This window comes from Cesiribacter sp. SM1 (assembly GCF_020178975.1).
Classification (GTDB): Bacteria; Bacteroidota; Bacteroidia; order Cytophagales; family Cyclobacteriaceae; genus Cesiribacter.
Genome location: NZ_JAHXBU010000093.1, coordinates 1 through 57,671 on the forward strand (window position 1 = coordinate 1; position 57,671 = coordinate 57,671).

General features: G+C 48.2%; 50 protein-coding genes (1 of these 50 running past the window's edge). 19 read left to right on the plus strand and 31 right to left on the minus strand.

Features of this window, described 5'->3' with window-relative positions:
• Positions 1 to 331 precede the first annotated feature (331 nt).
• The 8 genes from ileS to KWJ01_RS21950 form a co-directional block, all read right to left on the minus strand.
• On the minus strand, positions 332 to 3,649 hold the full coding sequence (gene ileS, locus KWJ01_RS21915; protein WP_224999264.1) for an isoleucine--tRNA ligase: 3,318 nt from the start codon (positions 3,647 to 3,649) through the stop codon (positions 332 to 334).
• Positions 3,650 to 3,894: 245 nt separating this feature from the next.
• Positions 3,895 to 4,929 carry a sensor histidine kinase KdpD gene (locus tag KWJ01_RS21920; RefSeq protein WP_224999265.1) on the minus strand — a complete coding sequence of 345 codons (1,035 nt, stop codon included), beginning with the start codon at positions 4,927 to 4,929 and terminating at the stop codon, positions 3,895 to 3,897.
• A gap of 271 nt (positions 4,930 to 5,200) precedes the next feature.
• On the minus strand, positions 5,201 to 7,630 hold the full coding sequence (locus KWJ01_RS21925; RefSeq protein WP_224999266.1) for an RND family transporter: 2,430 nt from the start codon (positions 7,628 to 7,630) through the stop codon (positions 5,201 to 5,203).
• Between the two features lie 72 nt (positions 7,631 to 7,702).
• Positions 7,703 to 9,043, minus strand: a complete 1,341-nt coding sequence (locus KWJ01_RS21930; RefSeq protein ID WP_224999267.1) for a deoxyguanosinetriphosphate triphosphohydrolase — start codon at positions 9,041 to 9,043, stop codon at positions 7,703 to 7,705.
• 170 nt (positions 9,044 to 9,213) lie between these two features.
• Entirely contained in the window at positions 9,214 to 9,990 is a 777-nt protein-coding gene (locus KWJ01_RS21935) for a zinc-dependent peptidase (RefSeq protein WP_224999268.1), read from the minus strand.
• A 68-nt stretch (positions 9,991 to 10,058) separates the two neighbouring features.
• Positions 10,059 to 12,317 carry a cation:proton antiporter gene (locus KWJ01_RS21940; protein ID WP_224999269.1) on the minus strand — a complete coding sequence of 753 codons (2,259 nt, stop codon included), beginning with the start codon at positions 12,315 to 12,317 and terminating at the stop codon, positions 10,059 to 10,061.
• A gap of 200 nt (positions 12,318 to 12,517) precedes the next feature.
• Positions 12,518 to 14,002 (minus strand): glycine--tRNA ligase, encoded by a 1,485-nt coding sequence (locus KWJ01_RS21945; protein ID WP_224999270.1) that lies wholly within the window; start codon positions 14,000 to 14,002, stop codon positions 12,518 to 12,520.
• A 256-nt stretch (positions 14,003 to 14,258) separates the two neighbouring features.
• Positions 14,259 to 15,551, minus strand: coding sequence for a cation:proton antiporter (locus tag KWJ01_RS21950; RefSeq protein ID WP_224999271.1), 1,293 nt, complete (start codon positions 15,549 to 15,551; stop codon positions 14,259 to 14,261).
• A 473-nt stretch (positions 15,552 to 16,024) separates the two neighbouring features.
• Between KWJ01_RS21950 and KWJ01_RS21955 the strand changes: the two genes are divergently transcribed.
• On the plus strand, positions 16,025 to 16,864 hold the full coding sequence (locus KWJ01_RS21955; RefSeq protein WP_224999272.1) for a universal stress protein: 840 nt from the start codon (positions 16,025 to 16,027) through the stop codon (positions 16,862 to 16,864).
• A 97-nt stretch (positions 16,865 to 16,961) separates the two neighbouring features.
• Complete coding sequence (locus KWJ01_RS21960) at positions 16,962 to 17,444, plus strand: DUF2306 domain-containing protein (protein WP_224999273.1); 483 nt, start codon at positions 16,962 to 16,964, stop codon at positions 17,442 to 17,444.
• Between the two features lie 77 nt (positions 17,445 to 17,521).
• Here the strand turns inward: KWJ01_RS21960 and KWJ01_RS21965 are convergent, their stop codons facing one another.
• From KWJ01_RS21965 to KWJ01_RS21975, 3 genes are all read right to left on the minus strand, one after another.
• Positions 17,522 to 18,523: an SMP-30/gluconolactonase/LRE family protein gene (locus KWJ01_RS21965; protein ID WP_224999274.1), complete on the minus strand. Its 1,002-nt coding sequence runs from the start codon at positions 18,521 to 18,523 to the stop codon at positions 17,522 to 17,524.
• A gap of 132 nt (positions 18,524 to 18,655) precedes the next feature.
• Positions 18,656 to 19,432, minus strand: a complete 777-nt coding sequence (locus KWJ01_RS21970; RefSeq protein WP_224999275.1) for a polysaccharide deacetylase family protein — start codon at positions 19,430 to 19,432, stop codon at positions 18,656 to 18,658.
• Between the two features lie 78 nt (positions 19,433 to 19,510).
• Positions 19,511 to 20,686: a bifunctional alpha/beta hydrolase/OsmC family protein gene (locus KWJ01_RS21975; RefSeq protein WP_224999276.1), complete on the minus strand. Its 1,176-nt coding sequence runs from the start codon at positions 20,684 to 20,686 to the stop codon at positions 19,511 to 19,513.
• 169 nt (positions 20,687 to 20,855) lie between these two features.
• On the opposite strand from KWJ01_RS21975, the gene hemH reads away from it, so the two are divergent.
• From hemH to KWJ01_RS21990, 3 genes are all read left to right on the plus strand, one after another.
• Positions 20,856 to 21,896 (plus strand): ferrochelatase, encoded by a 1,041-nt coding sequence (hemH, locus tag KWJ01_RS21980; protein ID WP_224999277.1) that lies wholly within the window; start codon positions 20,856 to 20,858, stop codon positions 21,894 to 21,896.
• A gap of 217 nt (positions 21,897 to 22,113) precedes the next feature.
• On the plus strand, positions 22,114 to 23,061 hold the full coding sequence (locus KWJ01_RS21985; protein WP_224999278.1) for an acyl-CoA desaturase: 948 nt from the start codon (positions 22,114 to 22,116) through the stop codon (positions 23,059 to 23,061).
• A gap of 135 nt (positions 23,062 to 23,196) precedes the next feature.
• Positions 23,197 to 23,832, plus strand: a complete 636-nt coding sequence (locus KWJ01_RS21990; protein WP_224999279.1) for a thioredoxin family protein — start codon at positions 23,197 to 23,199, stop codon at positions 23,830 to 23,832.
• A gap of 43 nt (positions 23,833 to 23,875) precedes the next feature.
• Here the strand turns inward: KWJ01_RS21990 and KWJ01_RS21995 are convergent, their stop codons facing one another.
• The 4 genes from KWJ01_RS21995 to KWJ01_RS22010 form a co-directional block, all read right to left on the minus strand.
• Complete coding sequence (locus tag KWJ01_RS21995; RefSeq protein ID WP_224999280.1) at positions 23,876 to 24,202, minus strand: hypothetical protein; 327 nt, start codon at positions 24,200 to 24,202, stop codon at positions 23,876 to 23,878.
• A gap of 44 nt (positions 24,203 to 24,246) precedes the next feature.
• Positions 24,247 to 25,386 carry a cysteine desulfurase family protein gene (locus tag KWJ01_RS22000; RefSeq protein WP_224999281.1) on the minus strand — a complete coding sequence of 380 codons (1,140 nt, stop codon included), beginning with the start codon at positions 25,384 to 25,386 and terminating at the stop codon, positions 24,247 to 24,249.
• 9 nt (positions 25,387 to 25,395) lie between these two features.
• Positions 25,396 to 26,793: a phosphoglucosamine mutase gene (glmM, locus tag KWJ01_RS22005; RefSeq protein WP_224999282.1), complete on the minus strand. Its 1,398-nt coding sequence runs from the start codon at positions 26,791 to 26,793 to the stop codon at positions 25,396 to 25,398.
• A 135-nt stretch (positions 26,794 to 26,928) separates the two neighbouring features.
• Positions 26,929 to 27,162: a hypothetical protein gene (locus KWJ01_RS22010; RefSeq protein WP_224999283.1), complete on the minus strand. Its 234-nt coding sequence runs from the start codon at positions 27,160 to 27,162 to the stop codon at positions 26,929 to 26,931.
• A 74-nt stretch (positions 27,163 to 27,236) separates the two neighbouring features.
• Here KWJ01_RS22010 and mazG point away from each other — a divergent pair, with 74 nt between their 5' ends.
• Positions 27,237 to 28,067, plus strand: coding sequence for a nucleoside triphosphate pyrophosphohydrolase (mazG, locus tag KWJ01_RS22015; protein WP_224999284.1), 831 nt, complete (start codon positions 27,237 to 27,239; stop codon positions 28,065 to 28,067).
• A gap of 76 nt (positions 28,068 to 28,143) precedes the next feature.
• Here the strand turns inward: mazG and KWJ01_RS22020 are convergent, their stop codons facing one another.
• Together KWJ01_RS22020 and KWJ01_RS22025 are read right to left on the minus strand one after the other, a co-directional pair.
• On the minus strand, positions 28,144 to 29,559 hold the full coding sequence (locus KWJ01_RS22020; protein WP_224999285.1) for a TonB family protein: 1,416 nt from the start codon (positions 29,557 to 29,559) through the stop codon (positions 28,144 to 28,146).
• Complete coding sequence (locus tag KWJ01_RS22025) at positions 29,552 to 29,932, minus strand: BlaI/MecI/CopY family transcriptional regulator (protein ID WP_224999286.1); 381 nt, start codon at positions 29,930 to 29,932, stop codon at positions 29,552 to 29,554. Before KWJ01_RS22025 ends, KWJ01_RS22020 begins: the two co-directional genes overlap by 8 nt.
• Before the next feature lie 519 nt (positions 29,933 to 30,451).
• Here KWJ01_RS22025 and KWJ01_RS22030 point away from each other — a divergent pair.
• Positions 30,452 to 30,940, plus strand: a complete 489-nt coding sequence (locus tag KWJ01_RS22030) for a hypothetical protein (RefSeq protein WP_224999287.1) — start codon at positions 30,452 to 30,454, stop codon at positions 30,938 to 30,940.
• On the opposite strand, the gene KWJ01_RS22035 is transcribed toward KWJ01_RS22030, so the two are convergent.
• A complete protein-coding gene (locus KWJ01_RS22035) occupies positions 30,937 to 31,686 on the minus strand; it encodes a DUF3291 domain-containing protein (RefSeq protein ID WP_224999288.1) in 750 nt (249 codons plus the stop codon). The two genes, KWJ01_RS22030 and KWJ01_RS22035, sit on opposite strands and share 4 nt — an antisense overlap.
• A gap of 117 nt (positions 31,687 to 31,803) precedes the next feature.
• On the opposite strand from KWJ01_RS22035, the gene KWJ01_RS22040 reads away from it, so the two are divergent.
• Positions 31,804 to 32,523, plus strand: coding sequence for a hypothetical protein (locus tag KWJ01_RS22040; RefSeq protein WP_224999289.1), 720 nt, complete (start codon positions 31,804 to 31,806; stop codon positions 32,521 to 32,523).
• A gap of 110 nt (positions 32,524 to 32,633) precedes the next feature.
• On the opposite strand, the gene KWJ01_RS22045 is transcribed toward KWJ01_RS22040, so the two are convergent.
• On the minus strand, positions 32,634 to 33,800 hold the full coding sequence (locus tag KWJ01_RS22045; protein WP_224999290.1) for a homogentisate 1,2-dioxygenase: 1,167 nt from the start codon (positions 33,798 to 33,800) through the stop codon (positions 32,634 to 32,636).
• Between the two features lie 236 nt (positions 33,801 to 34,036).
• Positions 34,037 to 35,653, minus strand: a complete 1,617-nt coding sequence (locus KWJ01_RS22050; RefSeq protein WP_224999291.1) for a S41 family peptidase — start codon at positions 35,651 to 35,653, stop codon at positions 34,037 to 34,039.
• 327 nt (positions 35,654 to 35,980) lie between these two features.
• On the opposite strand from KWJ01_RS22050, the gene KWJ01_RS22055 reads away from it, so the two are divergent.
• From KWJ01_RS22055 to pafA, 4 genes are read left to right on the plus strand one after another with little or no spacing between them, the layout of a single operon-like run.
• Complete coding sequence (locus tag KWJ01_RS22055; protein WP_224999292.1) at positions 35,981 to 36,727, plus strand: hemerythrin domain-containing protein; 747 nt, start codon at positions 35,981 to 35,983, stop codon at positions 36,725 to 36,727.
• 6 nt (positions 36,728 to 36,733) lie between these two features.
• Positions 36,734 to 37,153, plus strand: a complete 420-nt coding sequence (gene ruvX, locus KWJ01_RS22060) for a Holliday junction resolvase RuvX (RefSeq protein ID WP_224999293.1) — start codon at positions 36,734 to 36,736, stop codon at positions 37,151 to 37,153.
• A complete protein-coding gene (def, locus tag KWJ01_RS22065; RefSeq protein WP_224999294.1) occupies positions 37,150 to 37,698 on the plus strand; it encodes a peptide deformylase in 549 nt (182 codons plus the stop codon). Before ruvX ends, def begins: the two co-directional genes overlap by 4 nt.
• Before the next feature lie 48 nt (positions 37,699 to 37,746).
• Positions 37,747 to 39,447 carry an alkaline phosphatase PafA gene (pafA, locus tag KWJ01_RS22070; RefSeq protein ID WP_224999295.1) on the plus strand — a complete coding sequence of 567 codons (1,701 nt, stop codon included), beginning with the start codon at positions 37,747 to 37,749 and terminating at the stop codon, positions 39,445 to 39,447.
• Positions 39,448 to 39,514: 67 nt separating this feature from the next.
• Here the strand turns inward: pafA and KWJ01_RS22075 are convergent, their stop codons facing one another.
• The 10 genes from KWJ01_RS22075 to KWJ01_RS22120 all read right to left on the minus strand — a co-directional run bounded on the left by KWJ01_RS22075 (position 39,515) and on the right by KWJ01_RS22120 (position 49,384).
• Positions 39,515 to 41,089 carry a sodium:alanine symporter family protein gene (locus KWJ01_RS22075; protein ID WP_224999296.1) on the minus strand — a complete coding sequence of 525 codons (1,575 nt, stop codon included), beginning with the start codon at positions 41,087 to 41,089 and terminating at the stop codon, positions 39,515 to 39,517.
• A 68-nt stretch (positions 41,090 to 41,157) separates the two neighbouring features.
• Positions 41,158 to 42,072 (minus strand): SDR family oxidoreductase, encoded by a 915-nt coding sequence (locus KWJ01_RS22080; protein WP_224999297.1) that lies wholly within the window; start codon positions 42,070 to 42,072, stop codon positions 41,158 to 41,160.
• On the minus strand, positions 42,069 to 42,926 hold the full coding sequence (locus KWJ01_RS22085; protein ID WP_224999298.1) for a peptidylprolyl isomerase: 858 nt from the start codon (positions 42,924 to 42,926) through the stop codon (positions 42,069 to 42,071). The genes KWJ01_RS22080 and KWJ01_RS22085 overlap by 4 nt, the downstream gene beginning before the upstream one ends.
• 373 nt (positions 42,927 to 43,299) lie before the next feature.
• Positions 43,300 to 44,043 carry a hypothetical protein gene (locus KWJ01_RS22090; RefSeq protein ID WP_224999299.1) on the minus strand — a complete coding sequence of 248 codons (744 nt, stop codon included), beginning with the start codon at positions 44,041 to 44,043 and terminating at the stop codon, positions 43,300 to 43,302.
• Between the two features lie 3 nt (positions 44,044 to 44,046).
• Complete coding sequence (gene hemC, locus KWJ01_RS22095) at positions 44,047 to 44,979, minus strand: hydroxymethylbilane synthase (protein WP_224999300.1); 933 nt, start codon at positions 44,977 to 44,979, stop codon at positions 44,047 to 44,049.
• A 73-nt stretch (positions 44,980 to 45,052) separates the two neighbouring features.
• The gene (gene rimK, locus KWJ01_RS22100; protein WP_224999301.1) at positions 45,053 to 45,967 is read right to left on the minus strand and encodes a 30S ribosomal protein S6--L-glutamate ligase; all 915 of its coding nucleotides are present in this window, start codon (positions 45,965 to 45,967) and stop codon (positions 45,053 to 45,055) included.
• Positions 45,964 to 46,428 (minus strand): RimK/LysX family protein, encoded by a 465-nt coding sequence (locus KWJ01_RS22105; RefSeq protein WP_224999302.1) that lies wholly within the window; start codon positions 46,426 to 46,428, stop codon positions 45,964 to 45,966. Before KWJ01_RS22105 ends, rimK begins: the two co-directional genes overlap by 4 nt.
• A gap of 23 nt (positions 46,429 to 46,451) precedes the next feature.
• Complete coding sequence (locus KWJ01_RS22110) at positions 46,452 to 47,663, minus strand: DNA polymerase III subunit delta' (RefSeq protein WP_224999303.1); 1,212 nt, start codon at positions 47,661 to 47,663, stop codon at positions 46,452 to 46,454.
• Between the two features lie 132 nt (positions 47,664 to 47,795).
• Positions 47,796 to 49,004: a GlmU family protein gene (locus KWJ01_RS22115; RefSeq protein ID WP_224999304.1), complete on the minus strand. Its 1,209-nt coding sequence runs from the start codon at positions 49,002 to 49,004 to the stop codon at positions 47,796 to 47,798.
• Positions 49,005 to 49,141: 137 nt separating this feature from the next.
• A complete protein-coding gene (locus KWJ01_RS22120) occupies positions 49,142 to 49,384 on the minus strand; it encodes a type B 50S ribosomal protein L31 (protein ID WP_061990247.1) in 243 nt (80 codons plus the stop codon).
• A gap of 183 nt (positions 49,385 to 49,567) precedes the next feature.
• Between KWJ01_RS22120 and KWJ01_RS22125 the strand changes: the two genes are divergently transcribed.
• Positions 49,568 to 50,023 carry a response regulator gene (locus tag KWJ01_RS22125; protein ID WP_224999305.1) on the plus strand — a complete coding sequence of 152 codons (456 nt, stop codon included), beginning with the start codon at positions 49,568 to 49,570 and terminating at the stop codon, positions 50,021 to 50,023.
• Here the strand turns inward: KWJ01_RS22125 and KWJ01_RS22130 are convergent.
• Positions 49,989 to 50,768: an ADP-ribosylglycohydrolase family protein gene (locus KWJ01_RS22130; RefSeq protein WP_224999306.1), complete on the minus strand. Its 780-nt coding sequence runs from the start codon at positions 50,766 to 50,768 to the stop codon at positions 49,989 to 49,991. The two genes, KWJ01_RS22125 and KWJ01_RS22130, sit on opposite strands and share 35 nt — an antisense overlap.
• A 148-nt stretch (positions 50,769 to 50,916) precedes the next feature.
• On the opposite strand from KWJ01_RS22130, the gene KWJ01_RS22135 reads away from it, so the two are divergent.
• The 6 genes from KWJ01_RS22135 to KWJ01_RS22160 form a co-directional block, all read left to right on the plus strand.
• Entirely contained in the window at positions 50,917 to 52,620 is a 1,704-nt protein-coding gene (locus KWJ01_RS22135) for a capsule assembly Wzi family protein (protein WP_224999307.1), read from the plus strand.
• Between the two features lie 205 nt (positions 52,621 to 52,825).
• Positions 52,826 to 54,658 (plus strand): ABC transporter ATP-binding protein, encoded by a 1,833-nt coding sequence (locus KWJ01_RS22140; protein ID WP_224999308.1) that lies wholly within the window; start codon positions 52,826 to 52,828, stop codon positions 54,656 to 54,658.
• Between the two features lie 64 nt (positions 54,659 to 54,722).
• The gene (locus tag KWJ01_RS22145) at positions 54,723 to 55,097 is read left to right on the plus strand and encodes a hypothetical protein (protein WP_224999309.1); all 375 of its coding nucleotides are present in this window, start codon (positions 54,723 to 54,725) and stop codon (positions 55,095 to 55,097) included.
• A 9-nt stretch (positions 55,098 to 55,106) separates the two neighbouring features.
• Entirely contained in the window at positions 55,107 to 55,691 is a 585-nt protein-coding gene (gene lpcA, locus KWJ01_RS22150) for a D-sedoheptulose 7-phosphate isomerase (protein ID WP_224999310.1), read from the plus strand.
• 125 nt (positions 55,692 to 55,816) lie between these two features.
• Positions 55,817 to 56,956, plus strand: a complete 1,140-nt coding sequence (locus tag KWJ01_RS22155; RefSeq protein ID WP_224999311.1) for a DUF563 domain-containing protein — start codon at positions 55,817 to 55,819, stop codon at positions 56,954 to 56,956.
• Positions 56,957 to 57,030: 74 nt separating this feature from the next.
• On the plus strand, positions 57,031 to 57,671 hold the beginning of the coding sequence (locus tag KWJ01_RS22160; protein WP_224999312.1) for a YifB family Mg chelatase-like AAA ATPase. It continues 901 nt past the right edge of the window; only the first 641 of its 1,542 coding nucleotides appear in the window; the start codon lies at positions 57,031 to 57,033; its stop codon lies off the right edge, out of view.

Genomic DNA, 57,671 nt, shown 5'->3' on the forward strand with positions numbered 1-57,671 from the left:
GCATGTGGACCATAACCAACTTCTTTGGCTATTTCTCCATATTCCTTGTTCTGGTTAATCTTGTACAGATAAAAGGCTCTTACTCTTGCCTGGGCTAAGGGATGAGTAAGCTTCCTGCTCCTCTGTAATAGCTCCTCTGCACTCTCATGAATCTCTACCTTCTTCACTCTTCCCATACCAGCTACAACATCCCCTCACTATTGAAGGTTCTTTGCACTATGTGGTATAAATTGTTTAACTGCTGCATATCTTCCTCAGATAGTTAGATAGAAGCTGCTTTGTGGTTTTCTTCCAGGTGCTTTACTTTATTAGCATATTGGGACATAATAGCTTATACCTGCTCTACCTGTACCCTAAGCTGAACATCATCCATCTCCAGTAGCTTACCATCTGCAAGCTGATCTGTAAAGTTTAACTGAAGGGCCTGGGTTTCTGTACAGATATACTCTTTATTAGCTTCAAGAGCTGCATTTACCAACTCCTCTCCACGCTCAACCGTAATGCTGATCTTATCCTGAACCTCAAGACCCATATCTTTGCGCAGGTTCTGCAGGCGGTTTACCAGATCGCGAGCGATCCCTTCCTGGCGAAGCTCATCAGAAATGTTGATATCCAGGGCAACAGTAACATCTTCTTCGCTGGCAACAGACCAGCCCGGGATATCCTGAGAAGTGATCAAAACATCCTCAATAGTTAAATTGATGGGGCCATTTGGCAGCTGCAGGGTATACGCACCATCACGCTCGATCTGGCTGATATCAGTTTGCTCAAATTTTGCAACTGCTGCAGTGATTTCCTTCATGCGCGGACCGTACTCCTTACCAAGCTTGGCAAAGTTGGGTTTGATCTGCTTTACCAGTACACCAGAGGCATCATCGATATACTCGATGGCCTTCACGTTCACTTCATTCAGGATCAGGTCTTCAACATCATGAATCTGCTCGCGCTGTTTAGCGTTCAAGATGGGGATCAAAATGCGGCTTAGTGGCTGACGCACTTTGATTTTCTCTTTCTTACGCAGGGAGTGTACCAGTGAAGACACAATCTGTGCCTTATGCATACGCTCCTCTAGACCAGTGTCGATCTGCGCATGATCTGCTTCGGGGAAACGAACCAGGTGCACACTTTGCTCCTGCTGCCTTCCACTAACGCTGTTCAGGTTGCGGTACAGTAGCTCCATGTAAAAAGGAGCAATAGGTGCCGCCAGCTGTGCAATAGTTTGCAAGCAATCGTACAGGGTCTGGTATGCAGCCTGCTTGTCTTCTGAATAATCGCCACGCCAGAAACGCTTACGGTTCAGGCGCACGTACCAGTTGCTAAGATCATCGATGGTGAAATCCTGGATAGCCCTGGCTGCTTTGGTTGGCTCATAGTCGTTGTATGCACGCTCAACATCTACAATCAGGCTGTTCAGGCGGCTAAGGATCCAGCGATCACTCTCCGGGCGCTGTGCGAGCGGTAAGGGCTTTTCAGAATAGCTGAAGCCATCGAGGTTCGCATAGAGCGCAAAGAAGTTGTAGGTGTTATGCAGGGTGCCAAAAAAGCGGCGCTGTACTTCCAGCACTCCATCCAGGTCAAACTTAAGGTTATCCCAGGGGTTGGCGTTGCTGATCATGTACCAGCGGGTGGCATCAGGTCCGTAGGTATCCAGGGTTTTGAACGGATCGACGGCATTGCCAAGGCGCTTGCTCATCTTGTTACCGTTCTTATCCAGTACCAGTCCATTGGCAATCACATTTTTGAAAGCCACGTCATCAAAGAGCATCACAGCCAGGGCGTGCAGGGTAAAGAACCAGCCACGGGTCTGGTCAACACCTTCGGCAATGAAATCGGCCGGGAAGTTTTCTTTCAGCACATCCTGCTGCTCAAATGGCCAGTGCCACTGGGCATAAGGCATGGCGCCGGAGTCGAACCACACGTCGATCAGGTCTGCCTCGCGATACATCTTTTTGCCGCTTTCACTTACCAGGTACACCTCATCTACAAACGGACGGTGCGGATCAAATTCGCCATCGATAGGCTTTTGCTGTATACCGGAGGCAATGGCTTTATCTACCTCTGCCTTAAGTTCTGCAAGAGAGCCAATGCATTTCTCCTCTTTTTTATCTTCGGTACGCCAGATAGGCAGCGGTGTACCCCAGTAGCGGCTGCGGCTTAGGTTCCAGTCAACCAGGTTCTCCAGCCAGTTACCAAAACGGCCAACGCCAGTGCTTTCGGGCTTCCAGTTAATGGTGCGATTCAGGCGAACAAGCTGCTCCTTATAAGCAGTTGTTTTAATAAACCAGCTCTCCAGCGGATAATAAAGAATAGGTTTATCGGTACGCCAGCAATGTGGGTAGCTGTGCTCGTACTTCTCTACCTTAAAGGCCTTGCCTTCTTCCTTAAGCTTAATGGCTATGTATACATCTGTAGGCCTGAAGTCTTCTTTGCTGCGATCGGCCTCGGCATAAAATTCTTCTTTTACATAACGACCTGCCAGATCACCCATTTCCTTCACAAAACGGCCCTGCTTGTCTACAGCAGGCACCTGGTTACCATCCTCGTCTTTTACAAAAAGGCCGGGTACATTATTGGCTACGCTTACACGGTAGTCATCTGCACCAAAGGCCTGGGCCAGGTGTACTACACCGGTACCATCTTCGGTGGTAACAAAATCGCCTTCCAGCACAGTAAAGGCAGGAAATGCAAGCGGCACATAAGGCATGAGCTGCTCATAGACCGTGCCCACCAGCTGGCTGCCGGGCATTTCTTCCAGCACCTTCCAGGGTATTAGCTTGTCGCCTTCCTTATAATCTTCCAGGGCAAGGTCTTTTGCCTTCTCGTTGAAGTAAGCACCAATGCGCTCCTTTGCCAGAATTACATTGATGGATTCGTAGGTGTAAGGGTTATAGGTAGCAACCTTGGCGTAGGTGATGTTCTTGCCAACCGCCAGCGAGTTGTTGGAAGGAAGCGTCCATGGTGTGGTTGTCCAGGCCATGATGTAGTCCTTCTCGCTATCCTTTACCTTAAAGAGGGCTGCAACGGTGGTGTCTTTTATGTTGCGGTAGCAGCCGGGCTGGTTCAGCTCGTGTGAGCTAAGACCGGTACCGGCGCCCGGAGAGTAGGGCTGAATGGTATAGCCCTTGTACAGCAGACCTTTGTCGTAAAGTTTCTTGAGCAGGTGCCAGAGGCTTTCGATGTATTGTGGTTCAAAGGTAATGTAAGGATTATCAAGGTCTACCCAATAGCCCATACGCTCAGTGAGGTTATCCCACTGATCTTTGAACTTCATCACTGCCTCGCGGCATTTACGGTTGTACTCTTCAACCGAAATCTTTTTACCGATATCTTCTTTGGTAATGCCCAGCTCTTTTTCTACCTGCAGTTCTACAGGCAGGCCGTGGGTATCCCAGCCGCCTTTACGCTTTACCTGGAAACCTTGCATGGTTTTGTAGCGGCAGAAGATATCCTTAACGGTGCGGGCCATTACGTGGTGAATGCCCGGCGTACCGTTGGCCGAAGGAGGACCCTCAAAAAAAGTAAAAGTGGGAGCTCCCGCACGTTCATCTACAGATTTCTCAAAAACCTTATTTTCCTTCCAGTAGGAGAGGATATTATTGGCTATTTCGGCATAATTAATGCCTTTGTATTCTGTGTATTTAGAAGCCATAGCTGCTTAATCGTCAAAGGAAATGCAAATATAGCCAAATCCTTTTGCTATGACATGTATTTTACAGGCTATGACTTGTATTTAGGCTGCTTTGGATGCTAAAAGTACAAAAGCAGTAAACATTGGGCTGGTTAACATAACGGGCCGAAGAGCGGGTAGCAAATCAGCAGAGTATAAAATGGAAAATTGCAGGCTGGTAGCTGAAAGAAGGTGCCTTTAACAGAACTGCTTCCCTGGCAAGTATTTCAATAGTATGCAGCAGAGGACTCTGGGAAGGGTAAACTGATGATAAAGGTAGTACCTTCTCCCTCCCGACTTTCCACACTAATATTTCCGGTATGCATTTTTACTATTTCTTTACAGATGAAAAGTCCTAAGCCGGTAGATTCTTCTCCCTCAAGGCCCTTTCTTCTGATTCCTCTGAAGCTTTGAAACAGTGATTTGTGATATTTTTCAGGTATGCCAATACCGTTGTCCTGTAGCGATAACTGAACATGGTCTTCTTTATAAGAAAGCCGGTAGTCTATATTACCGCCGGTAGGAGTGTATTTAATGGCATTGGAGAGCAGGTTTTCCAGCACCTGGCGAAAGAGCACGGCATCAATCTTTACCTTTACATGCTGATCGGGAAAATCACAGTTTACTTTCAGCTTTTTCTTTTTGATTCTATCCTTTTGCTGGTTTATAGAATCATTTATAAGACTACGAAGATCATGAACATTTAAATCCAGGGAGGTTGCACTGCCTTGCAGACTGGCAAGCCTTAGCAGGCTCTGAATTAGCGTTGTTGCCTGCTGCCTTTGTTTGCTCAGCATGCTGAGGTAGATCTTGTACTTCTCATATTCCTCTTCTGTCATGCTGTTCTGGAGTATTTCGGCGATCATGGATACCCTGTTCAGAGGCGCCCGCAGATCATGTACCACCATGTTCAGAATGTTCGAAATATGTTCTTTTTCCTCTGTTAAGGCATTATACATTTCCTTTTTCTGCGAGATATCCACAATGTGCCCCACTACCTGCAGTACATCATTTGATTGTCTTTCTTTAACCGGAAAAGTTTTCAGCTCAATCCACTTTATACCTTCCAGCTTTTCATTTGCTTTAAGCTCTACAGACCCTTCATAATTATTTTGTTCAGTGAGATCTGTAAAAAAGCTTTCGAAGTCCTCCAAATGGTCGGGGTGTATACACCTTTTAAGAGGATTGCTTTCTGCACTTTCTATGCCTTCTGCTAACTGATAAAACTGAGGACTAGCAAACTCAACCTCCTTATCTTTCATATTGTATACAAAAAAGAAGATAGGTACAGTTTCTGTTATTTTAGTGGTTAAGTCTCTCATTAGGTATGATTAGTAGAGGGGGCTACTAATACTAATGTAACTGGCAGACAGATGTTTCACTCTAAAAGAAAAGATTTTAGCAGCAGAGACTATGAGGGATTCTTTACCTCCAGCCAAAGCAGCAGGATGCTGTGGATACTCAGCCGATGAAAACCAGGAGAACAGAACAAGATAAACTTAGCTAAGAACTGAATATGATCTGCCAGGGGGCTTATTTCCCGCTTGTCTGGTCATTATCAGCATCATCATCTACCTTAAGTTGCTTTACGTCAATTTCCTCGTCTTCGGTCTCAACGTAAAACTCATCGTAATGCTCAATAAGAGCCATTTCGTCACGCTCATATTTGCCTGAATCGAAGGCCAGCAACAGGGCAGGTAACAACAGCAGGTTCGTGAACATGGCCAGCAGCAGCGTGGTGGAGGTAAGCATACCCAGGGCAACGGTACCACCAAACTCAGAGAAGGCGAAAATAACAAAGCCAAAGAACAGCACAATAGAGGTGTAAATCATGCTGGAGCCGGTTTCGCGCAGGCTTACACTAATAGCTTTGGCTACAAAGAAGCGCTGGTTAATAAGCTCCTGCCGGTATTTTGCCAGAAAGTGGATGGAGTCATCTACCGATATACCAAATGCGATGCTGAAGATAAGCGCAGTGCTGGGCTTTAGGGGAACACCAAAAAAGCCCATCAGGCCTGCGGTAACAATCAGCGGCACCATGTTTGGGATAAGCGATATCAGGATCATGCGGCCGTTGCGGAAGAGAAGCGCCATGATCATGGCAATAATTACAATGGCAATCAGCAGGCTGCTTTTCAGGTTCTGGATCAGGTACTGATTGCCTTTTATGAACAGCAGCGTGGTGCCGGTAATAGCTACATCAATACCCAGGCTATCGGGAAAAAGGCTGTTTACCTGTGGCTGCACTACATTGCTGATGAGCGAATCCATACGCAGTGATCCGATGTCGGATACCTTTAGGGAAAGACGCATTTTTTGCCCGGTAGAATCGATAAAGGCAGTTGAAAGGCGTGCTGCATCGGGGTTATTTTGCAGGTAAGGCAGCAGAAAAGCACGCTCTCTGCTGGTGGGTAACTCATAGAAGGCAGGGTTGCCACGATAAAAGGCCTGCCTGCTGGCTTTTAAAAAGCTAATGAGTGATACCGGTGGTGAGAACTCCTTTTGCAGGGCCAGAAACTGCTGCAGGGAATCTACCTGGCGCAGGGTATTAAGGTTCATCACACCCCGGGGTCGCCCGGTGTCTACCACTATCTCCATGGGCATCACGCCTCCGAAGTTTCGCTCAAAAAAGGCCAGATCCTGTTTAACATCGCTCTTTTCCGGAATGTCATCTACCATATAGGCATTTGAGCGTATTTGAAGAAGGCCTGCCAGCGATACTGCAACTACTGCTGCCGTAAAGGCCATGATGCGGTAGCGGTGGCGGTGCACCATTACATCAAATGCGGTAAGAATACGGTCCAGCCGGCGGCTCTCCAGGTGCTTCAGGTGCCTGGGGGCAGGCGCAGGCAGATAGGAGAAAATAGCAGGAATAAGAATAAGGCTTACCACGAATGTGGCCAGAATATTAAGGCCAGCCACGATGCCAAACTCTTTCAGTACCCGTATATCGGTAGTCATGAGTACCAGAAAACCTATGGCCGTGGTAAAGTTGGTGATGAGGGTTACAAACCCTATGCGACGCACAATATGGGAGAGCGCCTTCATCTGGTCGCCGGTTTTGGCAAACTCCTGGTGGTATTTATTGAGCAGGTATATACAATTGGGAATGCCTATTACCACAATAATGGGCGGAATAAGGCCGGTTAGCAAGGTTATCTTATACCCGAACAGCACCAGGGTACCCAGCGACCAGATAATCATTACAATAATGACTACCATTGGGAAAGCCACTGCCTTCAGAGAACGGAAAAAGGCAAATAAGATAATAGCAGTTACAACTACAGACAGTAACAGGAACAGCTTTAGCTCCTGCTGTACCTTACCCGACATAACCGAGCGTACAAAAGGCACGCCGGCATAATGCATTTTTATGCCGGTGTTTTCTTCAAAAAGGCCCGAAACCATCAGGATATCGTCCATGAGCCGCTGGCGGTCTGGAGAGCTTATCACGTCCATATCCACTGTAAGCACCATCAGCGTAGCGCCATTGGCAGGGTTTATCAGCTGGCGGCTGTAAATGCGCTGGTCCAGCGCTACCTGCAGCAGGCTATCCAGCTGGGCCTGCGAATCGGGCACCTCGGTAAAGATAGGCTTCGGTTCAAAGCTGCGCAGGGAATCGTTACGCTCCAGGCGGGGCAGCAGCGGCAGCGAAAGAACGGCCTGTACGCCTCTTACCTTTTGCATCTCCTGGCTCATGTAGAGATAGCGCCTGAAATTTGTAGGTGTATACAGGCTGCTGTCCTGCATGCCGATGACCAGTATATTACCATCTTCTCCAAACTCATCTTTGAAATTCTGGAGGAAGATCATATCCGGATCTTCAGGAGGTACTACCTGTGTAAAATCATAAGATAGCTCCAGTCGCGGAATTTGGGCAGCAAAAAAAGCCGTAACCAGGGCTACGGCTATCAGCAGATAAAGTCGATAGCGGAGTATAAAATAGGAAAGAAATTCAAACATGCTCTTTTGCTGCTCTTCTTACATTAATGCACCTTACATAAGGATAGTTCTTTTTCAGGTACACTTTCCGGATCACAATACAGGTAAGGCAGTGCCTTTGATTTTCCGATACAGGCTCACGGCATGGCGGTCGGTCAGGCCGGATATAAAGTCAAGGCAATTCATTGCCAGTTCATACACGCTTCCCTTACTGATGGGCCTGAACTGCTCGGGCAGCAGGCGCAGAACAGAAGTATGCCTTGCCGTAAATTTTTCCGGCGCAAATTGCTGATAAAAACCCGCTTTTACAAATGCATCCAGCAGACCCGCCAATACCTCAAAACCAGCAATTTCCGTTTCCAGCACCGGCTGTGATCGGTATATTTTTTCAACAGATCTTTTCTTGATGGCGGAAAGTACTTCACGTGCCGGTACCAGGTCTGCCAGGGCTGTTTCAAATGAGCCGTTCAGCATTTCACGCTCGTGGTCCAGAAAGGTAGCGGTGGTCTGGTCTATAAGCGTACCAATGGCAAGTGAGCGCAGCACCCCCAGCTTTTCTTCCTGGCCACGGATCTGCTCCAGCTTCTCCGGCTTAAACCGTTCCTGTAAAATAGCTGCCAGGAAATCAACAGTTTCCTCAAAAGAAATGAGGCCCATGCGGCAGCCATCTTCCAGGTCAATCAGGTGGTAGCAGATATCGTCGGCGGCTTCTACCAGAAAGGCCAGCGGGTGCCGCTGCCAGGCGGCTGTTTCGCCGGCAATGGGCAGCAGGCCTGTGGCCCGGGCCATTTCTGAAAAAATGGCTTTTTCGCTCTGAAAGAAACCATACTTCTTCTGGCTTACCTGCTTTTTGTTCCGGTGCTGCAGCAGCGACTGGCAGGGGTATTTGCTAAAAGCAGCCAGGGTGGCATAGGTAAGGCGCAGGCCGGTGTTGCTGGCCTTGTTCAGAATTCTGAAGCCCTGGGCATTGCCTTCAAAACTGGTAAGATCTGCCCACTCGGCAGGGGAGCAGTGCTCCCGCAGCATGCCTTCTATTTCTGCAGTTTTAAAAAAATCAGATATAGCCGATTCGCCGCAATGGCCAAAGGGCGGGTTGCCAATATCGTGGGTGAGCGATGCTGCTGCTACCACAGCACCAAAGTCGAACTGGGTAATGCCGGCTTCCTGTAGTTCAGGATAACGCTGTACCAGCACCTCGCCGGCGCGTTTGCCCAGCGAGCGGCCTACGCTGCTTACCTCCAGGCTGTGGGTAAGGCGGGTATGCACAAAATCTTCCTTTGGGAGTGGAAAAACCTGCGTTTTATCCTGCAGCCTGCGAAAGGGAGAGGAGAAGATAATACGGTCAAAGTCCTGCTCAAAAGCACTGCGGGTGGTATTAGGGTCGGCAGGCTTGCCATCGGGGCGTTGGGCAGAAAGCAGGTGTATCCAGTTCATTATTTAGTTGTGATTGGGTGGGGGCAGAGTGCTTGAGTAGATCGTTTTACAGCTGGTGGTTTAGAGTTAGAGTATCGTAATCGAGTTTAATGTTGAGTTATTATGTCTATTTTCCTCATTTCTCAAAAGTCAAACTTACTAATAACTCACTCCCTCACCAAATCACTCCCTCACTCACTCTTCAACAAAAGCGGATCCTGGTTCAGAAGCAGGCTTAAAGTTTGGTATAGATGCGGAAGCTCCTGCCAGAACTGCTTTGGGCGCTCAAAGAAGTTTTCTACGGCAATAGCAAAAAACTCTTCGTCGTCGCTGGCTGCATACTGACGGAAAAAGTGGCTCTCACCGCTGCGCAATTTAGCACGTTCAAGCTGGCTTTCTTCCTCCCATTGCTTCAAAATGTGTGGTTTCAGAAAATTATGCTCATCGTTGCGTACTACATTTTCCAGCCGCAGGGCGTGTGCCATTTCATGCAGGCCCAGGTTTAAGGAATCGTCTGGCGTGGCAAGGCCTTCTATAAAGTCTTTCCAGGAGAGCACAATAATGCCAAAGGCGGGGTTTACTTCTCCCTTATGGTAGCGTTTGCTGATGGTAGAATAGTAGCTGTCGGGGTAAATTACAATGGTGTGAAAGTGCAGCAGGTACACATTTGGCAGGCCAAAGGTTAGCTGTACGGCCGAGGCAGCAATCAGCACCTTCATCTCGTCGGTTACCTCGGGCATGTTGCGGGGTACAAAGCGCTTTAGCTGAATAAACTGCTGCACCCGCTTCTCGAATCGTTTCTGATTATAGGGTGTAAGCTGCTGGTAATAAACAGAATGCTGTTGTAACAAGCGGCGGTAAGCAGGGCTGATCGGCAACACAGCAGGAGGCCGGCGGGTACTGATGTACCAAAAAAGAAAACTCAACCCCCCGGCAAATAAAAATAGAAACCCAAATCCTATTTGCATAAACTGCTCTTTCAACAAAAATTTAAGTTGCAACCGGCGCCCCTGTTTTACAACTTATTGTAAGTTTTTTAAAGTCTTTCCAATATTTCCTGTTCCCCGGATGTAGCAGGCAGCTGCGTAAATCGGCTGTAGCGCTCTTTGCCCTGCTTTAGTACAAGAGTGGAAGGTGCGCTTTCCAGAATGCTGCTGTTTAGCAGGCTGCCCTCGGTCCAGCTCTTATAGGTTACGAGTAATAAATTAAAGCGGTTATTGAGGCCTTCTGATAAGGCTGCCTCTTCACTAATAAGTATACTACGAGGATTTGTGCTGTTTATTTCCGATACCAGGCCCGAGTAGTAGGTATTTTCCTTTAGCAGCTGCTTAGGATCAAGAATAGTGAGGGAGGCCCCGTTATTTTCAATAAAGTTTTTGGCAATGTTCAGCAGGAAGAAGTCTTCTGTATTGCCCAATACCAGCAAAATTTGCTCTGCCAGCCCAAAATTTCTGTCAATCAGCACCCCAACATCACATTTTACATCCTCCAGGTAGGTTTTTACTTTACCACCCAGCTGATCATCAGAGAAGAGCGACTGCGATGCACCTACCAGCAGCAGGTCGTAGGCTCCATCATTGGCTATGCTTACTATTTCTTCTCCTACATGGTCCGATACACGGTATACTGTTTCTACTTTTATACCCAATTGCGCTGCTTTTTGGCGGGTGGGCTTAAAGCTCTCCCGTTCATACTCTTTAGCGGTGCGAAAATCAATTTCGGTGTTGGGGGTAAGGTGAAGGGCTGTTATTCTTACCTTGCCCTGCCTGCGAAAGCTCATCTGGTCGGCCAGCCATAGCAGCGTTCGGCCTTTCAGGGGCGGACCAAAAGAAAGCAGCACCTGGTAGGGCATGGGAGCGGTTTTTTCCAGTGCCGACTGCAGCGCCTGTTTATCCTTATCGTTGAACAGGCGATCTATCAGGTCAAGGGCAGGGCCTGTCATAAAGGTGGTGATCAGGGCCATCAGCACCATCATGGCAAATATTTCAGGCGAAAGAATACCCAGGTCGTAGCCAATATTAAGCACCACCAGCTCCATAAGGCCGCGGGTGTTCATAAGGGCGCCAATGGAAAGGCTTTCTTTCCACGACTGCCCCACAAACCTGGCCGCCAGTGCACTGCCACCAAACTTACCCGCTACTGCTACAACACTTACCAGCAGGCACACCGCCCAGAGGCTCCAATCGTTTAGCAGCCCTATTTGGGTACGCAGGCCTGTAAAAACAAAGAAGAGCGGAAGCAGGAGCACCAGCGCCACGTCTTCTATTTTCTCTGTAAGCACTTTGCGGAAGTTAAGGTTGGGTGGCATGATTACGCCTGCCAGAAAAGCCCCGAACAGGGCATGGATGCCAATCACTTCGCTGAGGTAAGATGAGCCCAGCAGCACCAGGAAAACAACCGCTACAATCGACTTTGTAATGGTTTCTTTGGTAGAGTATATTCTCCCCATCCTTTTCAGGAAGGGTTGCACCACCTTTATCATCAGCAGCACATAGCCAACAGCCAGTATAATGGTGTAAATGGCACTTAGGGCAGTTCCGGCTTTGGTAATGGCAATAACGGCTGCCAGCAGACACCAGGCGGTAATATCATCGGCAGCGGCGCAGGTAATGGTAATGGTGCCCAGCTGGGTGCCGGAGAGGTTGCGTTCCTGTATTACCCTGGCTAATACCGGAAAAGCCGTAATGCTCATGGCGATGCCCATAAACAGGGCAAAAGATAAAAAGCTGGTATCTGCCGGGGCAAAGTTCGAGTACAGAAAGTACGCCAGTGCCATGCCCAAAAAATAAGGAATGATAATGCTGGCATGGCTGATGATAACAGCATCATGTGCCTTGTTGCGCAGCACCTTAATATCAAGATCCATGCCTATTACGAACATGAACAGGATAAGCCCCACCTGGCTTAGGAACTGCAGATTGCCCAGCGACTCTGCCGGAAAAACAAAGGCCGTAACCCCCGGAAGTAGCCAGCCCAGCAGCGAAGGGCCCAGCACAATGCCTGCAATGATTTCTCCAATGACAGTAGGCTGTCCGATTTTGGAAAAAAGATACCCAAAGAGGCGTGCTACAAACAAAATGGAGATGATCTGCAGCAGCAGGATGGCCAGCGGGTGGTGGAGCGATTCTGCAAACGAATCGCTGAACAGTTGCAGCGGACTTAGTTCTGTTAGGGGCTGCTGGCTGTTTTCCTGTACTTTATCAGTTTCCAGTAACTGCCCGCGCTGCACTACTCCATACATCAGAACAACAAAAAGGCCCACAACACCTATATAAAAGATCAGGCTCTTTTTCATTACTCCCCTCCCGGATATTATTGCCACATATTTCTGCAGCACAACAGTACTGAACGCTGCTTTATGCAGCTTATTGGCTGTAGGAAATATTTAGTAAAGTTGAGAATAAAAAAGGACTAAACGCTATGGGAGGCCTGCCTCTAAAAAAATAAACAGCCCCGGCTGTGGGGCCGGGGCTGAAAACTATGCTTTATGGAGCACTAGAGGTTCTTAAAGATATTGGAAACCGAAACTTCGCGGCCAATCTCCTCACGCAGGGCCGAAATAGGCACCCGTTTCTGCTCCATGGTATCGCGGTAGCGAATTGTAACCGTATCGTTCTCCAGGGTTTCATAATCAACGGCTATGCAGAAAGGTGTACCAATCAGGTCCTGGCGGGTGTAGCGCTTGCCTATGGTCTGCTGTTCTTCATAGATAATGTTGAAATCGTAGCGCAGGTCGTTGAAAATGCTCATGGCTTTTTCCGGCAGTCCGTCTTTTTTCACCAGCGGAAAAATAGCGGCTTTAACCGGGGCCAGCGCAGGGTGCAGCTTCAGGTAAATCCTTTCTTTTTGCTGATCGCCTTCGCCTACGGTTTCTTCGGTATAGGCATTGCAGAGCGTCATCAGGAAGAGGCGGTCGGCACCCACTGAGGTTTCCACCACATAAGGAACATAGTTGCCGTAAGGCTTGCCTTCCTCATTAAGGTCGTTATCAAAGTAGTTCTGCTTTTTCTTGCTGAACTCCTGGTGTCTTTTCAGATCGTAGTCGGTGCGGCTGTGGATACCTTCTATTTCTTTGAAGCCGAATGGGAACTTGAATTCAATATCCAGGGCGGCGTTGGCATAGTGTGCCAGCTTTTCGTGCGGGTGTATGCGCAGGTTGTCGGCCGGTATGCCCAGTGCCTTGTGCCAGCGCACGCGCACATCGCGCCAGTGCTCGTACCACTGCATTTCGGTGCCGGGGCGTACAAAGAACTGCATTTCCATTTGCTCAAACTCGCGCATGCGGAAGATGAACTGGCGTGCCACAATCTCATTCCTGAAGGCCTTACCGATCTGGGCAATACCAAAAGGCACTTTCATGCGGGCAGTTTTTTGCACGCTCAGGAAGTTTACGAATATACCCTGGGCAGTTTCGGGGCGCAGGTAAATTTTAGAAGCATCTTCGGCAACCGAACCTACCTCTGTAGAGAACATCAGGTTAAACTGGCGTACCTCGGTCCAGTTGGCTGTACCGCTGATGGGGCAGGTGATGTTTTCACGCACAATAAGCTCCCGCAGCTCACCCAGCTTTTCGGCTTCCAGCAGCTGGTTCATTTCTGTTAGTACGGCCTTGGCCTGATCGGCCTTGCCTTCGGCCTCCAGGCGCTGGGCGTAATCTTCAATAAGGTTATCGGCACGGTAGCGCTTCTTGGAGTCTTTGTTGTCGATCATCGGATCGTTGAAGCTATCTACGTGACCGGAGGCTTTCCAGGTAAGCGGGTGCATGAAGATGGCAGCATCCAGACCTACCACATTTTCGTTGAGGCGGGTCATGCTTTGCCACCAGAGGTCTTTCAGGTTCTTTTTGAGCTCGGCACCATAAGGGCCATAGTCATATACTGCCTGGAGGCCATCATATATTTCGCTGGAGGGGAATACAAAACCGTATTCCTTTGCGTGCGATACAATCTTCTTAAATAGGTCTTTGTCGTCGGTTGCCATAGCCACAAAGGTATTTATTAATGTGTTAAAGTGGTAATGTGCAAAGTGAAAATGCGGTTGCTCCTCTATAATAAAAAGCCGGTTTGTGTATGATTATACAAAGCCTCCTTAAGTATTCAGGCCTGTTAGCTTTACTGGAACAGCGGCAGTTGAATGATGCTGCTTATCTGATCAGTAATGGCATGATAGAGTAAGCGATAACGGCGGGTGCTGAAACCACAGCTTAGGTTGCCCGGCGAAACAGGAAAATGCAACATCACATAAAACCGCGGGTAGGCAGCGTGGGGTCCTGGTCGGGTGGAATGATTTTTTTAGCAGGTTTCAGGAACATGCGCATAAAGGGGCCGCTGGTCATGCTGGTAACAAGAGCCATAATTACCAGGGCCACAAAAAACTTCTGGTCTATGATTTTATTTTCCAGGGCAATGAGGCCCAGGATTATCTCCATGGCACCACGGGCATTCATGCCAAAACCAATGGCCAGCGATTCGCGCTTGCTGTAGCCGCCCAGGTAAGAACCCAGGCCACTGCCAATAATTTTTCCGGCAAAGGCAATTACCAGCACCACCAGTACCAGTACCAGGTCAAAATTTGCAACAAAATTTACCTTCAGGCCTATGGATACAAAAAAGATGGGGGCAAAAATGTTGTTTACAAAATGGTGTACAATTTCTTTAGCCCGTTCGGGCATATGCTCGGAGTCGCCCAGGGCTACGCCTAATATAAAAGCACCAAAGATGGCATGAATGCCAATGAACTCGGTGAAAGCAGCTGCCAGGAAGCAAAAGCCCAGCGAGAGCGAGAGTAGCCCGCCAGGCCAGGCAAAGCTGCGGTTGAGCCAGGGGAGTATGCGGTTTATCACGCCCTTGCCGGCAGTAAGCATCAGGATGGTAAAGCCAAGGGTAAGTGTAATGGTCATGGGCAGGCTGAGACCCTCGCCGCCACCAGTACCAATCATGCTGATGATGACAGAAAAAATAAGCCAGCCCAGCAAATCGTTGATCATGGCAGAGGCCACAATAAGCATGCCTGTGCGGGTGCGGAACAGGTTCATGTCCATGAGGATGCGCGCAATTACCGGCAGTGCTGTTATAGACATGGCTGTACCCACAAACAGGGCAAAGGTTAGCCGGTCGGCGCCAGGTTCTCGCCCAAAGAAGGAGGCAAAGTAGTAAGGGAAAACAAAGCCTAGCGCAAAGGGTATGATAAGGCCTGATAAGCTGGTGAGTACCGCCTGCTTGCCCTGCTGCCATACCAGGTTAAGCTCTACCTCCAGGCCTGCAATAAACAGGAGCAGGATAACGGCCACATGCACAAAGCCATCGAAAACCAGGGCAGAGGGCCCCACAGAAGGAAAGAGGTGTCCGAAATGCAGCGGGGAGATCATGCCAAAAACCGTGGGCCCCAGCAGAATACCAGCTAGAATTTCTCCAACAACAGCAGGTTGCTTAAGCTTACGTGCAAGCTCGGCCATGAGCCTGCCTGATATCAACAGAATGCTTAACTGCAGCAGTAGCTTAACAACCTCTGTATGCGATAAACTTTCCATGTGCAGTTATTAGGTCTCCTGTTAGTTCTTCTTATTGATAGTGAAAAAAGGTTGTAATCCTGTATTCATGCTACCGTACCAATGATCGCTTACAGCTAAAGTCACAACCTGTAAACAGTTAGGCGCTATTATAGGCATGCACTTTAATGCTATTATATAGCTGGTTTAAAAATAGCCTGATGGGCTTCAGGTTATACCAGCTAAGCACCTGTTCAGCCTGAAAAATTGCTACAAAAGAGGAGGCAACCCATTTTTACTATATCCACACAATGATTGCATGCTTAATATAGTAATAATTATAAACAACAAGTGCTGTTGGCGTTGTTAATAAATCATCACTAAGCAGAAGACAACTGCTGGTTTCCTGCTGCCTGCAGCTGACAGCGTAAATACTGATATCATTTATAAGAATTTGCATAGTTTATTCATAAAATATTTCTATTTTAAGGCGGGTTGCCATTCAGCCCCAGCATATGTTTAAAAAAATTGCCATTGCGATTGCCTTTTCGCCCCGTCAGCAGGCGCTGATTGCCGAAGCCCGGCGGTTACAGCTTCGTTTCAATGCTGCTATAGTATTCATACACGTAGGAGATCGCACTGCTGAAAAGGAGGAGCAATTACAGGGGTACCTAAGCTCGGCTGGTTTTTCTGCAGAGCAGGCAAATATTTTTTGGGAAGAAGGAGATGCCGTAAAGCTTATCCTGTCGGTGTGCCGCAAGCAGCATGTTGACTTACTGGTGGCTGGAGCGCTTAAAAAGGAAAATATATTCCGTTACTACATTGGCTCTATCGCCAGAAAAATATTGCGTAAAGCCGATTGCCCTGTGATGGTACTAACAGAGCCGAGAATGAACCCGAGGCCTTACCAGAACATAGCCATCCATGCCGGCGACAGGGCAGAGGCATTTAATGCCATTCAGTCGGGCTGCATGCTGGGGCAGCTGGAAGGGGCAAAGCAGGTGCACATCATAAAAGAAATTAAAATGTATGGGCTTACCATGGCCCTGGCGGGCGAAGATCCGGAACATGAATATTCAGAAGCCCGCAGAACACTGGTGCAGGATGAAATATCTACTGTGCAGCATGTTATTAACCGCTGCCCCGAGTGTAAAGGGCTTCGCATCAATATTAAAATAGCTGCCGGTAAATCTGGCTATGAGCTGGCCAAGTTTGCCCGTAATGCAGAAGCAGACCTCCTGGTGATGGAAGCGCCCAAACGCTCCTTAAATATTTTTGACAGGATATTTCCGCATGACCTGGAGTATATTCTGGCAGATTTGCCCACAAACCTGCTGCTGGTGCCAGGAGACTAAGCTGCAGGAGCAGTAAAAATGTAGCACAAGCCTAGCAGGCCTGAAACATAAAAAGCAGGACCAGTCCTGCATTGGGGTACACTTCAAGCATAGCCTTATGGAAAATCTTTTTGGTAATTATATAGGCATTGTTCATACCTTTTTTGCGCTTTTAGCCATGTTGAGTGGTGGTTGGGTACTCCTGCAGTCTAAGGGAGGAAAGCGGCACCGGCAAATAGGGTATGTGTATGTGGGTGCTATGCTGTTAATGTTGCTTACAGCTTTTGGTATTTACAGGCTTTATGGTGGCTTTGGCATTTTTCATTTCTTTGCTGTAATCAGCTTTTTAACACTTGCCGGCGGCATGTATCCTGCCTTAAAACGACCCCATAACTGGCTGGGGCTGCACTACCGGCTCATGAGCTGGTCGGTGGCAGGCCTATATGCTGCTTTTGTAGCCGAGGTAGCTACCCGCTTGTTACCGCAGCAATACTTTGGCTTGGTTGTAGGCATAGGCTCAGCACTGGTATTAGGCATCTCTGCCTACCTGATTTACGGCAGTCGTAAGCACATACTGGAGAAATATAAGAAATGGGTCTAGCTTTAATAAATAGATAATAAAAAGCAGGAAGCAACGGTGCCCCCTGCTTTTTTATCTTTAAAAGTGTAGTCAAGTATTTACTCTGCCTTAACAATCTGAAACTCCTCCTGGGTATTGCCAGAAAATAGTACGTTCAGGTGGGCATAAAGCACATATACCTGGCCATTCAGATACTCGGTAGCAGTGGTGGGAAATACGGGGCCAGTTTCAAAAACATCTGTCACTTCCGTAGACTGCCACATGTTTGTGCTGTTGAGGGTTATCACATTAGCGTTTTCTCCGCCATTGGCATTGTTCACTACTACCAGTTCTTTATTATTTTTCAGGTACAAACCATCCGGGTTGTTCAGGGCTACAGGAATGTCAATTACAGAATAGTCAGCTGGATTCCTGATCGGGAAACGTAGTAAGGCATTGTCGTCAGATTTGGCAACTATCAGGTAACCCCGGGGATCATAATCAATGCCGTTGAGGCCAAAGGCACCCGGTGCTGGTGTCAGGGCATCATCCTGGTAGAAAATACTGGCATTGCCTGCTTCATCTACCTTGTAGATCACTCCTGTAAAGCTGTCGGTAACATAGGCATTGCCTTTGTTATCTACGGCTACATCATTTGCAAAATGAGGGGCATCTGGCAGCAGGGCATCCATGCGGGTGTAAAATATCCGTTCGCCAGTTCGGAGGTCATAGGCAGCAAGGCCGGCAAGGCTGTTAATAGTGGCTTCAGAGCTTTTTACACTGGCGCCATTGTCTGATACTGCTACCAGCAGGCGCTTGCGTGGCTGGTCAATATGAATGCCAATGGTAGAAGGGATGTCGGGTTCATTGATCCACTCCATATAACTGCCATTTTGCTGCACTACACCAATGCTGCCCTGCGTAATGGAAGATACCAGGAAGCGGTTCATCTGCTTATCGTACTCAACTCCTTCCGGAAAGAGGTTTTCCTGTGTGAAGGAGATTTTGTCAGGACTGTCGATTGGGGTTTCATCCCATATATCATCAAGATAGGAGCAGCTGCTTAGCAGCATAGACATAAAGAGGGTAACTACAGCAGTAGGGGTAAATATTCTTTTCATAGTACTGAATTATTTAGTTTTCATATAATTAGTACCCGCCAACATGTGTAATGTTTGAACATTATACCCTAAGCGTAAATAATTTTAATGTTAAATCATGGTTAAAGTTTGGCTGTTGGTTTTAGGCTGAATTCAATCCTGAACAAGATCGCTTACCCGGTAAAATTCCAGATTGTGTTTGTTGGCCTGCTGAAGTATGTATTCAAGCAGGGCAATGTTAAAAGTGTAGCTGCCAGGGCTGGGCGCTTGCGCTGGCTTGTGCCCGAAAATCATCAGTACCTTATTTTCAGTAGCTGCCTTTTGCAAGGCATTATCAATGGCTTCTTTATTGAGATGTACGTTAGCATCAATGCTGGCGGCTACCAGTTCTTTACTCTCTCCGAGTTTAAAAAATATATCGTCTGTGGCGCTAAGCCCCCGGATGCTGTCTGTAGAAACGGCATGCCTGATTGCCTTAAAATGTTTTTCCAGCAACAGATCAGTAAACCAGTAGCCTCTTCCATAGGGGTAGGCAAAAGCAGTAGGTAAAAAGCCCTTTTTTTCCAGTGCGCGTGTATTGCTGAAAACCTCATCCCGGAGGTACTCCTGGTAGGAGTGTTCCCTTATGTAATCTCGTGCCCGCACATGCAGCGCTCCATGACTCCCAATTTCGTGCCCCTGCTGCTCCAGTTCCTTCAGCATTCGAACCTCTTCCGCTGTTAATGCCGCTGCCCCGGAAATAAAGAAGGTTACTTTGGCATTGTACCTGGCAAGGAGTTCTTGCAGGCTGTACCACTCTTTAATGCTCCTGTCATCAAAAGAAATACAGATGCCGGCCTGCTGTTGCGCCTGATCAGAGCTGCAAGCGCTCACAAAGAAGAAGCTCATCAGCAGAAGAAAAACGAGCAGGTTTTGCCTGGTTAAAAACATGGCCAGCTTAATAAACAGCGACAGAAATGGTGTGCCAATCTGTTTCCAATATCTGCAGGATTCCCAACAAGAGATAGTTTAAACGTTATTCTTTTTTTCTGCAGTTACAATTGTAATGCGGTTTGAAAGTGTTTTGTGTACCGGGCATTTATCGGCTATCTCCATTAAACGTTTTCGTTGCTGCTCATCAAGTGGGCCTATCAGCTCTACCTCCCGATCTATTCTGTCGAGCATACTGCCGGGCTGGTCACATACCTGGCAGTCTTCGCCGTACACCTTATCGTGTTTCAGGTGCACAATAGCCTCCTGCAAGGGCCAGCCTTTTCGGTCGGCGTACATGCGCAGGGTCATGGTGGTGCAGGCGCCTAAGGAGGCATTAAGCAGGTCGTATGGGCTTGGGCCCAGGTTTAAACCACCTACTTTGATTGGCTCATCGGCCAGCAGGCTGTGCTGCCCTGCCCTTACCTCAGTTGTAAAGCCACCGCTTTCGGTACGGGCAACTACCTCCATATGGGTGCGCAGGGTGTCTGGCGGCAGGGCAATATACCGCTGCACCCAGCTGGCAATAAGGTTACCGGCATAAAGAGCATCGCCGGGCACAGAAAGAAAGTGATCTGCGCCATCGAGGGTAACAAAGCTTTTCGGGTGGCGGGCTGCGGTGTAGAGGGTGGCTGCGCTGTCTACAGAAATTTCCCGGTCCTGGGGGCTGTGCATCAGGAGCAAGGCCTTGTTTAGCTGCTGCAGGCGTGAGCGGATGAGGGGTTCGCTCAGGAGGTCAAGCATATCCAGGTCTATGGCTATTTCGTGGCCGGTGTGATAAGTAAGGGTGGCATAGTCCTGGTCGTCAATGTCCTCATCGAGCATGGCATGCAGTGCCTGAGAAGAAACCGGTGCTCCTATGGTTACGATAGCTTTTACCGTTGTCCATGCTGCTGCTTCTGCCAGAAGGGCTGTACCTGCTACAGAATGGCCTATCACCAGTGCCGGTGCCTGCCTGGAGCTTGCCAGAAAACGGTAGGCTTCCTGCAGCACCTGGGGCGAGATGCCTTCTTCATAATCGGCCATGGAAATGCGCAGCACTTCGTAGCGGTTTTGGGTAAGACCCAGGCTTAGGAGGTGCTCTGCTTCTGAACGGCGCGGAAAGCAGTGCACCATAATTGCACAGGCTGCCGGTCTGCCCCCTGCAGGGCTGTCCAGACTGGCAGAAAAGATGTCGCCTTGTGCGGTACGTAGGTTCAGGTGCTGTGTTTTCATGGCTGGTTATATACAAAAGGTTGCTGAAGCGGCTGTAAGTATTATAAGTTAATGCCTATAAAGAAGGTTTATAGGCTAATAATAAAGTTTTAATAAGCTTTTAAGGATAAAAGCCCCGGTATCAGTTTAGTACTTGTAACTTTACAACCCTAAAACTGTACAACTTTACATGCAGAATAGTATGTTTAAAACAGGGGTGCTGCTGGTAAATCTGGGAACGCCGGATAGTACTGCAGTGCCTGATGTTCGTAAGTACCTGAGGGAGTTCCTGATGGATGGTCGTGTGATTGACATATCGTACCCGCAGCGATTTGCCCTGGTAAATGGTATTATTGCTCCATTCCGGGCACCAAAGTCTGCCCATGAGTACGAAAAACTGTGGGATAAGGAAAAAGGCTCACCGCTTAAATACTATGGTTTTCAGCTGCGCGATCTGCTGCAGCAGGCCCTGGGGCAGGATTTTGTGGTAGAGCTGGCCATGCGCTACCAGAGCCCTTCTATTCCGGAAGTACTGAAAAAGCTTCAGGCCTGCTCCCTGAAAGAACTGATCATCCTACCTCTTTTTCCGCAGTATGCCTCGGCAACCAGCGGTTCGGTTATTGATAAAGTAATGGAGGTGGTGCGTGGCTGGCAAACGATTCCTTCTATTCAATATATTGGCAGGTTTGTAGAAGAGGAGCTTTACCTGCAGGCGCTGGTAGCACGGGCTAAGCCATACATCGAAAAAGAAAACTGGGATCATTACCTGTTCAGTTACCATGGTGTGCCCGAGCGGCAAATCTATAAAGGCTCCTGCGGAGATTACTGTAAAATAGATAAGGTTTGCTGTGCTACTTACACGCCTCAAAACCAGTATTGCTACCGCGCGCAGTGCTACTACAACTCGCGCCTGCTGGCAGAGCGTTTAGGGCTAAAGCCAGACCAATATAGTACCTGCTTCCAGAGCCGCCTGGGTAAAGATCCCTGGATACAGCCCTATGCCGACGATGTGATACCTATGCTGGCTAAAGAAGGTAAGAAAAAAGTGCTGGCCTTTAGCCCTGCCTTTGTAGCAGATTGCCTTGAAACTACGGTAGAGGTAGGCGAAACTTTCAAAGAAAATTTCCTAGAGGCCGGTGGCGAACGCTGGGAACTGGTAGAGAGCCTTAACGATCATCCGCTGTGGGTGAAATGCCTCCAGGAAATGGTGCTAAGAAGGAGCGGTAACTGATGCAGATGACGACTTTCTGCAGAAAGGGCCTGAAAGATGACTTTTGTCATATTCAATGAATGATCTTTTTAAGACCTTTGCCCCAAATTATGCGCAATTTGAATTATTGCGCTCCTGCCGCTGTTAGGCAATAGATTAGCACTATACCCTTATAGAAAATTGTTGTCACAACTAAAAGGGTTTAGTTGTTATATTTGATGAAGAATTACAAAGCCAGATGATGCAAAGCTCAGAAACTACTGTTGTAAAAAAGTCTAAAGGAGACCTGGCCAAGGAACTTGGCTTCCTTGCCGTGCACCTGATTCCGTTGGCAGCCTTGTTTACTGGGGCTACCCTGTTCGACTGGATGGTATGTATTTTTCTGTATGTGTTCCGCATGTTTTGGATCACAGGTGGCTATCATCGCTATTTCTCGCATAAATCTTATAAAACATCACGCTGGTTTCAGTTTGTGATTGCCTTTATGGCACAAACCAGTGCCCAGAAAGGAGCACTCTGGTGGGCATCGCATCACCGTGTACACCACCGTCACAGCGATCAGCCCGAAGATCCGCACTCAATGAAACTGTATGGTTTCTGGCATTCGCATGTAGGCTGGATTGTAGGTCCCGATCATAAAGAAACCAACTATAAAGTAATTGCCGACTATGCCAAGTATCCAGAGCTGGTGTGGTTAAACAAGCATCACCTGGTGCCGCCAGTTGTGCTGGCCCTGGTGGTAATGGCCCTGGGTGGTATTGTTAATGGTGGCAGCATTACAGAAATGTTTACAACTGCTGGCTTCTCGGCCCTGTTTGTTGGCTTCTTCCTAAGCACAGTGGTGCTGTACCATGGTACCTTCTCCATTAACTCCATCATGCACAAGTTTGGCAACCAGCGCTACGAGTCTGGTGATGAATCCAGGAACAGCTTATGGCTGGCCCTGCTTACCCTTGGCGAAGGCTGGCACAACAACCACCACTACTACGAAGTAGCGGCTCGCCAGGGATTTTTCTGGTGGGAAATTGACCTCACCTACTACGGACTGAAAGTGCTAAGCTGGCTGGGACTTATCTGGGACCTAAGGGGTGTGCCTAAGCACATAAAGTACTCTAAAAATAAAGAGCACGCAAAGCAGCTGGCCAAACAAGCCAAGCAAAAAGAGCTTGAGGTAGAGGCGGCTTAACAGCCAGAGGTGGCTTAACAGCCAGAGGTAGCCTGGGGCCGGCATAAGCATCTTACTTACTAATCAGTTAATAATTAGATATTGTATATAAAAAGCGGGGGGGGAACTCACCGCTTTTTTGTTGGTTAGAAAAATATGAACACACAAAATCCGATAACACCAGAACTGCTTCGGGAGGCAATGTCTTACAGCGAATACATGCAGCTGATTGAAACAGAAATGGAAAAGGGAAGAACCACCGGCACCGATCAGAGTGAATGGCTTGTGGATTACGCCCGCTTAAACCTGCAGCGGATGCAGCGCCTAAATAAAACCGCTGTACTGGTAGAAGAGCTCAGGCAGGCGCTCGATAAGTTACAGCAGCCACAGTTGTGGGTGGTACTTACCGAGGGGTGGTGTGGCGATGCTGCCCAGATTGTACCGGTAATGGCTATGGTGGCAGAATACTCCCACAAAATAGGTCTTAAACTGTTGCTAAGAGACGAGCATCCTGCTGTTATGGATGCTTATCTCACCAATGGCACCCGTTCCATTCCTAAACTTATTGCCCTGGAGCCACAGCAGTTACAGGAGTTAGGCAGCTGGGGGCCCAGACCAAAAGCTGCACAGGCTGTTGTAAATGAATTCAAGAGCAACCCCCAAGGCCGCAGTCAGGAAGATTTTACTTACCTGGTGCACAAATGGTATTCCGATAATAAAACACTGGATACGCAGCACGAGCTAATCGAAAGCCTGCTGGAGTGGGATACAAAAAACAAAAAAGGAGCCTGATGGGCTCCTTTTTCTATGTCAGCAGCATTGCTGTACTTGTGTGCTAGAAACTGTAATTTGTAAAGTCTATGATTACGGCGCTTTCGTGTTCCTGAAAGAAGCGCAGAATTATTTCATAGGGAACAGAGGCATGGTACTGGGTACCATCCTGCAGGGTAATGTGGCACTCATCCTCTCCATGCTCGCATTTTTCTACTGCCTGAATAAAGTTAACATCTATCAACACAGGTTGCAGGGTAGTTGGAGGCTTGATATTGTTCTCTTCGTAAAACTCCGGAGAATGCTCCTCAAAGTTCGGGGCAGAGCACATTACCTGAATCAGATGCCGGGGCGCTGCCGCCGGCCTTCTGTTGTTATTATGGATTGCCATGTAGTGGATCTCGAAAATAGGTGATGGAATGGGTACAGGCCTTATCAGGCTTCTACCCGGTAAAGTTCAGTAAGTTTACCGGCTGCATAATCAACTTCTTCTGCCGTGTTGTACTTACTGAAGGAGAAACGTACGGCCCCGCGGTTGGGGTCGCACTTTATAGCACTCAGCACATGTGAGCCCAGGGAAGAGCCACTGCTGCATGCACTCCCGCCTGAGGCCGATATGCCATTGATATCCAGGTTAAAGAGCAGCATATCGTTATCGTCGGTGGCGGGCAGGCTTACGTTCAGCACAGTATAAAGGCTGCCTTCAAGGTTGGCGCTGTCGCCATTAAAACTAACGCCCGGCAGGTTCTCCTGCAGGCGGCTAATCATGCGTTGCTTAAGGCCGCTAATATGTTGGCGATGGCTTTCCATATCGCGGTAGGCAATTTCCAGCGCTTTGGCCAGGCCTACAATGCCATACACATTTTCGGTGCCACCACGCATGTTGCGTTCCTGTGAGCCACCATGGATGAGCGGGTGTATGCGATGATCGGCATTGATGTACAGGAAACCGGCTCCCTTGGGGCCGTGGAATTTATGTGCCGAGCCCACCAGGTGTTGCAGCTTTAGCTTGCTTAAATCGTGGGTATAATGGCCTACGGTTTGTACTGTATCTGAGTGGAAAATAGCTTCGCGTTCCTGGCACAGGGCACTTACCTTTTCCAGGTCTAGGAGGGTGCCAATCTCGTTGTTGCCGTGCATAAGCGATACCAGGCAGCCAATATGTTTGGCAAGCAGCTTTTCCAGCTGGTCCAGATCGGGGCGGCCTTTCTGGTCAACCTCCAGCATGTGCAGCTCTATTGTTCCGGCTTTGTGCAGGTGCTCCAGGGTATGCAGTACGGCATGGTGCTCGGTTGGCGAGGAGATCACATGCTTTATCTTACCTGTTTCAATGGAGCAGCGCAGGGCCATGTTGTCGGCCTCGGTGCCGCCTGAGGTAAAGAAAATTTCTGCAGGGGCAGCATTCACCAGCTCCGCCACCTTACGGCGTGCCTTTTCGATAGCCGAGCGAACTTCGCGGCCATGGCTGTGTATGGAAGAGGGGTTACCCCACAAGCCCAGCATATAGGGCTGCATAGCCTCAAACACCTCCGGATCCAGGGGTGTGGTAGCAGCATTATCCAGGTATACCCTCATGATGTATTGCTATTCTTGTTTGGTGGAAATTACCTCCTTAATATCAGAAATAATTTTCTTAGAAAGGTGTTCTGCTGTAGCCTGCGATGCAGATTCTGAATAAATACGAATAATAGGCTCTGTGTTAGATTTGCGCAGGTGTACCCATTCGTTCTCAAAATCAATTTTAACACCATCAATGGTATTGATGTCGTGTTTTGAATAGCGCTGCTGGATTTCCTGCAGCACACGGTCTACATCAATATCAGGCGTTAGCTCAATTTTATTTTTAGAGATGTGGTAGTTTGGATATTTGGTGCGCAGCATGGCAGCAGACTTACCCCATTTAGCCAAATGGCTAAGGAAAAGGGCTATGCCAACCAGGGCATCGCGGCCGTAGTGCAGCTCAGGGTAAATAATACCGCCGTTGCCTTCGCCACCGATTACAGCACCGGTTTCCTTCATTTTGTCTACCACGTTTACCTCGCCTACAGCTGCAGCGGCATAGCTGCCCTTGTGTTTTTCGGTAACATCGCGCAGGGCACGAGAGGAAGAAAGGTTAGAAACTGTATTTCCGCCGCCCTGCTGTTCCAGCACATAGTCGGCAACGGCAACCAGGGTATATTCTTCGCCAAAAGGCTCGCCATCATCGCTGATCAGGGCCAGGCGGTCCACATCCGGGTCTACTACGATGCCCAGGTGGTATTTGCCGTTTTTAATCTCGCGGCAAATGTCGCCCAGGTGCTCGGGCAGCGGCTCCGGGTTGTGAGGGAACTGACCATTGGGCTCGCAGAAAAGCTGCTTTACCTGCTTAACGCCTAAGGCTTTCAGTAATTTAGGTACTGCAATGCCTCCGCTGGAGTTAACCGCATCTACCACCACAGAGAAGTTTTTCTTTTTGATGGCTTCCACATCTACCAGCGGCAGTGCAAGAATTTTATTGATGTGCTCATCCAGGTACTGCTCATTCAGCTCGTAATCGCCAAGTTTTTTTACCTCGGCAAAGGTAAAGCTCCTGTCTTCGGCAATTTTAAGTACTTCCTCGCCATCCTTGGCAGAGATAAACTCACCCTTGCCGTTGAGCAGCTTAAGGGCATTCCATTGCACCGGGTTATGCGAAGCAGTAATGATAATACCGCCGCCGGCACCTTCGGCTGTAACAGCCATTTCTACAGTAGGGGTGGTAGACAAGCCAAGATCAACTACACTGATACCCAGGCCCTGCAGGGTGGCACTCACCAGCTTGGAGACCATATCTCCCGACGGTCGGGCATCGCGGCCAATCACTATTTTTGAATTGCCACTTTTATCCTTTATCCAACTGCCAAAAGCAGCTGCAAAGGTTACAACATCTATTGGGGTAAGCGCTTCACCGCTTTGTCCGCCAATAGTTCCTCTAATACCCGAAATTGATTTTATGAGCGCCACGTAAACTTTTTACTTAATGGTAAAATGGAGTGCAAAGGTACAAAAAAATACAGACACCTACGGTAGAAGGCGGTTGGCTTTGCTAAAATTTATTATATTGAATATTGTAAATATTTAACTGCAGAGGGCTAAATATTAGAATTTTGATAAAACCTTTTCTACTTCGTTTTGCGGTTCTTCATCTTTTCCACAGGCTCCCTCGCCTACTTTTTTTCCGCAATAGCCGCAGGTAGCACCTTCTTTATTTAAAAAAGGGCTCTGTGAGGCACAGGTGCCTTTAAACTGTCCGTCTTTTATGAATATAAGCCTTACTGACATCAAAATGAAAAACAACGCCACAAACCCTATTCCCAACAACAAAGTAGCCATAGTCTTATTTATTTTTACAAATTTACGCTCTTTATAGTGAAAACGAATGTTTTTAAAGCAAAGTTTCTAAGCCTATGCCTAAGATAACACCACCGGCCGATGAGCGCCGCCAATATAAACTCGAAGCCTTTGATCGCCTGCTTACCATTATGGATGAACTGCGCTTAAACTGCCCCTGGGATAAGAAACAAACCCTGGAGAGCCTGCGCCACCTCACCATAGAAGAAACCTATGAATTATCGGATGCTATAATTGAACGCGACCTGCAGGAGATTAAAAAAGAGCTGGGTGACCTGATGTTGCACCTGGTATTTTATGCCCGTATTGGCTCCGAAGAAAAGGCTTTTGATATTGGAGATGTGCTGAACAGTGTGTGTGAAAAGCTCATAAACCGGCACCCGCACATATACGGCGATGTAGAAGCCCACGATGATGAAGCCGTAAAAGCCAACTGGGAAAAAATTAAGCTAAAGGAAAAGGGAGCTTCCGATGCACCAAAATCTGTGCTGGGCGGTGTACCCCGTACCCTGCCAGCCCTGGTAAAGGCCATGCGCATACAGGAAAAAGCCCGCGGCGTGGGTTTCGACTGGGAGCGTAAGGAGCAGGTATGGGAAAAGGTAGAAGAGGAGATGCAGGAGTTCAAAGAAGAGTTCAATGCGGCCGGCGATAAGCCCATTGACCAGGAGAAGGCGCAGTCTGAATTCGGCGATCTGCTATTCTCCCTGATTAATTATGCCCGCTTTGCAAATATCAATCCCGAAGAGGCGCTGGAGCGTACTAATAAAAAATTCATACGCCGCTTTCAGTACCTGGAGCAGGCCGCTGCCAAAGCAGGCAAAAGCCTATCAGACATGACACTGGCCGAGATGGATGTGTACTGGGACGAAGCCAAAAAATGGGGTTAATGCAGAAAGGCTGGTGCTATACCGGCCTTTTTTCTGCTCCCTACATTTAGGGTAGAGATTAAAGAGAAACCAAAAATTAGCAGGCGTCCGCTGCAGGTGCTTTCATCATGCCCTGAAATAAAACAGAGGTATGCTTTTTGATGCTCTTCTCTTTTGTAGCATCTTTCAGAATGAATTTCACAGGAAGTATTTTTCTTTGCTTCACAGTATTTCCCCTCTGTTTTGCCGGGGTCCACTTAGTGGCTTCTATTACACGTATGGCCTCATCTTCCAATCCATAGCCAATCATTCGTTCTTTGACCGGCTCTGCAGAAGCTACATTTCCGTTTTCGTCTACGACAAACCTGATATAGACTGTCCCCTCAACTTTTTCCGCTAGTGCTTCTTCCGGGTAGTTTATGTGGCTGAACAGCTGCTGATAAAAAGCGGCCATACCTTCTATTGGCATTGCCTCTTCTTCTACGATATTATAAATACCTGTAGCATCCGGAATAACTGCTGCTATATCGGCTTTTGAAGGATTCTCAGGCATTTCTGCAGGTGGCGGTGGTGGTAGCATTTCATATACCTCCGTAGCATTCGTCGGGCTAGACGAAACCTGCTCTACTTGCTCTTCACAAGCTATGAAAGCAATAAGTGCAGTAGCAAACAGAGAAGTGACAGTAATACGCCATTTCGAGCTGGGTAAGGTGTGTTTTTTGATCATACGAATTCTGTTTATGGTGAATGATTGAAAAAATGTGCTGCTTAGGGGGAGACCTGCCGCAGCCAGACCTTCTTTTGCCATGAGTGCTATGTATGTTGTTTCGGTACCGGAGGTTTTGATAACAGCGGCATCGGCCAGGTGCTCATGGGTCTGGCGCAGGGCATTGTTCAGGAGATAGATGCCCGGATGGAACCACAGCACTACCTGAACCAGCTCGGCCAGCAGCACATCTGCTGAATGTAGCTCCCGGGCATGTGCCTGCTCGTGCTGCAGTACCAGGCTATACTCTTCTGCCGTAGCTATGTGAGTTTTATTAATCACCAGGTAGTGGAAAAATGAAAAAGTGGGATGCGCTCCCTCGGAATGGCTTAGTAGAAACTGCTCTGGTGTAGATTGAAAAGAGAGCTTATTTAGCATAGAGCGGAGCTTCACCAGCCGTACCAGGAATAGCAGCAAAGCAATGCTACTGCCTGTTAGATAGAGTGCGAAAAGCAGTGATAGGGCAGAAGATGCATTATTAGTCTGCTGTGGTGAAAGTACTAGTTCAGGCAGGTATTGTTCCACCTGTGTGATAGAGAGCGTAGTACCTGCAATTTCAGCATTAGCGGGCAATATGGTGCTGATTATGGCTACAAAAGGGTGCAGCAGGCATAACAGCAGGCTACCAACAAGATAAAAGCGGGTAAATCGCAGCAGCTTCTGGTTCTGCAACAATAAGAAGTAGCCCAGCGCCAGCAGCAGCAAAAGCCAGCTGCTCGTGATCAGGTAGTTAAAAAGGCTATTCATCTTCGTTCGGGTTAGAGATGTCTTTCTTTGCGTGCTTCAGCAACTCCTCCAGCTCCTGTACATCCAGGTCGTTGTCCTTGGCAAAAAAACTCACCAGCTTTTGAAATGAGCCGCCAAAGTAATTCGATACCATGCTCCTGAGGTAGAATGAGCGGTACTCATCTTTGCCAATGATGGGGAAATACTGGTATGTTTTTCCAAAAGCCTCGTGGCCCACAAAGCCTTTCGTTTCCAGTATTCTGATGATGGTCGACACCGTATTATAGGCAGGTCTTGGTTCGGGCATTCCTGCTACAATATCTTTGACAAACGCTTTTTCCAGCTTCCATAGATGCTGCATTACCTGCTCTTCTGCTTTTGTTAATTCTTTCATATACAGTGCTGTAATTCTTACTTCATTAAATCTACTAAAATTTTAGTTTAACAACTAAATAATTAGTTGTAAATGTTTAAAGAGATCTGAATTTTAATTTCAGCCTTTTTTGTTTTTCCCTAACAATTATCTTATGTATATTGATGTTGGTGCTCAAATCACAATGCTGCTGGTATAGAATCTGTTTTTTAGGGAGTGAGTAGTGAGGTGAGGAGCAGGTAAATGGAGGTGAACCATTTTTTTCTCACTCTTGAATCTTTAACATAGGATAGGCACTGACACAGGATAGGTAGTAAGCTGGAAGAAGCAGTGTGAATAGGGTGATGGGGGGGAGAGCCTTATATGTTTGGTACAGTACTAAGTTGGTTGAATAGTGCTGCCTGAATGGAAAATGAGAAATAGCTTTTAATACGCTGGAATAAATTTTTATGGTTTGTAACCCCCACCATTATGAAGCTCCATCCCTACAGATTCTTTTTGTGCACCGCTTTTATCCTATTGCTCTTTACTCTTCCCCTGATGGCTCAGAAAGAGGCAGCACCCATTACAGCCAACAGGGCCTTATACCTGGAGCTGGGCGGTAATGGCATTTACTATTCTGTAAACTATGAGCAGATATTCTTTCAAAAGGGAAGCTTTAGGGCTGCTGCAAGAATAGGTGTTAGTGCAGCGCCCAGGAGAGTAGCAGCTAAAAACTACTTCTCGGCCAGTATTCCGCTTGAAGTTACTGCGTTCTGGGGGCGCAAAAATCACTTTGCAGAGCTGGGAGTGGGGTATACGCCCTGGTTGCTCCCCGATACCAGGTTTAACTTAAGCAGGGCAGAGCTTGAGTATGAATCCTACAAAGTAACCTCTATAGTGCCTTTCAGGATAGGGTACCGGTACCAAAAATCGGAAGGGGGCTTCTTCTTCAGAATTGCCTACATGCCAACACTAGATTTTACAGCCGATAGGAACAGCGCCCTGGTGCCCCTGTTTGGTGGCATCAGCATTGGCAAAAGCTTTTAGTACGGGTTGCTTGCTGCAATGTTCTGCAGCGGATTTTTTCCGCCCAGGGTGCCCCATGATTGTAGGGGCCTGAAGCGCGCAAAGAGTTCTTCGCTGTACCAGTTTCGCTGGCGTGTTTTGGCCACTACCTCCCGGTGCTCCTTCATTTTATAGGCAAAGTTATCTACACTTTGTGTATCCTTCCATAGGCTAAATGTGGCCTGCTGCACAATGGGCAGCTCTCCAATGCCGGTTTTAACCAGCAGACCGGGAGCAGTATCTGTAGTCTGGCTAACAGGGGGCACATGCTTTAGAAACTCCAGTAAACGTGGCAGCCTTATGGCAGCCCTGGTTAGTACCGCTACGGGTTCGTGTGCCTGCAGGGGATCGGCCAGGGGAGTAAAAGGATTGTTGCCGGCCCAGGCGCCTTTAGAAACAACCGGCTGCATCAGCACCGACCATACTTCCTTGCTCCTTTGTTGAAGGCCCTGTGCCAGCAGCGATACCTTCATGAAATTATGGGCATCTTCCGCTCTCTGCCAGCAGGTGAGCAGGGCATACTGCCTCAGGTTAGGGAGTAAGAAACCCCTGCCTCCCCCGGTACCCAGCATCAAACCAAAAGGCATGCGTTCGCTGGTGGTAAGCAGCCTGGAATAAGTGCCCATGGTTTTAAAAGCCCAGAATTTGTTACCCTCCCTAAGCTGAAAAAGAGAAAACAGCACCCAGGGAGGAGATACGGAAAAAGGATGGCGTGAAGAAAAAGTCATGTTACAATAGAACGCCGGAGCTGATATGCATGTTTATGAACAAATTCATGTTTGATAAAAATAGCACGTTTTTTGCAGCGTTTGCGTTAATATTGAAACACAAAAGGCTTATTTTCTATGACTCATATAAAGCAACTGCTTGTGCTGTTTGTATTGTGCCTGCTTACAGTTACTGCAACGGCACAGATGAACCGCGACATGTGGTTTAAAGGCACTGTAGAGCTGGAAGGAGGAGAGCGCCTTTCAGGAAAACTCAGCTATTATTCAGATTTTAAAGCAGCACTGCTGCAAATCCAAACAGGTGGCAAAACTCTCTCTTACGATGCCAACCAGGTGGTTTCCTTCAGGTTCTACGACGAAGAGCTGGGCATAACCCGTACATTTTACTCCCTGCCCTACTCGCCAGGCGATAGCAGGCACCAGGTAATGCTGTTTTTTGAAGCGCTGCTGGAGGGCGGGCATTTATCTGCACTAAGCAAAACAGAATTCAGAACAGAAACCAGGCATAATAATATGCCCTACACCTATAGAGGCTACTACATTCCAACCTGGTACGACAGAACCAGTATGCGTAATTATACAATAGTGGTGCCTTACGAAACGCTTTACCTGGTAACGCCTAACAGCTCTATTGAACCTTACAGCATGCCTACCTCAATGGCCAGCAAAGAGGTAAGGTTCAGAAAACCTGATCCGGAATTGTTCATGAGGCTGGTAAAGGATCGCCGGGCACAGGTAGAGGCCTACATTGAAAAAAATAAACTGGACATTCGCAGGCGCTCTGATTTGCTGCATGCCATTAACTACTATAACCAGATCAAAGACCAGTCGCAGTAAAAATTAGCTGTAGTCACTTAGTTTTTAGGCTGGTGGTCTTATATGAACAAAGCAGAAAGGTGCTTCCTTTCTGCTTTGTTTTTTTAGAGATACATGAATCTTATTCTTGATTACTCCGTCCAGCTCATGGGGTAGTTTTCATCTATGTATGCCATGCCTTCTTCTGTGAGCGACAGGGGGCGGAAGGTATCTACCATTACAGCATATTCGTGGGTTTCTTTTTTGCCAATGCTTTTTTCTACGGTGCCCGGGTGCGGGCCGTGTGGTAAGCCACCGGGGTGCAGGGTAAAGGAGCCGCGGTCAATGCCTTTCCGGCTCATAAAATCGCCCTCGGCATAAAACAGCACCTCGTCAGAATCGATATTAGAGTGATTGTAAGGGGCCGGGATTGCCAGTGGGTGGTAATCGAACAGGCGTGGCACAAAAGAACAGATTACAAATCCGCTGCTCTGGAAGGTTTGGTGCACCGGTGGTGGCTGGTGTATGCGGCCGGTTATCGGCTCAAAGTCGTAGATGGAGAAGGCAAAAGGGTAGAGGTAGCCATCCCAGCCAACCAGGTCCATGGGGCTGTGCTCGTAGTGATACTGGTGCAGGTAATCGCTTTTCTTGATCTTCACCAGGTAGTCTCCTTTGTCTGTTACGGTTAGCAGCTCATGGGGCGGGCGTATGTCGCGCTCGCTAAAGGGGCTGTGCTCCAGTAGTTGCCCCAGCTCATTGCGGTAGCGGTTTGGTGTTTCAATAGGGCTGGCCGATTCTACCACCAGCAGCCGTACCATTTCCACACTACTATCGAACTCAAACTTATAAATGGTGGTGCGGGGAATCACTACATAATCGCCTTTGCGAACATCCAGCACACCAAACTGGGAGAGCAGGTGTCCGTTGCCATCATGGATATAGATTACCTCATCGGCCTCGGCATTTTTGTAGAAGTAGCTCATGCTGTTGCCTGCAGGCAGGTTGCAGATGCCAATACCAACATCGGCATTTTTCATCAACATGCGGCGGCCCTGCAGGTAATCGCTGCCAGTAAGTCCCTCGCCGGCTGTTTTAAGGTGTGTTTGCAGAAGGGGATAATCTGCCCGTATTCTGGAGCCAAAGGGCTGTGGTTTGCCTACCTGCTTTACCCGTGTGGGCGGATACACATGGTAGAGGTTAGAGTAAATTCCCGAGAAGCCCCGCGAACTTACAAGCTCCTCGGCATAAAGGCTGCCATCGGGTTGCCTGAACTGCGTATGTCGTTTTGGGGGAACATTGCCTCTTCTGCAGTAAAACATAGTTTTAAGATTTGGTAGTGAGTGGTTGGTTAAAGCATTTTACACAGCATTTCCGGATCTTTATCAACAAAAAGGCGGGAGCTACCGGTAACCTGCTCGATCAGGCATGTGCATTTACAACAAAAAATAAAATGCCCTGCTTACCAAAGGAGAAAAAAAGCTCTAAAAAATAAAAGGACAACAGTATAAAAATAATACTGTTGTCCTTACTGTTCACTCTTGATTTCTATCCTCTATCAATCATTACTGGCCAGCTCGGCAGCCTGATCGAAGTGCTGCAGGGCCTGTTGAAAGATTCTGCTGGTTTGGTTATAAATCGGGTAATAGCCGTTGTTGTTCCAGATATTGCGGGCCATTACTGCCTTAACCTGTGTACGCAGCAGTTCTTTTGAGCGGTCAAAGCCTTCTTCATCAAACTCCACACCCTCTCGCTCGCCCAGTTTCACCAGATCTCGGAGCATGGCATCCGTTACGCGGAAGTGGTTGTAGAATTCTTTATAACCCATTTTTACCAGCTTGTTGCGGTGGTTTTCTGTATAGTTAAGGGTAAATTCATTTACCACGTTGCTCAGGTACAGCTTGCTTAAGTATGTGCTGTTCTGGGTAGTATCCAGTGGAACAAACACATCGGGCATAATGCCGCCACCGCCATATACCACACGGCCTTTGCGGGTTTCATAACGCAGGGTATCACTAAAGCGGATGCTGTCGGCAGAAAAGTATTCGCCATGCTCATAGCGCTCCTTCAGGTCACTGCCATACTCTTTGCCGGAGCCATAAGGCTTTTGAATGGAGCGTCCGCTTGGCGTGTAGTAGCGCGAAATGGTAAGGCGCAGTTCAGATCCGTCGTTCAGGCCAATTGGCATTTGCACCAGGCCTTTGCCAAAACTGCGGCGGCCAACAATCAGGGCGCGGTCGTTATCCTGCAGGGCGCCTGCCACAATTTCAGAGGCAGAGGCGCTACCCTCGTTGATCAGCACAATTACAGGTTGCTCCTCAAAACGGCCGGTGCGCTGCCCGCGTGACTGCGAGTCGTAGCGGCTTTTCTTGCCATCGGTATACACAATCATTTTATTGCCGCTGATAAACTCATCGGCCATGTTTACGGCACGATCCATATAACCGCCGGGGTTGTCCTGCAGGTCCAGGATTAGCTTTTGCATGCCCTGGGCCATCAGGGTATCTACGGCAGTGCGGAATTCGTTGTAGGTGGTCGCAGCAAAGCGGGTAACTTTAATATAGCCTACCTCATCGTTTACCATATAGCTGGCAGCAATGGAGTGCTGCGGAATTTTATCGCGTACAACGGTAAATTTCTGAACCTTGTCTTTTCCCCTGCGGAGCACGCCCAGCTCTACCTTGCTTCCCTTGGCGCCGCGCAGCAGGTTAAATACTTCTTTATTGCTGATGTTGGTACCAGCTACATTTTTGCCATCTACCTGCACAATGCGGTCGTTTGGTTGCAGGCCGGCAATTTCGGAGGGGCCGCCTGCCAGTGGGGCCACAACCACAATGGTATCCCTGATGAGGTTAAACTCTACACCAATGCCATCGAACTGACCCTCCAGCTGGGCTTTAGACATTTGTAGTTCTTCCTTTGGAATATACACAGAGTGTGGGTCCAGTTTTTCCAGCATTCCGTTAATGGCATCTTCCACCATAGATTCGGTATTCACCTCATCTACATAATAGCGGTCAATGTGGGTAACAATTTCCCTGAACTTAAGCAGGCTGTTAAAAGGATTGCTGCCCGGGCCACTGCCGGCAATGGTGGTGCCCAGCAGCAAGCCAACGGCAACACCCAGAAAAACGAAAAGAGGTAATTTAGCGGCTGATTTAGTGTTTTTTTGCATAGGTTTATCTTCAGGGCTTGTGCAGCTGCAGAAAAGCATCTGCCTGCTGGTTAATGCCTTTTAAATTTCTTATATTAATAATACTGAAAAGGGAGCATGTATATATTTTTTAACACATGCTGCGGCAGGATCGTTTTCTCCAAAACAAATTTTATGTTAAAGCGATTTTTCTTCTAAGGAAGTTAAGTTTTTACGGGCAGCTAAAAAAGCTTCTTTTGCTTTAAAACATGCACCGGCTCGCTTCTTCCTATTAACGAATGCTTTACCAAATTTTATACCACAAACAAAAGGGTTTTTGTATATTTACTTTTCTAAACGAGTTGCCAGGTGAGCTACGACAAGTCAAAGATTGCAGAGTTAATTGAAAAGAACTACGTGTTTGCGTCGGTGCTATATTACTTTGGCATAGAATTTTACGATTATTCAGAGCAAACACTGGAGCAGGTGTGCCGGCAGCGGGGCCTGCGTGTGGAGCAGGTAATCAGCAGCTTGGAGTCTGCTGCCACACAGCAGCCCGAGGTACCTAACCTTAGCAGTGTTCCTGTAGATATCATCATTGCCTATCTTAAGCACACGCATTATATTTTTGTGAAGCATAAGCTTCCCTACATTGCACGCCTTATACAGGAGCTTAAGCCCGGCGACCTGGTAAATTCTGCAGCAGCCGAAGATCTTAAGTTTATTTTTCCGCTCTATGTAGAAGATTTTATCCGGCACATTTACAAAGAAGAGGATACGCTTTTTACCTATATTTTGCAGCTGCATAAGGCAAATGGGGGCGATTTTCATCCCGGAAAGCTCTTTTTCATGATGGAGCAGAATGCAATTGAAGAATTTGCCGTGGAGCACGACTGCCACGACGATGAAATGGAAGGCATCAGGGCCCTTACCCAAAACTATGCAATTACAGACCAGACCAGTCTGCTGGTAAAAGTGGTCTACAGGGAGCTGCAGTCTTTCGAAGAAAACCTCAAAACCCACGCCCACATCGAAGATGAAATTCTTTTTCCAAAGGCCCTGGCGCTGGAGAAAAACATCAAGCAGAAATGGCGCAGCCTTATTACCCTTAATTAATAGCACATGGCGCGTATTATGGCTGTTGATTATGGTGCCAAGCGGGTAGGCCTGGCCGTTACCGATCCACTGCAAATTATTGCCACCCCCCTGGATACGGTGCACAGCAAAGATCTGATGGAGTTCATCAGAAAATACATTCAGCAAGAAGTAGTGGAGGCCTTTGTAGTAGGGATGCCCAGGCACCTGGATAGCAGCGATACCACTGCAACAGCCGGCGCTAAAGGATGTGTTACCCTGCTGCGCAAGCATTTTCCACAGATTCCCGTACATTTGCATGATGAGCGCTTTACCTCACGCATGGCCCAGCAATCCATACTGGCCGGCGGAGCAAAGAAAAAAGACCGGCAGAACAAGGAGCTGGTCGATAAAGTGAGTGCCGCCATTATTTTACAATCATTTCTGGAAAGCAAAGCAATACGATGATTTATCCCATAGTAGTATATGGCGATCCGGTGCTGAAAAAGCGTGCCGAAGATATAGAAAAGGAGAGCCTGGACGTAAAAACCCTGGCTGCCGATATGTTTGAAACCATGTATGCAGCTAGCGGTGTTGGCCTGGCCGCCCCGCAAATAGGTAAAAGCATACGCATGTTTGTGGTAGATGGTGAGCCCATGGATGAGGAGCTGAAGGGTTTTAAAAAGGTCTTCATTAACCCGCAGATCCTCGGGGAAGAGGGTGAGGAGTGGGCTTTTGAAGAAGGCTGCCTGAGCATTCCCGGCATCAGGGCCGATGTGTTCAGGCCTGAAAAAGTACGGGTACATTATTTTGACGAAGACTGGAACGAGCACGAAGAAACCTTTGAAGGTGTAGCCGCCCGTATTATTCAGCACGAATACGATCATATTGAGGGAGTGTTGTTTACTGACTATTTGAGTGGCCTGAAGAAGCGCCTGCTGCAGAGCAAGCTGCAGAACATCAGTAAGGGGCAGGTGAAAACAGATTACCGGATTCAGATTCCTAAAAAATAACTATAGTGCAGGTCGTGTCGTATGGCCTATTGCCACTAAAGGATTATTATGAAATTCAAACATCTATTTGGTTGTTTGCTGGTACTGGCAGCTTGTAAAACACAGCCCATATCGCCGGTAGCAGCAGATGCCCAGACTACAACAACCACAGCAGCTACTCCAGCAACTCCTCCGCAGGTTCGCAACGTTTTTGAAAGGCCTAAGCTGGTGGTGGGCGTGGTAATTGATCAGATGCGCCCCGAGTATCTTTATCGCTTTGCGGATGATTTTACGGAAGGTGGCTTTAAACGCCTGATGCGTGAAGGCTACGTTAATCATAACACCCACTATAATTACATTCCTACCTACACCGGACCCGGCCATGCTTCTGTTTACTCTGGTGCAGCGCCGGGCACGCATGGCATTATTGGTAATTACTGGTACAGCCGCGAGCTAAGGCGTTCGGTGTACTGTGTTGGCGATACTACAGTACAGCCGGTAGGTAGCAGCACCGGCATGGCAGCATCGCCGCATCGCCTGCTGGTAACCAACCTTTCCGATGAGCTGAAGCTGGCAACCAGCCACAGGGCTAAGGTAGTGGGCGTAAGCTTAAAAGACCGTAGTGCTGTATTGCCGGCCGGCCATGTTCCCGATGGCGCCTATTGGTATGATGGCAGCAGTGGCAATTTTATTACCAGCACCTATTATAAGCAGCAACTCCCCGGCTGGGTTACCAGTTTCAATAGCAGGCAGCTGGCCAACCAGTATCTCGATAGTACCTGGGCGCTGCTGAAGCCCGAAGCAAACTACCGCAACAGCGGGCCAGACGACCAGCCCTATGAAAAAGTATTCAAAGGGAAAAGCACGCCTACCTTTCCCTATGTGCTATCGGAGCTTCGCGAACAGAACGATAACTTTGGGCTTTTGAGCTATACACCCTGGGGAAATACCATTGTAACTGATATTGCATTGGCGGCCCTGGAGGGTGAGTCGCTCGGGCAGGACGAAACAGTAGACCTGCTGGCGGTAAGCTATTCCACACCCGATATTGTGGGCCATAGCTTTGGCCCCCGCTCACGCGAACAGCATGATATTTACCTGCGCCTGGATCGTGAAATTGCGCGCCTGCTGGAGGAGCTTGACCAGCGGGTTGGCCAGGGTAACTACCTGCTTTTCCTTACTGCCGACCATGCAGGTGCCGATGTGCCGCAGTTTCTGATAAAGGAGCGGATCCCTGCAGGCAATTACGCCGATAAGCCCCTGCTGGCAGGTTTGAATACACAGCTGCAGCAGCGCTTTAAGCAGGCAGAGCTGGTGGAGTACATTACCAATGATCAGGTGTACCTCAATCACAGTAAAATAAGTAAGGCTGGCTTGGTTTTAGCAGAAGTTCAGCAGGCCGCAGTGGAGTACCTGGTGCAGCAGCCCTATATTGTAGATGCCTATACCGCCACAAATATGCGGCAGCAGGAGTATTTTGGAGGCATACGCCACCTGCTGCAGATGGGCTATTTCCGCCCCCGCTCGGGCGATGTACTGTACCTGCTCAACCCGGCCTGGATGGAGGAGATGACCATAGCCACCACCCACGGCACCGGTTACAATTACGATACCCACGTACCCCTGATGTGGTACGGCTGGCAGATCGGGCAGGGCAACAGTTACAAACGCCAGGACATTACCGACATTGCCCCCACGGTATCGCACCTGCTGGGCATAGGCCTTCCGAACGGCGCCACCGGCAATCCAATTATTGAGCTGGTGAAATAAGAGTTTTCAAGATTATCAGATATAAGAAGAGCCCGGTAGATATGCCGGGCTCTCTTGCTTTTAGTGCTTATGCAGATTTCGCTACTTTCTTTTCAGGTATAACAGGCTTGGTTTGTCTCTTAAAGCCTTTCCCATCGTTGCCGTTTACCATATCCAGAAAGCTGTTCATTTCCCGCTTTACTACGGGAGCCAGGAAGTATAGGCCGATAAGGTTAGGGAAGGCCATGGCAAAGATCATGGCATCGGAGAAGTCGGTTACAGCACCCAGGTTCATGGCAGCGCCAATTACAACAAAGGTGCAGAACATCAGCTTGTAAAGCAGTTCTGTGGTTTTGCTGCGACCAAAGAGGTAGGTCCAGGCCTTAAGGCCGTAGTACGACCAGGAGATCATGGTAGAAAATGCAAACAGCACTACCGCAACTGATAATACAATTGGGAACCACTCTATAACAGTGGCAAAAGAATCGGAAGTAAGGGCAATGCCATCGCCATCGGCGGCACTGTAGTTGCCGGTAACGATGATCACCAGGGCCGTCATGGTGCAAACTACCACGGTATCGATAAAAGGCTCCAGGGATGCAACAAAACCCTCGGTAACGGGTATGCCAGTTTTTACGGTAGAGTGTGCAATGGCCGCAGAGCCAATGCCTGCTTCGTTAGAGAAGGCTGCCCGGCGAATACCCTGGATCATGGCACCTATTACACCGCCTGCAACGGCAGTACCACTAAAGGCCCCTTCAAAGATAGCACCAACGGCTTCGGGTATCTGGCCGAAATTTGCGCCTAACACAATCAGGGCGCCCAGGAGGTAGATGCCGCACATAAAGGGCACAATCTTCTCTGTAACTTTAACGATGCTCTGAATGCCACCCAGGATCACAATCCCAACCAGTATGGCCATGATAAGGCCGAAAATCCAGCTGTTGCCGGCAAAGAAAGAATCGCGGATCAGGGGCATGCTGATAAACTGCTGCGCTGCCTGGTTTACCTGGAACATATTACCACCACCCAAAGAACCGCCTATACACATAATGGCAAAGAACACTGCCAGAAACTTGCCCAGCCCTCCCAATCCTCTTTCTGCAAAACCATGCTTGAGGTAGTACATGGGGCCGCCGTTTACTGTGCCATCTGCTTCTATTTCGCGGTATTTTACAGCCAGTGTACATTCAGTGAATTTGGAAGACATTCCGAGGAAGCCAGCCAGCACCATCCAGACTGTAGCACCCGGGCCGCCCACAGAAATTGCAATGGCAACACCGGCTATGTTGCCCAAACCAACGGTTCCGCTAAGGGCGGCAGAAAGTGCCTGGAAGTGCGTGACCTGCCCCGGGTCTTCGGGTTTGGTGTAGGTGCCTTTAATGATTTCAAGTGCCCTGGCAAACCCCCTTACGTTGATAAACTTCAGGTAGAACGTAAAGAAAAGGGCACCAACCAGTAACCAGATGAGGATAAAGGGAACTGCAATGCCATCGCCAAGTTGTATGGGGTAAAAAACAAAGTCGGAGATCGCCTGCGTTGCAGGTGCCACCGACTCGTTTATTTTTTCATCTATGCTTAGCGCTTGTGCCTGCTGTGCGTTTGCCGCAACTGCAAGCAAGCTAAATGCTGATAGTAGTAGCAGTCGTTTTATCCTCATCATGCCGTTATTTTTAAGGGTATAACGGCTAAAATAACAATTATTTGGAATAAACAGCCTTTTTTAGAGGCTTATTCCTGCTCCTGCAGCTCCTTTATCTGCTGGGCTACTATGGCAATGCCTTCTTCAAAGCTGTGTGGTTCGTAGCCTAGTTTGGTGCGTGCCTTGTCAATAATAAAGCCTGTTTTAGGTGGGCGCAGCGCAGGCTGGGTAAAGGTGGTGCTGTCGGCACGTGTCATCAGGCTTTTGTCGAGGCCAAAGTAGTCTGCCGTCATCACCGCCATCTGGTAAGGCGATAAAAAGTCTTTGCCTGCAATATGCCAGATGCCCTCGGCTCTTTGTCTGGCAATCAGAAGGCAGCCGGCTGCCAAATCTTCGGCCAGGGTTGGGCTGCGCCACTGGTCGTCTACCACTTTGATAGGCTTGCCCTGCTCCAGGCTGTTCTTTACCCAGAGAATAATATTGGAGCGGCTCAGGCTGTTGGTAATGCCATACACTAAAACGGTGCGGGCAATGGCCCAGGGCGCCTGGCAGCGCTGCACCAGCTTTTCGGCTTCCAGTTTGCTCTCGCCATAGTAATTAACCGGTGCAGGTTCGGCATGCTCGTCGTAAGGTCCGGCCTCGCCATCAAAAATAAAGTCTGTTGAAACGTGCAGCAGAAAAGCACCTGTTTGTTCGGCTGCTGCTACCAGGTGCTGAACAGCTTCTACGTTGGCACGCCAGCAGTCTTCGCGGTTTTGTTCACACTGGTCTACATGCGTCATGGCCGCCGTATGCAGAATTACATCGGGCCTGAAGGCCGCAATGGTTTCAAATACCTCATGGCGGTCTTCTATGTTCATGCTCTGATAGGCAATAGATGATTCCGGAAGACGGTTTTCACCCCGGGAGGTGGCTAGTACATTCCAGTAAGTATCACCTTCCAGTTGGGTAATCAGTTTTTGCCCCAGCAAACCATTGGCGCCGGTTATCAGTATTTTTTTCATTTCTTTTCTGCGGAGTAATATTCGCTGTAGCGTTTCCTTAATTCTTTTTTACTTAATTCTTCTACCTTAACGGTCATATACACATCGTCTACCGGTTTATCGGCTGCGCCGGTTACTACATTAGCAATAGAATCTATCACAGGCATGCCTTCTACTACCTGGCCAAAAACGGTGTAATCGCGATCGAGGTGTGGAGCACCGCCAACGGTGGTATACGCCTGACGCTGCTGTTCGGTTAGGGTATAATCCGGCTGCGGACCAAATTCTTTTTCTATCAGGTCGCCGGAGTTTTCAACTTTTTCCTGAATGGCGGCATAATTGCCCTGTTGCTGCAGCTGAATAATCTCCTTACGCAGGTCAGCGTACTCTTCCTTGCCTAAGAGGCGGCGAAAAAGATCCTGCTGCTGCTGGGCCTTGCGGTTGTACATCATGGCATTCAGCTCCTCTTCGGTAAAGGTGCGCCCCTGGATGATGTAGAACTGGCTGCCGCTGCTCTCTTTCTTCGGGTTTACCTGGTCGGCCTGGCGGGCGGCAGCCAATGCACCCTTTTCATGGATAAGCGTATCGTTAAATTCGGCAGGAATGGTATAATCGATTGGCGTTTCGTCGGGAGTTTTGGCATTTACATCGCCTGCCTGAATCATGAAATCCCTGATAACCCTGTGGAAGGTGGTGCTGTCGTAGGCACCACTCTGGGCCAGCTTTATAAAATTTTCCTTATGCTGTGGTGTGGCATCATAAAGGATCGCTTTCATGTTGCCGTAGCGGGTCTGAAAAGTGATCAGGTAATCTTTTTCGCTGGCGCAGGAGAATATCAGGAATGAACAAAGCGCAAATAGAAAGTACCGTTTCATGAAAGAGCTTTTAAAGATTGGGCTGAAAAATACGTAATTCTTTTAAAAAGTATTGAGTATTGAGTATTGAGTATTGAGTATTGAGTATTGAGTATTGAGTATTGAGTATTGAGTATTGAGTATTGAGTATTGAGTATTGAGTATTGAGTATTGAGTATTGAGTATTGAGTATTGAGTATTATGTATTGAGTATTATGTATTGAGTATTATGTATTGAGTATTATGTATTGAGTATTATGTATTGAGTATTATGTATTGAGTATTATGTATTGAGTATTATGTATTGAGTATTATGTAATCTGGGAGTATAGGCTATTTCTTCAGGGCAGCGGCTACGCGCCCCGGACGGGCTGCTCATCTACTCCTTTATTATTTAACTGACAAGCCAGTAGGCTGTTCCGGCGGCAGCCAGCTGTATGGTAAGGTTATCGAGACCATGGGTGCTGATGGCTTCTATGCCTGTGGCAGCCCCTGCTATCAGCAGGGCGTAGAAGAGTGCTGTTTCAGCCGGTAAGCCCTGTGCCTGCAGGCCTATGAAGGCTACAACTGCACTTACAAAAAAAACCGCTGCAGAGCCTTCAAAGCTGCGGGTGGCGGTTACTCCGGCCATGGAGGGCACTTTGTAGCGGTGCTTTCCCCAGCGGCTTCCAACAGGTTCGCCCACGGCATCGCCCCAGCCGCCAACCAGGTAGCCAATGGCAGCCCATTGGGCAAAAAAAATATTTGCCAGTACCCCGCCTGCTGCGGTGGTGAGCAGCGGTATCAGAATAAACAGTTTTTCCTGTGGTGCATCGGATGGACGTGCCAGTGCCAGGTAAAAAGGGCTTTGCGCTCCTTTATAAACCGCCCACAGCACCAGCAAGCTAATGGCCGTGCCAAACACCACCACCACCGGCAGCCCCCACACCAGTTGCAGCACACCGGCAGCAGTGAAGATCAGGAAATGAAAAAGCTTTCGGGTGTAGCCCACACGCCACTCCTTTTGTACCCGCAGCCAGCCTGCCAGCCAGGCCGCAGCCATACCATAAAGCAGTGCCGCGGGAAGCAGAAAGGCCCAGAGCGCTGCTGAAGGCCAGGCGCGTTCAAAAAAATCATAGAGCAGCTGGGTAAGGCTCATTTGTTAATGGGCCATTTCTCCCCTGATTTGCCTAAGGATTCTTTCGCCACCAGCATCTAATACCTGCTCTGCCAGTGAGGTGCCAAGGCTGTCTGCCTCGGTGGCCGGGCCTGTAACAGTTATGTCTATTCTTTCCTGGCCGTTGAGGCTGATAACCCCCCCGCGAATGCTGATGGTACTATCTTCCAGCTGTGCCAGCGCATAAACAGGTACGCTGCAGCCACCCTGCAGGCGACGCAGGTAAGCGCGCTCAGCCAGCAGGCGCTTCTCGGTATGGGGGTGGTTGATCAATTCCCGAACACGGTCGCGCTTTTGGGGATCGAGCTGCTCATGCACTTCTATGGCTACGCTACCCTGGCCTACAGGCGGTATAAACTCATCCATTGGCAGGTGGCGTATAATCATACGCTCGTAGCCCATGCGGTGCACGCCTGCATAAGCCAGCAGCAGGGCATCGCAATCGCCTTCTTCCATTTTGCGGATACGGGTTTGCAGGTTGCCACGTACAGAAACAGGGGTGGCGTGCGGATAGTATTTTTTTAGTGTTGCCACCCGGCGGGTAGAGGAGGTGCCCAGGCGTAGCGGCTTCTCCGGATTATCCAGCTCCAGGTCGTTGCGGTGGCTGATGATCACATCATTTTCCTTTTCACGCTCGGTAAAAGCAATAAGTGAAAAGCCTTTGGGCAGCTCCGACTGCATGTCTTTGGCGCTATGCACGGCAATATCGATGTTGCCGCTTGCCAGTTGCTCTTCAATTTCTTCGGTGAACACACCCTTGCTGCCAATCTTGGCAATGGATACATCCAGAATTTTATCGCCCCGGGTATCTATGGTAACCAGTTCTGTCTCGATACCCCCGGCCTTTAACAGATCGGCAACATAGTATGCCTGCCATAGGGCTAAACGGCTGCCGCGGGTTCCAATTCTTATCTTCATGTCAGTAATTACTAAATATAAAACAACAGAAATAAAGGAGAGGTATTGGAGCCAGGCCACACCTCATACCTACTTACGCATCTGTAGGCGATTTTTTTCTTTTTTTAGGCTCTGCGCCTCTTTCCCGCTCAATGAACTTGATCACTTTTCCGGCTATATCGAGGCCGGTTGCCTGTTCTATGCCCTCCAGTCCCGGGGAAGAGTTAACCTCCAGGATCAGCGGCCCGCGGTTAGACTGCAGCATATCAACGCCGGCAATGCTTAGGCCCATGGCCTTGGCGGCCGTTAAGGCGGCTGCTTTTTCCTCACGGCTTAATTTATAAACGGCAGCGCTGCCACCCCGGTGCAGGTTAGAGCGAAATTCGCCCTCCTTGCCCTGCCGGCGCATGGCGCCCACAACCTCGTTGTCAATCACAAACGCACGAATATCGGCTGCTTTGGCTTCCTTAATAAACTCCTGCACAATTACACGTGCCTTTAGGTTATGAAAAGCCTCAATAACCGATTGCGCTGCTTTGCGGGTTTCTGCCAGTACAACGCCCAGTCCCTGGGTGCCTTCCAGTAGCTTAATTACAAGGGGTGCGCCGCCTACGGCTTCAATGAGGTATTTGTCTTCGCGGCTGTAGTTGGTAAAGGCTGTTTTTGGCAGGCCTACACCGGAGCGGGCTAAAATCTGCATGCTGCGCAGTTTATCGCGGGAGCGTACAATGGCCTGAGATTTTGTGGTGGTAAAAACGTTCATCATCTCGAACTGACGCACCACGGCAGAGCCATAGAAGGTAACAGAGGCCCCTATGCGTGGTATCACGGCATCTATGTTCTTGATAAGCTCGCCTTTATAATGTAGTACAGGATTGTTTTGTTCTATGATAATGTCGCAGCGCAGGTGGTCCAGTACCCGACATTCATGACCCCGTTGCCGTGCAGCCTCTACCAACCGTTTGGTAGAGTAGAGGTTGGCATTGCGGGAGAGAACTGCTATGTTCATATTTTAATTTTTTCTTTATAGGACAGGTTGGTTTTGCTTACATCTACCAAAAATCGTTTGCCTAGTAGCTGGCGGCCCAGCAGTATCGGGAATTTCATGCTGCTGCGGTCGGCCAGGGAAAATTCGGCCTGGTAGCGTTTTCCGAAAATAACAATGTGGCTTTGTATTATAAATCGTTTTTGCAGGTGACCGTTTGAGCTTCGGATACTTCTTTCTTCAAAATCTTTGACTTTAAAACGGTGAATGCCTTTTTCGTGCAGTTTTGAGCCTGGAATGGTAAAGGTAACTACTTCGGTACCGTCTGCTTCTTTGATAACTTTGATACGTGAGCAATGGATGGAAGAGGTGTAGGCGCCGGTGTCTATCTTTACATCAACGTTGTGTAAGCCCAGGTCCGGCAAATCTACAATGTCTGTTCGGCCAATGACGCGAAGGTCTTTAGAAGAAACTTTTTTTTTCATGCTAAAGGGATTCGGTTACCCCGCTAAGTCCTTAGAATACCTGTCAGCTTTAGCGACAGGTCGAGCAGGGCAATTTTAGGATTGGCGTTCCGCTCAAGATAGTACAAAGTCTGGTTTAGCAGATCGGCCATATGCTGCACCTTTAATGGTGTAGCCACTTTGCTGAAACGCTCGGCAAAAGCCAGTTCTTCAGATTGCAGCCGTACCAGGTCACCGCTTGCATATGGATAAACTAAAGTTTCGCGCAAAAGGTTGAGGCCGGTAAGCAGCAGGTTACGCTGTGAATCGCGCCCCATCTTGCCCATATCATCAGAAAAGCTCACCAGTTTGCTGTACTGCCGCTCGTAGCAAAGGCGCATCCAGTCGCGGAAAAGAGCAAAGCTTTCATCTGTAGCTTCGGTGGCCAGCCGCAGTGCTTCCTGTAAATTTCCGGCAGCAAGCCGGGCAAGGGCGCTGGCTTTTTCTTCTGGTACCTCATGCTGCTGAATGAGGATCTGCGCAACTTCATTATCGCTAAAGGCCCTGATCTTTACAAGCTGGGTTCTGGATAGAATAGTGGCCAGCAGCTTTTCCGTATCGTGTGTTACCAGTATAAAAATTGTTTTGGCCGGCGGTTCTTCCAGTATTTTAAGAATGCCATTGGCAGCAGAAGGGTGCATGTATTCGGGCAGCCAGATAATCATGATCTTGTAGGGGCCTTCATAGCTTTTAAGCATAAGGCTGCCAATAATATTGCGGCTTTCTTCTTTGCTGATGTTTACCTGCTTGTCTTCGCCGCCATAAAGATGCCGCCACTCGCCGAGGGAGCCATAGGCACTCTGGCCCAGGAATTGCCGCCACTCGGTAATAAAGCTTTTGCTTACTGCATTATCTCCTTTTACCGTGCTGGTAGAGGAAACCGGGTACACCCAGTGTACATCGGGGTGCTGGAATTTTGCCATTTTCAGGCAGGAGGGGCAAACGCCACAGGCATCCCTGCTTACCTCAACAGCTGCCTTGGCAGGAGCAGGCTCAGGAGGCCCGCCAAACAAGCCCGGGCCGGCATCAGCAGCGGCATCGGCACTTTTTTCCCTGTTGGTGCACTGCAGGTAGGTAGCAAAAGCCAGGGCAATGGCCAGGTTGGCAGAGCCCTCGGGCCCCACAAACAGGAGCGCATGAGCCAGGTGATTGGCCTGCACAGAGTTAACTAGTTGCTCCTTTACTTCCTCCAATCCGGTTATGTCTGCAAAGCGCACAGGTCAATTAATTATGAGTTGGTAATTTAGTGATTTTGTGAGTTCTGGGGGAGTGGCTGTAGCTGCGGTTATTTTTATGGCTGATGGCTGAGCGGCGGATATTGCCCAATCCCTCAAGCCCTTATACCGTCACTACTTTTTACTTTCCCAAACCCTGTACTGTGCTGTTTGATCAAATATATGCTGCATAATGGCCAGATCTGCTTCGGAGAGGCTTAGTTTGCGTCTTTCCAGCACAAGACCGGCAGTTTCCATGGCAGCACTAAATTTGTAGGTGGTAAAGCCATTGGCACCTCCCCAGGCAAAGCTAGGAATAAAGTTACGCGGAAAGCCATCGCCAAAGATGTTGGCGCTAACGCCCACCACCGTACCGGTATTAAACATGGTATTGATACCGCACTTGCTGTGGTCGCCCATAATAAGGCCGCAAAACTGCAGGCCGGTATCTACAAAACCTCCTTTTTTGTAACTCCAGAGCTTTACGTTGGCATAGTTGTTCTTGAGGTTGGAGTTGTTGGTATCGGCACCCAGGTTGCACCACTCGCCCAGCACGCTGTTGCCCAAGAAGCCCTCATGGCCTTTGTTGCTGTAGCCCAGAATTACTGAATTGTTCACTTCTCCGCCAACTTTACAATAAGGCCCAACAGTAGTATCGCCCCGCATCTTGCCTCCCTGGTTAACATTTGAGTGCTCACACAGGGCAAAAGGACCTTTTATAATAGCGCCTTCGTGCACCTGTGCGCCTTTACCTATGTAAATGGGCCCATCTTCTGCATTAAGTATGGCTGCTCTTATTTTTGCGCCTTCTTCAACAAAAATATCTTCTTCGTTATAGGTGCGTGTATGCACATCGTTAATGCCTGCAGAACTGCGCCCTTTGGTGATTATGCTAAAATCTGACCGCAGCTGCTCGCCATTATTTCCGAAAATATTCCAGGGATGCGCTATGATGGTAACAGGCTCAGGCCACTCCAGCTCCTGAACAGGCGTAAAAGAGCCGCTGCGGTATAAATCTACTACATGACCACTGCCTCTGAAAGCCAGTATGGTGCCGTTCTGTACCAGGCATTCGCCGGGCTGTAGCTGTTCAATTTTTTTGGTTAGAGCAGCAGAGGGGCATATGGCTCCGTTTGCCAGTATATTATCCGATGCTGTTACCAGCTTGAATTTCTGTTGCAGGTACTCTTCTGTAAGGTAGCTGATGTCGGCAGCAGGCAACAGGTACTGCCACTTTTCTGCCAGTGTTAGAATGCCACACCTAAGGGCGGCAACAGGACGGGTAAAAGTAAGAGGCAGTAGTTGCTTGCGCAGCGTTGTGTCGTCGAAAAGAATCAGATTCATGGAGACAAAATTAAAACAAAAGCGAACAGCAGGGTAGTAAATCAGCCCTTTAAACTTCTACTAATAAAAAAGCCTTCTGTTCAGAACAGAAGGCTTTTTTAAAAGATCGGTAGGCAGGGCTAATGCCAGCCTTGCTATTACTTTTTGTAACGCTTGTTGAATTTTTCAACACGACCGGCAGTATCCAGGAATATTTTCTTACCGGTGTAGAATGGGTGTGAGGCAGAGCTAACTTCCACTTTGATTACAGGATAAGTTTTGCCATCTTCCCACTCGATAGTTTCTTTAGAGGTCATGGTTGAGCGCGTCAGGAATTTAAAGTCGCTCGTAGTGTCCATGAAAACAACCTCGTTGTATTTTGGGTGAATTTCTTTTTTCATAACCAAAGTCTCTTTTTGCCACTTCTTTAGGGGCACAAAGATAAGGATAAAATGTTTAATTAAAAAGAAAACTTTACAAGGCTCTATTTAATTCCCTAACAGGCTTAACTTTGTGAATAAGTGTACGTTTAATACATAATTGAATAATAGACTAGGGAAGTATTTCGGGATTTACAGAAGATCATGGTGTTTCAAAATAAGCAGAAGACAAGGTTACTCTTTATTGATGATGATGAAATCAATAATTTTATTCTGCAGGAGCTGTTTGCTGATGAACAGGACCTAACGCTGACTTTTTTTTCGGATAGTCCCGCTGCTTATGATCATTTACGTTCACTGGCAGAAGCAAAGCCCGCTGAGCTTCCCGATATTATCTTCATGGATATTAAGATGCCTATCCTGGATGGCTTTGAATTTCTGGACAGGCTGCAGGATGAGGGCTTTTTAAATGAAATGCCAGTAGATATTTTCCTGCTGTCTTCTACTCTGGATAGCCGGGATGTAAAGCGTGCGGCCAGTTATTCAAGAATAAAGGAGCTGGTTACCAAGCCGCTTACCGTAGATAAGTTCAGAACCTTAATAGCCCGCCACTTTAAGGATAGTGTTACTTCTGATTCTGACCAGCGAAGCGGGTCCTGAACTGCTCGGTAATTTCCAGCATGTTTTCGGGGAGGTGTTCCAGTACGGCGGCCTCCAGTGCTTTATCAATGCCCCACATGGCTTCTCCAATGGCGCCTGCCATACAGGCCTGGGTGTCGGCATCGCCTCCGAGTGATACTGCATTTCGTATAGCCTCCTCGGTATTACCGGCCTCCAGGAAGCACTGAATGGCCTGCGGTACCGAGCCGGCGCAGCTTACATCAAAAGTGTAGCTTTGCCTTATTTCTGCTACCGTAGCAGTAAGTGTATATCCAATTTCATGCTCAATCCAATCCCTGATCTCTTCTTTTGAATGCTGCCGGCGGGCCATCCATACGGCACCGGCAACCGCCTGGGCTCCCCTGATGCCTTCCGGATGGTCGTGGGTGGGCATGGCCGTTAGCGTAGCCTGTTTAAGCGTTTCCTCCAGTGTGCTAAAGGCCCAGCCTACAGGGCTAACACGCATGGCCGAGCCGTTGCCCCAGCTGCCGTAAGGCACACTGCAGCGGCTCATGAGCCACTGGTAGAAGTTTTTGCCATAGCCGGCATTAGGGTAGCGGCGGCCCCAGTGTTTTAGTGCGGCTGCATAACTTTTACCGATTAGCAGGCTTTCCGCTATTGCCACCGTTAGCACAGTATCGTCGGTAAAAGCAGATTTTTCCTGCAACAGCGGAAAATTAGTCCGCTTAACAGGTGAAAACTCGTATACAGATCCTATAATATCTCCAGCTATTGCGCCCAGCATACCTTAAGAAGCCTGCAGATGGTGGTTTTGTTCTGTGTAAATCAGTATAAAACCTTACGGTGTACAAGAACAAATGCGGCAGACTTGGGTAGTACAAAATTGTTGCGCAACTTAGCATATTCAATTTATTCTACTGAAGAGTCAATTTATGAATAGTATAATGGGAAACCGGGGGCTGCATATACGCACCTGCTTATTATTGTGCCTGTTGCTGGGTGTGTCTGGTAAAGGGTTTTCCCAGGGTGCCATGGCCCCTATCGATAATTATTATTATCATTTGCTGGACCGTTACGAGATAGGAAGCGGCAGTTTTGCACCCTATCACACCAGCTATAAGCCTTACCGCCGTTTGCCCATAGCGCAGTTTGTTGATGCGCAGTACGACAGCCTGCAGCGCAGTGGCTCTGCCGTAGATAAGTTTAACATACAGTTCCTGGCCAACGATAACTGGGAGTGGAGTGAGCGAGACCAGGTAGAGCGCAAGCCTATCCTGAAGTATTTCTACAGCCGCACGCCCGACCTCTTCAGCGTAGCTACAAAAGATTTTAACCTGAGCATCAAGCCAGTGCTGTGGTTGCAGGCTGGTGTGGAAAATGGTGATCAGCCAAAAACCTACCGTAACACCCGTGGTGTAGAGATTAGGGCAAATATTGAAGATAAAGTAAGCATTTACAGCTTTTTAGCAGAAAACCAGGCGCGCTTTCCGTTTTATGTGCGGGAGCGCATTAGCGAGAGAAAGGTAGTGCCCGGCGAAGCTTTCTGGAAAAGCTTTGGTGAGGCCGGCCACGATTTCTTCACCGCCCGCGGGCATGTGAGCTTCAACCCCATCCGCAGCATTAACCTGCAGGTGGGGCACGAGCGCTTTCATATCGGTAATGGTATCCGTTCCATGATCCTTTCCGACTATGGCCCGGCGTTCCCCTACATCAAAATACAAACAAAGGTGTGGCGCTTTAACTACACCAACCTGTTTGCGCAGCTAAGAGGAGATATTGAGGCTACCAACTCTGGTTCTGCAGGCAGTGTAAACTACCCCAAGAAGTTTTATGCCCTGCACCACCTAAGCCTTAATATTACCGACAACTTTAATATTGGCCTTTTTGAGGCTATTATGAGTGGTGATGCCGTTAGCAATGGCATTGAAGTAGATTATTTTAACCCGGTAATATTTTACAGGGCCGTAGAGCAGTATGGCGGCAGTAACGATAATGCCCTGGTTGGCCTGGATGCAAAGTGGAACCTCTTTAAGCGTTTTCAGCTGCATGGCCAGTTTGTGCTCGATGAGTTTCTGCTCGATGCCTACCGCCAGGGTAATGGCTGGTGGGGCAACAAATGGTCTTCGCAGCTGGGTGCTAAGTATATTAATGTGTTTGGTATTCCTAATCTCGATGGGCAGCTGGAGTGGAACAGGGCACGCCCCTTTATGTACTCGCACCAGAGCAACTACACCAGCTACACCAATTACGGTCAGCCCCTGGCCCATCCGCTGGGTGCCAACTTCAACGAGCTGCTGGGCAGGCTAACGTACCAGCCGCTGCCCCGCCTGGTGCTGGAGGGTACCCTGCTTACTGCCGATTATGGTACCGATCCAGAAGGGGAGAACTATGGTGGCGATATTTTCATAAGCTACACCACACGCACCCGAAACGAAGGCAACGAAATAGGGCAGGGACTTGCTAATAAGCTTCTGCTGGGCGATCTGCAGCTTTCTTATATGCTGGCCCACCGCCTGTGGCTGGAGGGTAGCTATACCCTGCGCCGCCTGGAAACCGAAGGCCGTGAAGACCGTAACACCCAGCTGATACAATTTGGTATGCGCTGGAATATGGCCCGTACGAATCAGCTGTTTTAGCACAGCTTCGCTTAAGTCTTTCTCCCGGGCAGTGCTGCCTGTATAAAAGCTGATGTTCCCTTAGGATAAGATGGCACCACTGCCACCCTTATCCTAAGGGAATTCTTCTTATTAGCTATGGTAATGAAGTTGCCATTGGTAGCTGTTCCCAAACAACTAAAGATTAAAATCCATACCTTTGCGGATAGTTAAAGACCTGTAGGGAATGAATTTATACTTTAGGTTGCTTTCTTATGCGCGGCCCCTGAATGCCCGTGTTCCAAAATATATTGTACTTACGCTGCTTTCCATCATTTTTGGTGTAACCAGGCTAACCCTGCTTAAGCCAATTTTCGATGTGCTGTTTGATCAGTTAACCCCCGAAGAGCTGGGCCGCTACACCCAAAAGCCCGATTTCAGCCTTACCATCGATTATGTGCTCCACTGGTTTTATTATTACCTGAATCTTTGGGAGATTAACTATGGTACCTTTGGTGCGCTGCTGTTTGTTTGTGTGGTTATCCTGATATCTTCCCTGTTAACCAGCGTGTTTACCTACCTCTCAAACATAGAGCTTGCGTACATACGGGTACAGGCGGTGAGTAACCTGCGCAAGGCTATTTTTAATAAGGTTAGCATGCTGCACCTGGGCTTCTTCACCAATGAGCGCAAAGGCGATCTTATGTCACGCATCACCAATGATGTGCAGGAGGTGGAGGGTTCTATCGTTAACAGCATTACTGTTTTTTTCCGGGAGCCGGCTACTATTATCGTATACTTTATTGTGCTGTTTGCCCTTTCTGTTGAGCTTACCCTCTTTACGGTGCTGGTGCTTCCTATTTCCGGTTATATTATATCCGGCATTGCCAAGCGACTTAAGAAAAAGGCCAAGGAAAGCCAGGAGTCGCTGGGGCGTATTGTAAACATGCTGGATGAAACCATCGGTGGTATGCGTGTGGTAAAGGCTTTTACAGCCAGGGGCTTTGTTTTCGACAGGTTCAGCAAAGAAGTAGATCACTACGGCGATGTGAACATTCATATGGCCCGCCGCAACGAGCTGGCTTCGCCTATCTCGGAGTTTCTGGGAATTTTCTTTGTGGTAGGCATCTTGCTTTACGGAGGCTCGCTGGTCATGAATGGCAATGCCGCTCTGGATGCTTCTGAATTTATTACCTATATCGCCATCTTCACCCAGGTGCTGCAGCCTGGTAAAGCCATCAGCAAATCCTTTACCAGCATTCAGCGCGGACTTTCGGCCGGTGAGCGTATTTTCCAGGTGCTCGATGTGGTACCTCAGATCCAGAATAAGCCAGATGCCATAGCACTGAACAGCTTTGACCACAGTCTTGAGTTTCGCAGTGTTTCTTTTGCCTACGAAGACAAGCGGGTGTTAAAAGGCGTTAACCTGCAGATTCAGAAAGGCAAAACCATTGCGCTGGTTGGTCCATCGGGTGGTGGTAAATCTACCCTGGCCGACCTGATACCCCGCTTTTATGATCCCACCGAAGGCGCCATTTTGCTGGATGGCCGCCCTCTTACCGATTATGATGTGGAATCTTTGCAGCGCCTGATGGGCATAGTAACGCAGGAAAGCATTTTGTTTAACGATACCATTTTCAATAACATAGCTTTTGGCCTGCCCGATGCAAAGGAGGAAGATGTAGTTCGCGCTGCCAAAATTGCCAATGCACACGATTTTATCATGCAAACCGAGGAGGGCTACCAGAGCCTGATTGGTGAGCGGGGCAGCCGCCTCTCCGGGGGGCAGCGGCAACGCCTGAGCATTGCCAGGGCTGTACTAAAAAATCCGCCCATTCTTATTCTGGATGAGGCCACCTCGGCCCTCGATTCTGAATCGGAACGCCTGGTGCAGGAAGCACTCACCAACCTGATGCAGGGCCGGACTTCAATAGTAATTGCACACCGCCTGAGCACCATACAGCATGCCGATGAGATTGTGGTGGTACAGCAGGGCAGGATTGTAGAGCGAGGTACCCATGCAGAACTGCTGGAGCAGGAGGGTTTGTACAAGAAACTCACCTTAATGCAGACTGTGTAGCGCCTGCAGTTTTAACAAAATTTCTGTTATCCAATTCTTTACTATAAGTAATCTCTTTAGCCCCATGAAAAACGCACGCTTTATTTTACTGATAGCCGGCCTCGTGTATACTGTTATCACCATAATACTGATGTTGCAGGAAGAAGCGCTCTACAATAACCTGAACCTCCTGAACCTGCTCGACTATTTCAAATACTGGATGGTGCTGGGACTTATTATACTGGTAGGCTTGATCGTTACAGGTACTTTATATACTAGAAGCCTGGAAAAGCAAAACAGGCACCTGCAGCAGGAGCATGCTGCTACAAAAGCAAAGCTGTACGATATTGAACAAAAGCGTCTTGAAGAAGACGAGCAGGCCGGGCGCAGGATAGAAGCGTTCCGCCAATCGCTCGATAAAGGAAATAAACCAACAGACCCTAACACTCCCCGGGCATAATCTTATAGTATGGAAGGAATAAAGCAGATTGAACAACAGTTGCGGGAGGCTGCCGAGGTTCTCAATACATTTGTTAGCAACCCCCATAACCTGGAGCAGGTAGAAAAAGCTGCCCAACTGATGGCACAAAGCCTGGAACAGGGGGGCAAACTACTCTCATGTGGCAATGGTGGCTCACACTGCGACGCCATGCATTTTGCCGAGGAGCTAACGGGTAAATACCGCGAAGAGCGCAAGCCGCTGGCGGCTATTGCCATTTCAGATCCAAGCTTTATCAGCTGCACCGGTAATGATTATGGCTATGAGCATATCTTCTCGCGCTTTGTACAGGGCGTTGGCCGCAGCGGCGATGTGCTGCTGGCCATCAGCACCAGTGGCAATTCTGCCAATGTACTGAAAGCGGCAGAGGCTGCGCGTAAGTCAGGCATTTCTGTAGTAGCCCTTACGGGTAAAAATGGAGGAAAGCTGGCAGATTTGGCCGATGTTGAAATAAGGGTGGCGCATAATGGCTATGCCGATCGCATCCAGGAGATACATATCAAAGTAATTCACATTATCATCCAGCGCATCGAGCAGATCCTGGGGGTGGGATAGTAGTAAGACAAAATACTCATCTTAATATTAGCAACCGCTCAATGTGAGTTAGTAAAGGGTTCAGAACATCTTTGAGAGGAAAGTTAACAAAGGCACACAGTAAAAATGCTTGAAATTCCAAAGCTATGCTTGAGAAGAAAAATATATTTAGAAAGGTAAAAAGAAAAATTGAGTTCGTTCTACGAAATGTATTGGGAAAATATCTTCCACTGGAATATGCCATTCAGGGACAGGATTATAAGCTTGAAGTTGTTCATTTTAAAGAAGCATTTCCTTTTAGAAGTACAAATACAGATAATTTACCTGCGCCGATCGCTGACTTCTTCAAGATTGCTAATGGATGGATTCAGAAAGAATATGTGTACAAATACACGGGTAATTGTTTGATCGAACCAGGTAGCGCGTGGTTGGTACTGCCTAATAATAAAAAGGTGATACTAGAATCACATCCCTACAATTACTTCCCAAGACCCTCCAGATTGGGCCTTTTGAGTGCATACAAGAGACAAAAAGTTAACAAAGTAATACCATTAAGATATTACTTTAATAACTATTGGCATTTACATAATGACATTCTGGGGCAGCTTGCATTGGCAGATAAATACATTGAAGACTGTGATATTCCAATTCTGATCCCAGAGGAGGCACTTGAAATTTCCTTTGTAAGAGATACTTTTAATCAAGCAATCTCATTGAAAGGCAGAAAGTGGCTGGTACAAAGAAAAGATACCGTTTTTGAAGTAAATGAAGTATATCTCCTAAAGAACATACCTAACACTGCAGAAACTTTCAATGGTGTTCTAAGGCTGCTGGATTATGGGCTACCTCCATCGCTAAAACATGATAGAATTTATCTGAAGAGGGGAGGAAGGAGAGGCAGGAGGTTGTCAGCATTAAATTCAAGGGAAGTAGAAGATGTTGTTAAAAGTTTTAATTACAGGGTAGTCGATACGGACGGTTTAAGTATCGATGAGCAGAGAAATTTGTTTGCAAATGCAGCTCATGTTGTTGGTCTTCATGGAGCCGGACTTACTAACCTTATATTTAGAAGTGGAGCAAATCTACATCTCCTTGAAGTTTTTCCTCTAGACTTTTATCCGCAGCACTATTTCTGGCTTTGCAGAGAATTAGGTTTTAGTTACAGCGCGCTTTATGGAACAAAGCTCAGTAACAATGGTGAGTTTACAATTTCAACAGAACTACTAAGACAACAGCTAAGTGACATACATTCCGCTCCTACAGATGATACTCTAGTCATAGAATGATACAGATAGCTTTCTAAACATTATACACCTTAAAAAGTCTTATTACTCTATACCAACTACACAATACTGAAAATATGCTGGCAAAAACTTATGGAAGCGCTGTGTTTGGGGTGAATGCCCGGTTGATTACCATTGAGGTAAATGTAGCACAGGGCACTAAGTTTTTTATGGTTGGCCTGCCCGATAATGCGGTGAAAGAGAGCGAACAGCGGGTAGATTCTGCCCTGAAGCACCTGGGATACAGGATGCCACGGCAAAGAGTGGTGGTAAACCTGGCCCCAGCCGATATCCGGAAAGAAGGTTCCTCTTACGATCTGCCCATTGCCCTGGGTATTCTGCAGGCATCTGAACAGCTAATGACGGATAAGCTTGAACAATATCTCATCATGGGAGAGCTGGCCCTGGATGGAGTGTTAAGACCTATCAAAGGAGCGCTTCCCATTGCTATTGAGGCTCGGAAGCAAGGCTTTAAGGGTTTTGTGCTACCTAAAGAAAATACCGAAGAAGCTGCCATTGTTAACAACCTGGATGTGATTGGCGTTGCGGACCTACAGGAGGCAATCGATTTTTTTGAAGGTAAGCTGCTAATAGAGCCTGCTAAACAGGATACCCGCGACGTATTCTTTCACAAGCAGGAGGCATTTGATGTAGACTTTTCTGATGTGCAGGGGCAGGAAAATATAAAGCGGGCCATGGAAATTGCCGCTGCTGGCGG

What these genes read in the sequence shown, in the direction of transcription:
- ileS (WP_224999264.1), bottom strand. Translation starts at nt 3,649, where the DNA reads ATGGCTTCTAAATACACAGAATACAAAGGCATTAATTATGCCGAAATA.
- KWJ01_RS21920 (WP_224999265.1), bottom strand. Translation starts at nt 4,929, where the DNA reads ATGAAAGATAAGGAGGTTGAGTTTGCTAGTCCTCAGTTTTATCAGTTA.
- KWJ01_RS21925 (WP_224999266.1), bottom strand. Translation starts at nt 7,630, where the DNA reads ATGTTTGAATTTCTTTCCTATTTTATACTCCGCTATCGACTTTATCTG.
- KWJ01_RS21930 (WP_224999267.1), bottom strand. Translation starts at nt 9,043, where the DNA reads ATGAACTGGATACACCTGCTTTCTGCCCAACGCCCCGATGGCAAGCCT.
- KWJ01_RS21935 (WP_224999268.1), bottom strand. Translation starts at nt 9,990, where the DNA reads ATGCAAATAGGATTTGGGTTTCTATTTTTATTTGCCGGGGGGTTGAGT.
- KWJ01_RS21940 (WP_224999269.1), bottom strand. Translation starts at nt 12,317, where the DNA reads ATGAAAAAGAGCCTGATCTTTTATATAGGTGTTGTGGGCCTTTTTGTT.
- KWJ01_RS21945 (WP_224999270.1), bottom strand. Translation starts at nt 14,002, where the DNA reads ATGGCAACCGACGACAAAGACCTATTTAAGAAGATTGTATCGCACGCA.
- KWJ01_RS21950 (WP_224999271.1), bottom strand. Translation starts at nt 15,551, where the DNA reads ATGGAAAGTTTATCGCATACAGAGGTTGTTAAGCTACTGCTGCAGTTA.
- KWJ01_RS21955 (WP_224999272.1), top strand. Translation starts at nt 16,025, where the DNA reads ATGTTTAAAAAAATTGCCATTGCGATTGCCTTTTCGCCCCGTCAGCAG.
- KWJ01_RS21960 (WP_224999273.1), top strand. Translation starts at nt 16,962, where the DNA reads ATGGAAAATCTTTTTGGTAATTATATAGGCATTGTTCATACCTTTTTT.
- KWJ01_RS21965 (WP_224999274.1), bottom strand. Translation starts at nt 18,523, where the DNA reads ATGAAAAGAATATTTACCCCTACTGCTGTAGTTACCCTCTTTATGTCT.
- KWJ01_RS21970 (WP_224999275.1), bottom strand. Translation starts at nt 19,432, where the DNA reads ATGTTTTTAACCAGGCAAAACCTGCTCGTTTTTCTTCTGCTGATGAGC.
- KWJ01_RS21975 (WP_224999276.1), bottom strand. Translation starts at nt 20,686, where the DNA reads ATGAAAACACAGCACCTGAACCTACGTACCGCACAAGGCGACATCTTT.
- hemH (WP_224999277.1), top strand. Translation starts at nt 20,856, where the DNA reads ATGCAGAATAGTATGTTTAAAACAGGGGTGCTGCTGGTAAATCTGGGA.
- KWJ01_RS21985 (WP_224999278.1), top strand. Translation starts at nt 22,114, where the DNA reads ATGATGCAAAGCTCAGAAACTACTGTTGTAAAAAAGTCTAAAGGAGAC.
- KWJ01_RS21990 (WP_224999279.1), top strand. Translation starts at nt 23,197, where the DNA reads ATGAACACACAAAATCCGATAACACCAGAACTGCTTCGGGAGGCAATG.
- KWJ01_RS21995 (WP_224999280.1), bottom strand. Translation starts at nt 24,202, where the DNA reads ATGGCAATCCATAATAACAACAGAAGGCCGGCGGCAGCGCCCCGGCAT.
- KWJ01_RS22000 (WP_224999281.1), bottom strand. Translation starts at nt 25,386, where the DNA reads ATGAGGGTATACCTGGATAATGCTGCTACCACACCCCTGGATCCGGAG.
- KWJ01_RS22010 (WP_224999283.1), bottom strand. Translation starts at nt 27,162, where the DNA reads ATGGCTACTTTGTTGTTGGGAATAGGGTTTGTGGCGTTGTTTTTCATT.
- mazG (WP_224999284.1), top strand. Translation starts at nt 27,237, where the DNA reads ATGCCTAAGATAACACCACCGGCCGATGAGCGCCGCCAATATAAACTC.
- KWJ01_RS22020 (WP_224999285.1), bottom strand. Translation starts at nt 29,559, where the DNA reads ATGAATAGCCTTTTTAACTACCTGATCACGAGCAGCTGGCTTTTGCTG.
- KWJ01_RS22025 (WP_224999286.1), bottom strand. Translation starts at nt 29,932, where the DNA reads ATGAAAGAATTAACAAAAGCAGAAGAGCAGGTAATGCAGCATCTATGG.
- KWJ01_RS22030 (WP_224999287.1), top strand. Translation starts at nt 30,452, where the DNA reads ATGGCTCAGAAAGAGGCAGCACCCATTACAGCCAACAGGGCCTTATAC.
- KWJ01_RS22035 (WP_224999288.1), bottom strand. Translation starts at nt 31,686, where the DNA reads ATGACTTTTTCTTCACGCCATCCTTTTTCCGTATCTCCTCCCTGGGTG.
- KWJ01_RS22040 (WP_224999289.1), top strand. Translation starts at nt 31,804, where the DNA reads ATGACTCATATAAAGCAACTGCTTGTGCTGTTTGTATTGTGCCTGCTT.
- KWJ01_RS22045 (WP_224999290.1), bottom strand. Translation starts at nt 33,800, where the DNA reads ATGTTTTACTGCAGAAGAGGCAATGTTCCCCCAAAACGACATACGCAG.
- KWJ01_RS22050 (WP_224999291.1), bottom strand. Translation starts at nt 35,653, where the DNA reads ATGCAAAAAAACACTAAATCAGCCGCTAAATTACCTCTTTTCGTTTTT.
- ruvX (WP_224999293.1), top strand. Translation starts at nt 36,734, where the DNA reads ATGGCGCGTATTATGGCTGTTGATTATGGTGCCAAGCGGGTAGGCCTG.
- def (WP_224999294.1), top strand. Translation starts at nt 37,150, where the DNA reads ATGATTTATCCCATAGTAGTATATGGCGATCCGGTGCTGAAAAAGCGT.
- pafA (WP_224999295.1), top strand. Translation starts at nt 37,747, where the DNA reads ATGAAATTCAAACATCTATTTGGTTGTTTGCTGGTACTGGCAGCTTGT.
- KWJ01_RS22075 (WP_224999296.1), bottom strand. Translation starts at nt 41,089, where the DNA reads ATGATGAGGATAAAACGACTGCTACTACTATCAGCATTTAGCTTGCTT.
- KWJ01_RS22080 (WP_224999297.1), bottom strand. Translation starts at nt 42,072, where the DNA reads ATGAAAAAAATACTGATAACCGGCGCCAATGGTTTGCTGGGGCAAAAA.
- KWJ01_RS22085 (WP_224999298.1), bottom strand. Translation starts at nt 42,926, where the DNA reads ATGAAACGGTACTTTCTATTTGCGCTTTGTTCATTCCTGATATTCTCC.
- KWJ01_RS22090 (WP_224999299.1), bottom strand. Translation starts at nt 44,043, where the DNA reads ATGAGCCTTACCCAGCTGCTCTATGATTTTTTTGAACGCGCCTGGCCT.
- hemC (WP_224999300.1), bottom strand. Translation starts at nt 44,979, where the DNA reads ATGAAGATAAGAATTGGAACCCGCGGCAGCCGTTTAGCCCTATGGCAG.
- rimK (WP_224999301.1), bottom strand. Translation starts at nt 45,967, where the DNA reads ATGAACATAGCAGTTCTCTCCCGCAATGCCAACCTCTACTCTACCAAA.
- KWJ01_RS22105 (WP_224999302.1), bottom strand. Translation starts at nt 46,428, where the DNA reads ATGAAAAAAAAAGTTTCTTCTAAAGACCTTCGCGTCATTGGCCGAACA.
- KWJ01_RS22115 (WP_224999304.1), bottom strand. Translation starts at nt 49,004, where the DNA reads ATGAATCTGATTCTTTTCGACGACACAACGCTGCGCAAGCAACTACTG.
- KWJ01_RS22120 (WP_061990247.1), bottom strand. Translation starts at nt 49,384, where the DNA reads ATGAAAAAAGAAATTCACCCAAAATACAACGAGGTTGTTTTCATGGAC.
- KWJ01_RS22125 (WP_224999305.1), top strand. Translation starts at nt 49,568, where the DNA reads ATGGTGTTTCAAAATAAGCAGAAGACAAGGTTACTCTTTATTGATGAT.
- KWJ01_RS22130 (WP_224999306.1), bottom strand. Translation starts at nt 50,768, where the DNA reads ATGCTGGGCGCAATAGCTGGAGATATTATAGGATCTGTATACGAGTTT.
- KWJ01_RS22135 (WP_224999307.1), top strand. Translation starts at nt 50,917, where the DNA reads ATGAATAGTATAATGGGAAACCGGGGGCTGCATATACGCACCTGCTTA.
- KWJ01_RS22140 (WP_224999308.1), top strand. Translation starts at nt 52,826, where the DNA reads ATGAATTTATACTTTAGGTTGCTTTCTTATGCGCGGCCCCTGAATGCC.
- KWJ01_RS22145 (WP_224999309.1), top strand. Translation starts at nt 54,723, where the DNA reads ATGAAAAACGCACGCTTTATTTTACTGATAGCCGGCCTCGTGTATACT.
- lpcA (WP_224999310.1), top strand. Translation starts at nt 55,107, where the DNA reads ATGGAAGGAATAAAGCAGATTGAACAACAGTTGCGGGAGGCTGCCGAG.
- KWJ01_RS22155 (WP_224999311.1), top strand. Translation starts at nt 55,817, where the DNA reads ATGCTTGAGAAGAAAAATATATTTAGAAAGGTAAAAAGAAAAATTGAG.